General features: G+C 44.8%; 46 protein-coding genes (1 of these 46 running past the window's edge). 28 read left to right on the forward strand and 18 right to left on the reverse strand.

What is annotated here, in order from left to right; all coding sequences use genetic code 11:
- From R7O03_RS03055 to R7O03_RS03080, 6 genes are all read left to right on the forward strand, one after another.
- On the forward strand, positions 1–496 hold the 3' portion of the coding sequence (locus tag R7O03_RS03055; RefSeq protein ID WP_021035866.1) for a spore coat U domain-containing protein. It extends 50 nt beyond the left edge of the window; only the last 496 of its 546 coding nucleotides appear in the window; its start codon lies off the left edge, out of view; the stop codon is at positions 494–496.
- Positions 497–535: 39 nt separating this feature from the next.
- A complete protein-coding gene (locus R7O03_RS03060) occupies positions 536–1,033 on the forward strand; it encodes a spore coat U domain-containing protein (RefSeq protein WP_017820521.1) in 498 nt (165 codons plus the stop codon).
- A 20-nt stretch (positions 1,034–1,053) separates the two neighbouring features.
- Positions 1,054–1,809, forward strand: a complete 756-nt coding sequence (locus tag R7O03_RS03065; RefSeq protein ID WP_064369625.1) for a molecular chaperone — start codon at positions 1,054–1,056, stop codon at positions 1,807–1,809.
- A complete protein-coding gene (locus R7O03_RS03070; protein ID WP_411977458.1) occupies positions 1,809–4,235 on the forward strand; it encodes a fimbria/pilus outer membrane usher protein in 2,427 nt (808 codons plus the stop codon). The genes R7O03_RS03065 and R7O03_RS03070 overlap by 1 nt, the downstream gene beginning before the upstream one ends.
- A complete protein-coding gene (locus tag R7O03_RS03075; protein ID WP_085569379.1) occupies positions 4,232–5,200 on the forward strand; it encodes a spore coat U domain-containing protein in 969 nt (322 codons plus the stop codon). The genes R7O03_RS03070 and R7O03_RS03075 overlap by 4 nt, the downstream gene beginning before the upstream one ends.
- 141 nt (positions 5,201–5,341) lie before the next feature.
- Complete coding sequence (locus R7O03_RS03080) at positions 5,342–6,061, forward strand: carbonic anhydrase (protein WP_065275478.1); 720 nt, start codon at positions 5,342–5,344, stop codon at positions 6,059–6,061.
- Positions 6,062–6,133: 72 nt separating this feature from the next.
- Here the strand turns inward: R7O03_RS03080 and R7O03_RS03085 are convergent, their stop codons facing one another.
- Entirely contained in the window at positions 6,134–7,237 is a 1,104-nt protein-coding gene (locus R7O03_RS03085; RefSeq protein ID WP_262665810.1) for a mechanosensitive ion channel family protein, read from the reverse strand.
- Between the two features lie 300 nt (positions 7,238–7,537).
- Between R7O03_RS03085 and R7O03_RS03090 the strand changes: the two genes are divergently transcribed.
- Entirely contained in the window at positions 7,538–7,885 is a 348-nt protein-coding gene (locus R7O03_RS03090) for a helix-turn-helix domain-containing protein (RefSeq protein ID WP_005375109.1), read from the forward strand.
- A 90-nt stretch (positions 7,886–7,975) separates the two neighbouring features.
- Here R7O03_RS03090 and lldD read toward each other — a convergent pair whose 3' ends face one another.
- Both lldD and R7O03_RS03100 read right to left on the reverse strand, forming a co-directional pair.
- On the reverse strand, positions 7,976–9,115 hold the full coding sequence (gene lldD / locus R7O03_RS03095) for an FMN-dependent L-lactate dehydrogenase LldD (RefSeq protein WP_005383962.1): 1,140 nt from the start codon (positions 9,113–9,115) through the stop codon (positions 7,976–7,978).
- A 315-nt stretch (positions 9,116–9,430) separates the two neighbouring features.
- Entirely contained in the window at positions 9,431–11,122 is a 1,692-nt protein-coding gene (locus R7O03_RS03100) for an L-lactate permease (RefSeq protein ID WP_054579347.1), read from the reverse strand.
- 162 nt (positions 11,123–11,284) lie between these two features.
- Between R7O03_RS03100 and R7O03_RS03105 the strand changes: the two genes are divergently transcribed.
- Together R7O03_RS03105 and R7O03_RS03110 are read left to right on the forward strand one after the other, a co-directional pair.
- The gene (locus R7O03_RS03105; protein ID WP_005375112.1) at positions 11,285–12,184 is read left to right on the forward strand and encodes a LysR family transcriptional regulator; all 900 of its coding nucleotides are present in this window, start codon (positions 11,285–11,287) and stop codon (positions 12,182–12,184) included.
- Positions 12,185–12,304: 120 nt separating this feature from the next.
- Positions 12,305–14,338, forward strand: a complete 2,034-nt coding sequence (locus R7O03_RS03110) for a prolyl oligopeptidase family serine peptidase (RefSeq protein WP_318131455.1) — start codon at positions 12,305–12,307, stop codon at positions 14,336–14,338.
- A gap of 242 nt (positions 14,339–14,580) precedes the next feature.
- Here the strand turns inward: R7O03_RS03110 and R7O03_RS03115 are convergent, their stop codons facing one another.
- Together R7O03_RS03115 and R7O03_RS03120 are read right to left on the reverse strand one after the other, a co-directional pair.
- Complete coding sequence (locus R7O03_RS03115) at positions 14,581–16,212, reverse strand: ABC transporter ATP-binding protein (protein WP_318131457.1); 1,632 nt, start codon at positions 16,210–16,212, stop codon at positions 14,581–14,583.
- Between the two features lie 85 nt (positions 16,213–16,297).
- Complete coding sequence (locus R7O03_RS03120; protein ID WP_017635485.1) at positions 16,298–16,795, reverse strand: hypothetical protein; 498 nt, start codon at positions 16,793–16,795, stop codon at positions 16,298–16,300.
- A 187-nt stretch (positions 16,796–16,982) separates the two neighbouring features.
- Between R7O03_RS03120 and R7O03_RS03125 the strand changes: the two genes are divergently transcribed.
- The 3 genes from R7O03_RS03125 (at position 16,983) to R7O03_RS03135 (ending at position 22,643) form a co-directional block, all read left to right on the forward strand.
- On the forward strand, positions 16,983–19,343 hold the full coding sequence (locus tag R7O03_RS03125; protein ID WP_005375118.1) for a Lon protease family protein: 2,361 nt from the start codon (positions 16,983–16,985) through the stop codon (positions 19,341–19,343).
- A gap of 293 nt (positions 19,344–19,636) precedes the next feature.
- On the forward strand, positions 19,637–21,265 hold the full coding sequence (locus R7O03_RS03130; RefSeq protein WP_005375120.1) for a methyl-accepting chemotaxis protein: 1,629 nt from the start codon (positions 19,637–19,639) through the stop codon (positions 21,263–21,265).
- Positions 21,266–21,662: 397 nt separating this feature from the next.
- Complete coding sequence (locus R7O03_RS03135; RefSeq protein ID WP_025768571.1) at positions 21,663–22,643, forward strand: porin; 981 nt, start codon at positions 21,663–21,665, stop codon at positions 22,641–22,643.
- 124 nt (positions 22,644–22,767) lie between these two features.
- On the opposite strand, the gene R7O03_RS03140 is transcribed toward R7O03_RS03135, so the two are convergent.
- Positions 22,768–23,514 carry a flagellar brake protein gene (locus R7O03_RS03140; protein WP_411977459.1) on the reverse strand — a complete coding sequence of 249 codons (747 nt, stop codon included), beginning with the start codon at positions 23,512–23,514 and terminating at the stop codon, positions 22,768–22,770.
- A gap of 127 nt (positions 23,515–23,641) precedes the next feature.
- Between R7O03_RS03140 and R7O03_RS03145 the strand changes: the two genes are divergently transcribed.
- On the forward strand, positions 23,642–23,917 hold the full coding sequence (locus R7O03_RS03145; RefSeq protein ID WP_017635482.1) for a GNAT family N-acetyltransferase: 276 nt from the start codon (positions 23,642–23,644) through the stop codon (positions 23,915–23,917).
- Positions 23,914–24,891 (forward strand): phosphotransferase, encoded by a 978-nt coding sequence (locus R7O03_RS03150; RefSeq protein WP_318131478.1) that lies wholly within the window; start codon positions 23,914–23,916, stop codon positions 24,889–24,891. Before R7O03_RS03145 ends, R7O03_RS03150 begins: the two co-directional genes overlap by 4 nt.
- Before the next feature lie 46 nt (positions 24,892–24,937).
- Here the strand turns inward: R7O03_RS03150 and R7O03_RS03155 are convergent, their stop codons facing one another.
- A complete protein-coding gene (locus R7O03_RS03155) occupies positions 24,938–25,438 on the reverse strand; it encodes a GNAT family N-acetyltransferase (protein ID WP_205391367.1) in 501 nt (166 codons plus the stop codon).
- A gap of 395 nt (positions 25,439–25,833) precedes the next feature.
- Here R7O03_RS03155 and napG point away from each other — a divergent pair, with 395 nt between their 5' ends.
- The 4 genes from napG (at position 25,834) to R7O03_RS03175 (ending at position 29,327) form a co-directional block, all read left to right on the forward strand.
- Entirely contained in the window at positions 25,834–26,604 is a 771-nt protein-coding gene (gene napG, locus R7O03_RS03160; RefSeq protein WP_005383947.1) for a ferredoxin-type protein NapG, read from the forward strand.
- Positions 26,604–27,458 carry a quinol dehydrogenase ferredoxin subunit NapH gene (gene napH / locus R7O03_RS03165; RefSeq protein WP_047104522.1) on the forward strand — a complete coding sequence of 285 codons (855 nt, stop codon included), beginning with the start codon at positions 26,604–26,606 and terminating at the stop codon, positions 27,456–27,458. The genes napG and napH overlap by 1 nt, the downstream gene beginning before the upstream one ends.
- Positions 27,459–27,657: 199 nt before the next feature.
- Positions 27,658–28,839: an MFS transporter gene (locus R7O03_RS03170; protein WP_005375129.1), complete on the forward strand. Its 1,182-nt coding sequence runs from the start codon at positions 27,658–27,660 to the stop codon at positions 28,837–28,839.
- Between the two features lie 206 nt (positions 28,840–29,045).
- Positions 29,046–29,327 (forward strand): YrhK family protein, encoded by a 282-nt coding sequence (locus R7O03_RS03175; protein WP_025768568.1) that lies wholly within the window; start codon positions 29,046–29,048, stop codon positions 29,325–29,327.
- Between the two features lie 122 nt (positions 29,328–29,449).
- Here R7O03_RS03175 and R7O03_RS03180 read toward each other — a convergent pair whose 3' ends face one another.
- The 9 genes from R7O03_RS03180 to deoD all read right to left on the reverse strand — a co-directional run bounded on the left by R7O03_RS03180 (position 29,450) and on the right by deoD (position 40,139).
- Complete coding sequence (locus R7O03_RS03180; protein ID WP_005383942.1) at positions 29,450–30,289, reverse strand: energy-coupling factor transporter transmembrane component T family protein; 840 nt, start codon at positions 30,287–30,289, stop codon at positions 29,450–29,452.
- Positions 30,286–32,025, reverse strand: coding sequence for an ABC transporter ATP-binding protein (locus tag R7O03_RS03185; RefSeq protein ID WP_213968260.1), 1,740 nt, complete (start codon positions 32,023–32,025; stop codon positions 30,286–30,288). Before R7O03_RS03185 ends, R7O03_RS03180 begins: the two co-directional genes overlap by 4 nt.
- 6 nt (positions 32,026–32,031) lie before the next feature.
- Positions 32,032–32,580: an ECF-type riboflavin transporter substrate-binding protein gene (locus tag R7O03_RS03190; protein ID WP_005375133.1), complete on the reverse strand. Its 549-nt coding sequence runs from the start codon at positions 32,578–32,580 to the stop codon at positions 32,032–32,034.
- Between the two features lie 335 nt (positions 32,581–32,915).
- Positions 32,916–34,046, reverse strand: a complete 1,131-nt coding sequence (locus R7O03_RS03195) for an HlyD family secretion protein (RefSeq protein WP_005375134.1) — start codon at positions 34,044–34,046, stop codon at positions 32,916–32,918.
- Positions 34,046–34,426 (reverse strand): DUF3302 domain-containing protein, encoded by a 381-nt coding sequence (locus tag R7O03_RS03200; protein WP_064376388.1) that lies wholly within the window; start codon positions 34,424–34,426, stop codon positions 34,046–34,048. The genes R7O03_RS03195 and R7O03_RS03200 overlap by 1 nt, the downstream gene beginning before the upstream one ends.
- 244 nt (positions 34,427–34,670) lie before the next feature.
- Positions 34,671–36,254 carry a GGDEF domain-containing protein gene (locus R7O03_RS03205; RefSeq protein ID WP_115386795.1) on the reverse strand — a complete coding sequence of 528 codons (1,584 nt, stop codon included), beginning with the start codon at positions 36,252–36,254 and terminating at the stop codon, positions 34,671–34,673.
- Positions 36,238–37,722 carry a hypothetical protein gene (locus tag R7O03_RS03210; protein WP_005375137.1) on the reverse strand — a complete coding sequence of 495 codons (1,485 nt, stop codon included), beginning with the start codon at positions 37,720–37,722 and terminating at the stop codon, positions 36,238–36,240. The genes R7O03_RS03205 and R7O03_RS03210 overlap by 17 nt, the downstream gene beginning before the upstream one ends.
- Positions 37,723–37,888: 166 nt before the next feature.
- Positions 37,889–39,358 (reverse strand): hypothetical protein, encoded by a 1,470-nt coding sequence (locus tag R7O03_RS03215; RefSeq protein ID WP_005383936.1) that lies wholly within the window; start codon positions 39,356–39,358, stop codon positions 37,889–37,891.
- A gap of 70 nt (positions 39,359–39,428) precedes the next feature.
- A complete protein-coding gene (gene deoD, locus R7O03_RS03220; RefSeq protein WP_005375140.1) occupies positions 39,429–40,139 on the reverse strand; it encodes a purine-nucleoside phosphorylase in 711 nt (236 codons plus the stop codon).
- A 398-nt stretch (positions 40,140–40,537) separates the two neighbouring features.
- Here deoD and R7O03_RS03225 point away from each other — a divergent pair, with 398 nt between their 5' ends.
- Genes R7O03_RS03225 through R7O03_RS03240 form a run of 4 tightly spaced genes read left to right on the forward strand, consistent with a single transcriptional unit; the run spans position 40,538 to position 44,649 of the window.
- Positions 40,538–41,488 (forward strand): YbgA family protein, encoded by a 951-nt coding sequence (locus tag R7O03_RS03225; protein WP_213875898.1) that lies wholly within the window; start codon positions 40,538–40,540, stop codon positions 41,486–41,488.
- Positions 41,478–42,278 carry a MerR family transcriptional regulator gene (locus tag R7O03_RS03230; RefSeq protein ID WP_033906723.1) on the forward strand — a complete coding sequence of 267 codons (801 nt, stop codon included), beginning with the start codon at positions 41,478–41,480 and terminating at the stop codon, positions 42,276–42,278. Before R7O03_RS03225 ends, R7O03_RS03230 begins: the two co-directional genes overlap by 11 nt.
- A gap of 22 nt (positions 42,279–42,300) precedes the next feature.
- Positions 42,301–43,716, forward strand: a complete 1,416-nt coding sequence (gene phrB, locus R7O03_RS03235) for a deoxyribodipyrimidine photo-lyase (RefSeq protein ID WP_318131460.1) — start codon at positions 42,301–42,303, stop codon at positions 43,714–43,716.
- 6 nt (positions 43,717–43,722) lie between these two features.
- On the forward strand, positions 43,723–44,649 hold the full coding sequence (locus R7O03_RS03240; protein WP_005383933.1) for a L,D-transpeptidase family protein: 927 nt from the start codon (positions 43,723–43,725) through the stop codon (positions 44,647–44,649).
- Between the two features lie 26 nt (positions 44,650–44,675).
- On the opposite strand, the gene R7O03_RS03245 is transcribed toward R7O03_RS03240, so the two are convergent.
- Positions 44,676–44,930, reverse strand: coding sequence for an Lpp/OprI family alanine-zipper lipoprotein (locus tag R7O03_RS03245; protein ID WP_005375145.1), 255 nt, complete (start codon positions 44,928–44,930; stop codon positions 44,676–44,678).
- A gap of 550 nt (positions 44,931–45,480) precedes the next feature.
- On the opposite strand from R7O03_RS03245, the gene R7O03_RS03250 reads away from it, so the two are divergent.
- The 6 genes from R7O03_RS03250 to R7O03_RS03275 all read left to right on the forward strand — a co-directional run bounded on the left by R7O03_RS03250 (position 45,481) and on the right by R7O03_RS03275 (position 55,604).
- Positions 45,481–46,824, forward strand: a complete 1,344-nt coding sequence (locus R7O03_RS03250; RefSeq protein WP_262635943.1) for a DEAD/DEAH box helicase — start codon at positions 45,481–45,483, stop codon at positions 46,822–46,824.
- Between the two features lie 324 nt (positions 46,825–47,148).
- Complete coding sequence (locus R7O03_RS03255; protein WP_318131462.1) at positions 47,149–49,146, forward strand: prolyl oligopeptidase family serine peptidase; 1,998 nt, start codon at positions 47,149–47,151, stop codon at positions 49,144–49,146.
- Positions 49,147–51,288 (forward strand): TonB-dependent hemoglobin/transferrin/lactoferrin family receptor, encoded by a 2,142-nt coding sequence (locus R7O03_RS03260; protein ID WP_238975567.1) that lies wholly within the window; start codon positions 49,147–49,149, stop codon positions 51,286–51,288.
- Between the two features lie 9 nt (positions 51,289–51,297).
- On the forward strand, positions 51,298–53,550 hold the full coding sequence (locus R7O03_RS03265) for a proprotein convertase P-domain-containing protein (protein ID WP_238975565.1): 2,253 nt from the start codon (positions 51,298–51,300) through the stop codon (positions 53,548–53,550).
- Positions 53,551–53,575: 25 nt separating this feature from the next.
- On the forward strand, positions 53,576–55,027 hold the full coding sequence (locus R7O03_RS03270) for a DUF1566 domain-containing protein (protein WP_318131465.1): 1,452 nt from the start codon (positions 53,576–53,578) through the stop codon (positions 55,025–55,027).
- 1 nt (position 55,028) lies between these two features.
- Complete coding sequence (locus tag R7O03_RS03275; protein ID WP_053307911.1) at positions 55,029–55,604, forward strand: DUF1566 domain-containing protein; 576 nt, start codon at positions 55,029–55,031, stop codon at positions 55,602–55,604.
- 108 nt (positions 55,605–55,712) lie between these two features.
- Here R7O03_RS03275 and R7O03_RS03280 read toward each other — a convergent pair whose 3' ends face one another.
- Positions 55,713–57,356, reverse strand: a complete 1,644-nt coding sequence (locus tag R7O03_RS03280) for a methyl-accepting chemotaxis protein (RefSeq protein ID WP_318131467.1) — start codon at positions 57,354–57,356, stop codon at positions 55,713–55,715.
- Between the last annotated feature and the right edge of the window lie 315 nt (positions 57,357–57,671).

Here is a 57,671-nt window from a genome sequence, read left to right on the forward strand (position 1 = left end):
CTCATTTAGTTGGCAAGCGAATGGAGCGTCAGTGAGCGGTACGATTGATGTTTCAATTAACCTTGTACAAGGTTGTGTGATTAATGGAAATAATGCGGTAGATGCAGCTTCTGGCGTTGGCTTTGGCTCACTTGCCTTTGGAGACGTGCCTGCAATCTTCAGTGAACAAGATGGTGTGGTAAATGGTGGTAGTGCGACGGGTATTGAAGTGCTTTGTAGTAACGGTGTGACACCGACCTTTACATTGGGCACCGGATTGTATGATGCAAGTGCGACCGTTGGTACCTACGCGATGTCAAATGGCGCGCAATTTATTGATTATACGTTGTTTACCGACTCAGACCGAAGCACACAAATTATACAAGGTGGGACGGTAGCTCTGTCTGAATTTACTAGTGCAACATCGCAAACTATTGAGCTTTTTGCGAAAGCTTACGGTACGAGCAGCATTGCCGGCACATACTCCGATACCATCAGTGTGACGCTAAGCTGGTAAAACGTGACGCTGGTTGTTAGGGGCTTTTCACTTGTCGCGATGAGTTTGTGCTCTTTAACTGTGCTGGCTGATGCGACACAAACTTTTCAGGTGTCTGCCACCGTAGATACAGGTTGTTTGATTAACGGCGCAGTACAAGAAGAAAGCGCAACCCAAGCCGGGCAAATAGGCACGTTAGATTTTGGTGAGCATTCTTCAGTTTACGCGACGGAAGTACAAGGCAGCATCACTTACAGTTCATCACTCACATTAAGCTGTACTCCGGGTATTACGATGAATGTTTCCGTAAATGGCGGGATGAATGCATCGGATGGTGTACGTAAGCTAAAGCACAGTGAAGAAGCGACAACGGTAGATTACTTTTTGTTCCAGGATCTAAATTACACGCAGGTGCTTGATATTGACACGCAATATTCCGTCGATACTGACCAAGACCCAGATAATATTCAGTTTCCTATCTGGGCAAAGGCGACAATAAATGGGAATGAAATGGCTGGAATTTATATGGATACGCTTACGCTGACATTAGAGTGGTAAGTGAACTTTGGAGGGGTGAAATGGAATTCATACTCAAAAAACTATTATTAATAGCCTTCCTTTTTGTTTTTTTCTCAAATGCCAACGCTAACTCATTATTAATTTGGCCGATTTACCCCAAAATATCAGAGGAGAGTAATGCAACATCACTTTGGATGGTAAATAAAGGCAGTGTTGATTCTTATTTACAGGTGAGAATTTTTAAGTGGGAACAAAACGAAGGAGAAGATAGTTATTCAAGTCAAAGCCAGTTAATTGCAACTCCTCCGTTTGTCAAAATTGAACCAGGTGAAAAGCAGTTAATCCGCATCATCAACCAAGATGAGGCCTCTGCGGGTAAGGAGTATGCATACCGAGTGATCATAGATGAATTACCGCCAACTCAAAACCCTCAAACAGAATTGACGGAAAATGAACTCGCTGTCAAAGTCCGAATGCGTTACTCGATACCTTTGTTTATTTACGGGAAAGGGCTGACTGATACTCAAAAACCAAACCGTGACAGTGAATTATGGGGTGATTTACAGGCACAGTTTATTAAGAAAAATAATCAGCGTTTTGTTCACATTAAAAATTCAGGAAAACACCATGTTCGCTTAGTGAATTTACAGTTGAATCTACCAAATAAAGATCCTGTCGTTATTTCCGATGGACTAGCTGGCTATATTCTTCCTGAACAGTATAAGGTTTGGTCTATTCCCCATAGTAATGTCAGACCCTTGAGTTTGAGCGCGAATATTGGAGGTAAACGTTACCAAATACCATTGAAGCAATAATGAATAGATTTAATACAATGAATGCTTTCTTTTGGTTGGTATTACTTAGCGTAACGTGGAGCAGTATTGGTCTTTGTGCAAATTCAGCAAACCACTTCTCTGAGCTACCGAGTCCTGAAAATTTCTCATTAGAAAAGTTTGAGAATATTAGCCTCAATCTGGAGTTGGTGATCAATCAAAGAGCAACCGGGCTTGTTGCGAAAGTTGAGCGAGTTGGCGATCAGTTCTTTTTGCTCCGGGAGGACCTCATTTCAGTTGGGGTTACCGCCAAGTCGTTGCCTGGAACTGAAGAGAGACTTGAGGTTACGTCTATCCCAGGAGTTAACGTGCGTTACTTGCAATCGTCATTGCAACTTACAATTGACGTACCGCCTAATTGGTTACCGATGCAGAATTTATCAGCGCAGGATATGGGGCGATTTTCCCCGGCTCAGTTTGGGCGTGGTGGCCTGCTTAACTACAACGTATTTGGTGTGTACGAGAACGAAAGCCGACAAAAGGAGGTTTCTATCAATCATGAAGTCAGAGCCTTTTCTGAGTTTGGCGTTTTTTCTACTACCGGGATATTTAAATCTAACTTTCATCGCGATGTTCAGTCCCAGCAAAGCAGCCAGTACACTCGTTTTGATACGAGTTACGAGTACGTCAATCAAGAGAAGCGAATTCGTATGGAGGTAGGGGACTATATTGTTCGCCCTTTATCTTGGAGCCAACCAGTAAGACTGGCGGGTATTCAGTTGTCACATGATTTCTCTATGCGTCCGGATGTCGTGACGACGCCGTTACCTGCATTTTATGGTGAGGTCACAGCGCCCACTACGTTAGATTTGTTTATCAATGGCTTTAAAACTGACTCAATGAATGTTGGGCCCGGTCCTTTCATTATTAACGATATTCCAATGCTCTCTGGTGCTGGGGAAGCAACGGTAATTGCAACGGATGCTCAAGGTAAGCAAACGGTCATGACCAGCCCATTTTTTCTCTCTTCCGATCTACTCAAGACCGGATTTACATCTTACAGTGCGAGTATTGGTGCGATCAGAGAAAATTTCGGTAATGCATCTAACGACTATGGAGACGGTGGCGTGGTTACCGCTCTGCGTCATGGCATGACTGATTGGTTAACACTAGAAGCTCAAGCTGAAGCAAAAGATGACCTGATCGTTGCGGGGCTGGGCTTTGTCACCAATGCTTTCAACTTGGGTACGGTGGATGCCTCGTTTCGTGTGAGTAATTTTCAGGATCAATCTACCTCATATGCGCTAGGTTATAGTTATCAGTCTCGGCGGTTTAGCTTCGCTGCTCGAACTCAAGTAGAACAAGCCGACTTTTATACCTTATCTCATTTACCAAATTACGAAATGCTCGATGACGGCAAGGACGCTTCACTCGCGTCGCGCCATCTATCACAAATCAATATGGGAGTCCGTTTGGGAGATTGGGGCTCACTTTCTGGTGGGTACTTTGATATTCAACAATCCGACTCAGATTCACGTACCCTAAACCTTACTTATAGCTACGCTCTGCCTTTTAATATCAATATGTCCCTGTCTTACAACCATAGTATTGGTGGTCAGAGTGTTACGTTGGCGCAATTCTCTCTACCTTTCAGTTCTTTGGGGGGAAGTTCGGGGCTAACGCTGAAAAGAGAGGATGATGGCGATGTGCGAGGGCGAGTGGGTTACAGCCGCCTTGCGCCAATACGAGGTGGGTGGGGCGTCAATTTAGCGCATGATATTAACGAACACCCAGAAAACCGTAAACAGGCTGATTTGACCTACCGTGCGTCATGGGCGCAGTTCAGAGCGGGGTTAAATGGCACCAGTGGCGACTATGATTATTTTGCGGAAATGGCAGGTTCGGTCTCTACGTTGGATGGAGAAATATTCCCGGCGAATGAAGTGTATGACAGCTTCGCTGTGGTGAGCACCAGTGGTTTTGAAGGTATTCCGGTTAAATATGAAAATCAAATTGTCGGAGTGACAGACGATGAAGGTTACTTACTTGTTCCTTGGGCTACGGCGTATTACACCGCCAAATATGAAATCGATCCACTTAATTTACCTGCCAATGCTGCGTTTTCTGCAACAGAGCAGTTTGCTTCGATACATTCGGGCTACGGCTACCTGTTAGAGTTCCCAATAGAGCTACAAATTGCACTGAGCATGACGGTGGTAGACGAAAATCATTTGTTCCTTCCGATTGGTACATATGGCCGCTCAGAAACGGGCTTAACAAGCCAAATTGGTTGGGATGGTTTTACGTACTTTGAAGGCGTTGACCCAGGCCGCTATATTCAGTTTTATCCTCAAGGACAGTCGCCATGTAAAGTGTTTATTGAGGGGTTGTATCAGCGTGACAGTCAAAAAATACAAACATTGCCTGAGCAGGTTTGTATCAAAGCCGAAGAAGAGACCGCACTATGATTTTGCGCAGCTGGTTTGCTAGCCTACTTCTCTTTTTCTCGTGCTCGACAATGGCTTGTCAGCTCACGGCGGCAACACCTTTAATCTTGTTTGGCAATGTTTCTTCGTTTACTGTTTCAAGCTCTCAGCAGCAAAGCTCAGCTCAGCCTCATGCGGGGATTACGTGTGACTTTTCTACACTTGTGTCTTTGTTAAGTGGCGACTACGTATCAGCAACGTTTAACAGTATAAATAATGGTTTGCTATTAAATGAGGATGATCCGAGTTCGGAGCTCAGCTATCAGATTTTTGGCGATCCAGGTCTTTCACAAGAGTATGTATTCGGCCAAACTTACAATTTTTTTGAAATCGGGTTACTCGATTTACTCGGGTTGTTTGGCACTCAAGCTGAGTTTCCGCTTTATGCTCGGACGGGAGTGGGTAGTAATCTTTCCGCTGGGACTTATAAAGACCAAATCACCGTATCCTGGAATTGGGATTACTGTAAGGGGATCGGGGTTCTAGGGGTATGCATTGGCCGCGCCAATGGCAGCGCTCAAAGCGTGATTACGGTTGAGTTGCAAGTGACCCCTGATTGTATGATCACAGCGCCAGATATTGATTTTGGTTCGTCCCCATTAGTGGCTGGTTTTGAACCGGTCAGTCAGGTTATATCGTTAACTTGTACCAAGAATAGTTCCTTCTCCATTGGCTTGAATGACGGCCTAAATGCGTCCGGCGGTCAGCGGCGAATGATTTCTAGTGGTCACTATTTGGAGTATGAAATCTATAAGTCATCAACGATGGAGCGCTGGGGAGGAACCAGTTCTGAACGTCGTGAACACAGTGACGTCGATACTGGCGGCTCCATTCCGGATGGTATCACTCCACAGAATTATAATTATCGCGCGCAGATACTAACCAGCCAAACGACCCCTCCTGCAGGTACTTACACCGACTCAATAATCGTTGACGTTCAATTTTGAGCATCATGTCAATTACATCATTAGAGGCTTCTATTCCAAAAATCTTTTGTAATCATAGTTTTCACTCTGTCACTGCTTAATTTTGTGAGATTAGTATGGCTTTATTCTCACGGAATTTAACTTTCAGAAATAAGGAAAATGATGAAGAAGTCACTAACAACATTAGGTTTGGCACTGGTATTTACAGGAACAGCTTATGCAGCAAGCTGGGGCTACGAGGGAAACCATGGGCCAGCTCATTGGGGTGAGTTTGCATCTGAGTGCGCGAAAGGTCAAAACCAGAGCCCAATCAACATTGAATCGGCGACCGAAGCGAAGCTAGAAAAATTGAATTTCGACTACGAAGGTAAGGCAATTTCACTGCTGAACAACGGTCACACTTTACAGACTGGCTTAGAAGGTAAAAACACACTCACCATTGATGGTAAAGAGTTTATGTTGAAACAGTTCCACTTCCATACGCCATCTGAAAACCATGTGGATGGTAAAGAATACCCACTAGAAGTACACTTTGTGCATGCCGACAAAGTAGGTCATCTAGCTGTTGTCGCGGTGTTCTTTAAACTGGGTGACGCGAACCCAGATCTAGCTAAGATGCTAGCTAACATTCCAACTAAAGATCAAGATGTTACCATCAAGGTTCCATTTGATGCTGATGCCCTTATCCCAAGTGATAAAGACTACTACCGCTTTAACGGCTCACTAACGACACCACCATGCTCTGAAGGTGTGCGTTGGTTGGTGATGAAAGAAGCACAAACTATTTCTCCTGAGCAGATAAAATCTTTTTCGGAAGTAATGGGGAAAAACAATCGCCCAATCCAACCGCTGAATGCACGTATGGTGTTAACGCAACAATAACCACTTCATGCAAAGAAAAATAAAAAGCCCGCTTAAACACAGCGGGCTTGATTATTTGGGTATTGGTGAGAACTAGAAGCCGTGATCTTCTTGCTCTTCCGCTTTTACCATTTGTACAGGATCAAGCTTAAGCGTCTGAGTAGGGAACGCGATATCTGCATCGTGTTCTTTAATGATGTTGATTACCTTAAGCAGTATGTCCTGCTTTACCTCATGGTATCTCACCCAATTCACGGTTTTAGTAAAGGTATAGATAAAGAAGTGCAATGATGATGGACCGAATGTATCGAAGTTGACGATAAGTGTTTGGCGTGCATCAATGTCTTTGTGATTTTTCAGCATTTCTTTTACCGCGGTGATAATTTGCGGCATTTTTTCAGCATCGTCGTAACGAAGTCCAATTTTTTCGTAGATACGTCGGTTCAGCATGCGAGATGGGTTTTCTACGACAATGCTGCTAAACACTGAGTTTGGCACATACAGTGGACGCTTATCGAAAGTTCGGATAATGGTCATACGCCAGCCAATGCGTTCTACCGTCCCCTCTATTTGTCGGTCTGGAGAACGGATCCAATCGCCAACTTTAAATGGACGATCGAAGTAGATCATAAGACCTCCAAAAAAGTTAGACAGCAAATCCTTCGCCGCTAAACCGACGATCAAACCACCAACACCACCGAAGGTAAGTAGGCCCGATAGTGACAGACCAAATGCCTGCATTACGGTTAGAATTCCGACGGTAATAAAGAACAGGCGCGCGACCTTAGCTATCGCTTGTACTGTTGTTTCATCTCGGTTCTTTTGTTCGAGAACATGCTCTTCAACATTGGTAATGAGCCGCATAACGGTCCATACGAAGATGCTGATGATTAAAATCAGTTTCAGCGTACTTAACCAGTTTATTTTATCGTTGAGCTCGCTCTCTAATATGATGCCGATAGAGACGGTTGCAGGCCAACACCAAATGAGTGTACTGACTGGCGCTTTTAGCGCATCAAGCAACATGTCATCCCAGTGGAAGGGCGTTTTCTCTACGAGCGCAGCGAGGCGAGAGCGAATCAGCCGCCAAGCTATCCAAGCTATAAAGCTAGCGAGCGTAATGAAAAGGACGCTTCCACTCCAATTTTGATGAGACGTTTCAATGTAGCTTTGTAATTCGGTAAACCACTGTGGCATATGTAACTTATTTCTAGTGAACCATGGAAGGAAAGGTAGCAGATATTACTCCTTCACCCCAGTGATTTCCTTTAAATCATTTACTTATGTCTAAACCGCCGAGATGGACTTTTCCTTCCAATGACAAGAGAGTTACCTTTACGTTTTGCTGAGCGACCGCCTCATGCATGTTCAGAGGTACGCTACCAATGATTGAGGGTTGATATTTGGACGATCAATTATAACTTCTCTGACTTATCGCTAACATTTATCTTAAGTAAGTGTGAGAGTGTATTGACTCTTGAATTAGCGGAGGCAGATATGGAATTTACAGAGCTGGATCGAAACGCGCTCTACGACATCTGGATGTCACAAAAAGCCAAAATGCACATCACTCAAATGGAAATGGCGAAGCGCCTTGGTTTGAGTCTACACGAGTTTTCTGGCTTGTTACGTGGTAATTCTCCACTGACGCTAGGTTTTGTAAAACAGCTATGCGAGCAGCTACATGTACGTCCTGGTCAGGTGATTCCGTCTTTGACGGAGCGTGACCTATCTGCATCTGGTACCGTTTATTTACAAAATCGTGTGACGGTGGATGGCGATATCAGTAACGTGTTTATCGACGGAAACCAAGTCGTGATCGAGTACGTTCACCAAGTTAGCTAGCTTGCTCGTCAAATTATCGGGTTGAAGAGCAATAAAAAACGAGCCACTGTTGGCTCGTTTTTTCGTTTCTGTTTTGCTCGATTGCAAAGATTATGGGATTTTCACTAGCGAATCGCGTGAAAGATCCGCGATAGACTTAGCGCCAGTCAGCGTCATTGCTACACGCATTTCTTTATCGTACAGATCCAGTAGATTTTCAACGCCTGCTCCGCCTTGTGCTGCCAATGCGTACACAAATGAACGGCCAAGAAGCGTACAGTCTGCACCAAGTGCGAGCATACGAACGACATCAAGACCAGTACGAATACCAGAGTCTACGAAGATCTTAAGATCACCTTTTACCGCATCCGCAATGCTTGGCAGTGCTTTAGCACTTGAAAGTACGCCATCTAACTGACGGCCACCATGGTTAGATACCACAATGCCATCTGCGCCGAAACGTACCGCATCTTTCGCGTCTTCTTCATCCAGAATGCCTTTGATAACCATTGGGCCATCCCAAAAATCACGAATCCACTCAAGATCTTTCCAGGAGATAGAAGGGTCGAAGTTTGCGCCTAACCAGCCGATGTAATCTTCTAGCTTTGTTGGTTCGCCACGATAAGTTGAGATGTTACCTAAGTCGTGCGGTTTACCAAGTAGACCCACATCCAGCGCCCAGCTTGGGTGGCGCATCGCCTGGAATACACGACGCATGGCCGCGTTAGGGCCACTCATACCTGAGTGCATGTCACGGTAACGTGCGCCAGGAACTGGCATATCAACGGTAAACACCAGCGTTGTTACGCCTGCTGCTTTTGCACGCTCAAGTACGTTTTTCATAAAGCCACGGTCTTTAAGCACGTAAAGCTGGAACCACATTGGACGTTCAATTGCAGGTGCGACTTCTTCAATCGGACAAACCGAAACAGTCGACATAGTAAATGGGATGCCTTTTTTCTCGGCTGCTTTTGCTGCTTGCACCTCGCCTCGGCGCGCGTACATACCAGTTAGACCAACAGGAGCTAGCGCGATTGGCATTGCCAGTTTCTCACCGAAGATCTCGGTTTCGAGGCTCAAATCTGTCATATCGCGTAGGACGCGTTGGCGAAGAGCGACATCACCTAAATCGTCAGTATTACGCTTCAGCGTGCGTTCGTCGTAAGAGCCGCCATCAATATAATGGAATAGAAACGGGGGAAGCTTGGCTTTCGCGGCAGCGCGGTAGTCAGTAGAAGCTGAGATAATCATAATGGTGTCCTAGCGGTTATTCTAAGCAAAGTTGTGGAGCAATTTGCTCTTTCGTTGAGTCTTCATCGCAAAGCAGTGAAGACATCAAAATGAGTATAGTTACCTATGGTTCACTTACGTTTGAATCGGTGATGTTGGTAACCCATTTACATAATTGGTTGAAAAATTTTATTAAATCACTCAATCAGTTATGCAAACTGGAAAGGGTGACACAGCTGTCGGGGGAATTGATGTAGCAAGCTAAATCAACATGTCGGGGTAGTAGTGCAGACAGCTGTGTCAAATTAGGCAGGGCTGTAAACCCTGCATTTCGCGTTACTTCATTAAGACATCTGTCATTTGGAAGCCATAAATCAGCACCAATCCAATAATGCCTGTCATTACAATGTAGTAGAACGTAGGGATAATCGTCTTACGCAATGTTGCGCCTTCTCGACCAAGCAAACCTACCGTGGCTGATGCGGCAACAACGTTGTGAATCGCAATCATGTTACCTGCGGCAGCACCGACGGCTTGGAGTGATACAACAATCACGCTCGAAATAGACAACGTTTGTGCCACTTCGAATTGGAACTGGCTGAACATCATATTTGATACCGTGTTTGAGCCAGCGATGAACGCACCCAGAGCACCAACGGTGGCACTCAGCGCTGGGAACGCAGAACCAACAAGGTCAGAGGCGAAGTTTGCGGTTGTGACGGGCATACTTGCTAGGTCAGCACCGTTGATGCCTGAGTTGATAAAGATACGAACCATCGGAATGGTAAATACCAAGACAAAACCCGCCCCAATCAGTGTTTTGCTTGACTCGCCAAATGCTTCACGCAATGGCTTTACGCTGCCGCTTTGTAACATTGCAGCAAGTAGTGCGACAAACACCAGAATGCCACCAGGAAGGTATAACGGCTGAATCGCAGCGCTAACGCCAGTCTCACCAAGAATGTTGCTGAACGACAAACTTACGCTTTGTACAAAGCCTTTCAGCTCGGGGCTTACGCGGCTTGCGACGAGAATAACTGCCAGCATTACATATGGAACCCAAGCTTTTACGATGCTCATTGGCTTGCCCGGATTGTCGTTTAGATCGACTTTTAGCGAACCTAACCACTCTGCAGGCCATTTTTCTTCGCTTTCGAAATCCCACTTAGTCTTTGGTACTAAGAAGCCTTTTTTCGCTGCGGTAACAACGATAGACAGACCAACCAAACCACCGATAAGTGAAGGGAACTCTGCGCCCAAGAATACGCCGGTTAACGCGTATGGAACGGTGAAAGAGACACCAGCGAATAACGCAAATGGTAGAATATCCAGGCCTTCACTCCAGCTTCTGTTCTTGCCGAAGAAACGTGTTAACATCATCGCCATTAATACCGGGATCATCGTACCTACGACTGCGTGAATGACAGCAACGTGCGCTGTGATATCTTGCAGGTACATTTCCCACGTTGCACCTTGTGCGGCCAACGACTCACTGATGTTATGGGTGTCTAAACCTTTGTTTACACCTACGATGATAGGCGTGCCTACCGCGCCGAATGAAACAGGCGTTGACTGAATCATCATGCCCATAAGGACAGCGGCTAGCGCAGGGAAGCCGATTGCAACCAGTAGTGGTGCAGCGATTGCTGCCGGGGTACCGAACCCAGATGCGCCTTCAATGAACGAGCCAAAGCACCAAGCAATGATGATGGCTTGTACACGGCGGTCAGCCGAAATATCGGTAAATCCATTACGGATTGTGGTGATCGCTCCAGTGTGTTTTAAAGTGTTGAGCAAGAAGATGGCACCAAACACGATCCATAGAACAGAGACAGTAATGCCCAGTCCTTGGAATACGGAAGCCAGTACGCGATTGGCTGACATATCCCAAAACATAAGTGCGATAGCGACGGTTAGACCGAACGCAACAGGCATGGCTTTTTTAGCAGGCCAGTTGAGACCAACCAATAAGATGGCGGCAACAACAATTGGCGAAAATGCCACTAGGGCAAGTAGGGTTTCACTCATTTGTACATCCTTCGTACGCTGACTTCTCGAACGGTGTCAATCCGCTGTAGAGGTGACTTTTTGTTGTAATGGTTTTGTTAATTTGGCGTGAATTTACTCCTTTATTTTTTGTTGATATAGGGAAATAATGAAAATAATTAATTCCAAAAGTGACATAATGGTATGAGAGCAGACGACTTAATCCTATTTTCTCAAGTAATCGAACTTGGCAGCTTTAGCAAGGTTGCAGAGGCAAATAACCTTACAAATTCGGTAGTTAGCAAAAGAATGGCGAGGTTGGAGGAAGAAATAGGGGCTCAGCTATTATATCGAACAACGCGCAAATTAACCTTGACCGAGGCAGGTAAGGTGTTACTCCACAGTGCTAAAAATGTGAAGCAGGCCACTCAGGAGGCTATGGATGCTGTTGCAGGCTTTGGAGAGAATGTGAGCGGTCATATAAAAATGTCCGTACCGTGTATCTCTGGAGATTTGATACTTGCTGATGCTGTTGCCGAGTTTTGTAACCTTCATCCGGGTCTGACCGTGGACATGTCATTGGATAACCGCTTTGTCGATTTAGTGGCTGATGGTTACGACTTAGTCATTCGAACTGGCTACCTAGCCGACTCCAGTTTGATCGCACGACATATTCTCGATTCCCAATGGGTGGTATGCGCGTCCCCTTCATATATCGCTAAAAATGGGAAACCGATCGAGCCGATTGATCTCACCACGCACAATTGTCTGCAATACGCTTACCAAACCACAGGTGCAACGGATTGGGAGTTTAAAGGAGAAGATGGCAATTACATCGTCAAAGTATCGGGCTGCTTTTCTACTGATAACGCGACCGCATTACGTAAAGCCGCTCTGGGCGGACATGGTATTGCTTACGTCCCGCGCTGCTTGGTGTATCACGATATTCGTAATGGTCAACTGGTGGATATTTTTCCTGAATTAGTAGGTAAAAAGTTGGGTATCTACGCGGTGTATCCGTTTACTCGTCAACCACCGAACAAAGTGAAGCTGCTTATTGAGCACATTCGTGACCGATACTTAACGATATCTCATTATTTCTAGGTTCTTCATAGATTTAAAACAATGTCGTTGAAATCAAAATTGGGTGCTCTAAGGTAATCACCGCAATAAAACGATTGAAGATAAACAACTTAATAAAAACAACGGAGTAACACGGACGTTATGCATTACCCAAAAACACGCAAAGATTCTGTCGTGGACACTTATTTTGGTCACGACATTGCCGACCCTTATCGCTGGTTAGAAGATGATCGAAGTGAAGAAACCGCACAATGGGTTTCGGGTCAAAATTCGGTCACCTTCGATTTCCTTGGTCAGATACCGTACCGCCAACAAATCCGTGACTTAGTGGCGAACAGTCAAAACTACGAAAAATATTCCCAGCCATTTGTACGTGGTGACTACACCTACTTCTACAAAAACGACGGTTTGCAAAACCAAAGCGTATTGTATCGACGTAAAGGCGAGGGAGAAGCCGAGGTTTTCCTTGATCCAAATACTTTCTCCGAAGAGGGCACGACCTCTCTTGGCGAAGTCAGCTTCTCTAAAGACTACCGTTTGGTCGCGTATTCCATCTCGGAAGGGGGCAGTGATTGGCGTAAGATCTTTGTCATTGATACGGAAACCAAAGAACAGTTAGAGCCTGAGATTGTTGATGCGAAGTTTACGTCGATTTCTTGGCTGGGCAGCAAAGGCTTCTATTACTCAAGCTACGATAAGCCGCAAGGCAGCGAGTTGTCTGCTCGAACTGAGCATCACAAGCTTTATTATCATGAACTTGGTACACCTCAATCTGAAGATAAAGTGATTTTCGGTGAGTTGGATACGCAAGTTCATCGTTATGTGTCTGGTACGACGACGACAGATGATCGCTTCCTCATTATCTCTGGCGCAGAATCTACATCGGGTAATCGTCTGTTTTATATTGATTTACAGTCTGAGTTACAGGCAATTGTGACGCTGCGCGAGACAACGCAAGGCGACACCTACTTAATTGATAGCCAAGACGCAACCTTGCTGCTTTACACCAACCTAGACGCGCCGAATGGCAAAGTTGTCAGCTACAACACTCAGACAGAACAATGGGCTGACGTGATTGCTGAACAAGAACAGCCGTTAGAAATCAGCAAAGGTGGCGGTTATCTGTTTGCGACTTATATGGTAGATGTGCTTTCTAAAGTGCAGCAGTTTAACTACCAAGGTGAGTGGATTCGAGATGTACAATTGCCGGGAGAAGGCACGGCTTATGGTCTGGCGGGTAAAAAAGAAGAAACCACACTTTATTACACATTTACTAACTACGTGACGCCTCCGACGATCTTCTCATTTGATGTCGAATCTGGTGAATCGACACTGTTTCAGGAATCAAAGGCACCGTTCGATCGTAATGAGTATGAATCAAAACAGGTGTTTTACACCTCAAAAGACGGCACGCAAGTTCCGATGATCATTTCATACAAGAAGGGCATTGCACTTGATGGTAGAGCACCAACCATGTTGTATGGTTACGGCGGTTTTAACATCAGCCTCACTCCAATGTTTTCTGGCAATGTAGCCAACTGGCTAGAGTTGGGTGGTATATACGCTGTCGCCAACATGCGAGGCGGCGGTGAATATGGTAAAGCTTGGCACAACGCAGGCACTCAGCAGCAAAAGCAAAACGTGTTTGATGACTTTATTGCGGCGGCGGAATACCTGATTGAAAACGACTACACTAGCTCGGATCGCCTAGCGATTCGCGGTGGTTCTAATGGTGGTTTGTTAGTTGGAGCGTGTATGACGCAACGCCCTGAACTATTCAAAGTCGCGCTGCCTGCGGTTGGCGTGCTTGATATGCTGCGTTATCACACGTTTACGTCTGGAGAAGGCTGGAAGTATGACTATGGCACGTCGGAGCAAAGTGAAGCGATGTTCCAATACTTGCTTGGTTACTCTCCTGTTCACAATGTAAAAGAAGGCGTGCGATATCCTGCTACCTTGGTGACAACTGCTGATCACGACGACCGAGTTGTGCCAGCACATTCGTACAAATTTATTGCGGAGCTGCAAGACAAACAGCAAGGCGCTAATCCAGTATTGATACGCATTGATGTTAATGCCGGTCATGGTGCAGGAATGCCGCTGAGTAAGCAAATTGACCTCACCACAGACGTGTATGCATTTACGTTACATAATATGGGTATTGAGTCGATTTAATGCCCTAGTTGTTCGAAGCTTCTGAGAATAAAAAAATGCCGCGACAGTGTCGCGGCATTTTTCATGGTTGGGGGAACTCAATTCATACTGTTTGCCAGTATTTGAGCCAGGTTGACTAAGTCTGACTCTTGAACCAACCAGTCTCGGCGGCCAAACCGAAAGGCAGCTACGCCATTCTTAAGACAAGATGAATTTATCACCTTTTCTTAATCCTAGTTTATGAATATGAAACTGTGATGAACCTAAGCCGCATTGTGCTGATTTTCACTGTTTTCAAGATCAAATGAGGCATCTATCAGTTTTTTCGTGTAGTCATTTTTAGGGTTTTGGAAAATCTTTTCGGCCGTACCTTGTTCCATGACCTCGCCCTTTTGCATGACTAGAACACGATCAGAGAGTGCTTTAACTACTGATAGATCGTGGCTAATAAACAAGTAGCCAATATTGTGTTTTTTCTGCAAATCTTTCAGAAGGTCAATCACTGTCAGTTGCACCGAGCGGTCTAATGCAGAGGTTGGCTCATCAAGCAGAATAAACGAAGGTTCAAGGATCAGTGCTCGCGCGATAGCAATACGCTGACGCTGGCCTCCTGAAAACTCGTGCGGATAACGGTTGATGGACGCGGGATCTAAGCGGACCTCACGGAGCACGTTGCGCGCTTTCTGCATACGTTCTTTTTTACTCAACATTGGTTGGTGGACAGTTAATCCTTCTGTGATGATCTCGCCGATAGTCATACGAGGAGAAAGCGAACCATAAGGGTCTTGGAATACCATCTGAACGTCTTTTTTCAGCTCAAAACGTTCTTTGTTTGTCAGCAAGGCCATATCTTGGCCTTTATATTCTATTTTGCCAGTTGAGGGCAGTAGACCTATCAAAGCTCGGCCGAGTGAAGACTTACCTGAACCGGACTCCCCAACGATCCCGAGGGTCTCTCCTTGTTTAAGCTCAAGAGAAATGCCTTTTACCGCTTCGAAGTACTCATTCTTGCTCGCAATAAAATGCGACTTTACCAAGAATTTGACTCGTATATCGTCGGCCTTTAAAAGCTGTGTAGCACTTTCGCTAATAGGCTCCTTACTGCCTTTAGGAATCGAGTTGATTAGCATACGTGTGTATTCGTGCTTTGGGTCCTCGAAGAGTATTTGCGTTTCGCCTTCTTCGACGACTTCTCCTTTACACATCACAATGACACGGTCTGCAAAGTGTTTTACGACGCCTAAGTCATGAGTAATAAATAGGATTGCCATGCCCATCTGAGCCTGAATTTCTTTAATCAGGTGCAACACTTCTGCTTGAACCGTGACATCCAACGCTGTTGTAGGTTCGTCGGCGATCAAAATATCGGGCTCGTTAATCAGTGCCATCGCAATCATGATGCGTTGCAATTGACCACCAGAAAATTCGTGTGGGTACTTGTTGTACGCTTTTTCTGGGTTTGGCATATGAACCAATTCAAACAGCTCTAACACCTTTGCTTTTGCTGTTCGTCTGTCGACCGGGCGGTGACACATGATGGCCTCAGCGACTTGGATACCCACCCGCATGTACGGGTTTAGTGAGGTCATCGGCTCTTGAAAAATCATGCCAATGCGATCACCGCGAATACTTTGCATTTCACGCTCTGCTTTATCCAAGACGGAGCTACCCTCGAACATGATGGATGAGTTTTCATGCAAAATAGCGTTGTCTGGCAGTAGTTTCATCAGTGCATTGGTTGATACTGACTTGCCAGAGCCAGATTCGCCAACGATGGACAGCGTCTCGCCTGCTTTTAAATCGAAGCTAACATTCTTTACTGCATCGACGATCCCATCGTTTGTCGTAAAGCTGACTGATAGGTTGTTCACCGAAAGAATGGTTTTAGAAGACATCACAGATCCTTGTGGTTGATAAAGCAAATGATACTCAAGCAATGGACAGTACAAACCTAGCTGGCCTCAATGCTTGAGCTTTAGATTAATTATACAGGTGAGAAGGCGAAGCTTTTGCCGAACTCATTGCTTGCAAATGTAAGAACTGCTCATGCGCGCGCGTTACGTGCTCGAGTTCTATCATCCATTGAGCATTACGTTGGGCAGAGCAAAATGCCGCCATGTGAGCTAATAAGTCTTCGCTCTGTTGACCAAGTAGGTGACCTACGCGCTCAATCAGTTCATGGCTCTCTAGCTGCAAAAATTGAAATAGCGCGTAAGTTTGATTGAGTATTGAGAACGCATCATGCTGTAAGCCGAGTTTGTTGAGAATCTCTGATTGCGTCACGCTAGCATCTCTAAGTCCCGTAATGAGACATACAAATTGGCAAGGTTTAGTTTGTGCATTTTCTAGCGCTAAATGAATGTGGTTGGGTAGATTGTTGAGCACGTCGTCATATAAACGATGAGCTTCTGGCCAATGGCCTTGTTCCATCAGTTGCTCCGCTTTTAAGTAGCGCATCCAGCATTGCTCAATATTCATATCCATCTCCACAACATTTGATTTGTTTAGATATTAAATGAAATTGATTATCAATTGCAAGTGCGTGTTAATATCACTTATGTGTTCATAAAATGTCCAATCAATCTAGGGTGGAAGGTAAATCACTTAAAATTAAGCAAATAATCTCTACACTCAAATAACGAAAATAAGAAAAAAGGAAGTGGATATGGCAATACTAAGATTGGAAGCTAAGCAGCTATATTCTGTAGCAGATCTAGAGAATATGCCATGTAAGTCGACCAAGGAGTTACCTCCAATTGATGAAATCGTGGGCCAAGAGCGCGCGCAAAAAGCGGTCGAGTTTGCGATGTCCATCAAAGAGAAAGGGTATAACATCTACGCCATTGGTCAGAATGGACTAGGTAAACGCACCATGATCTTGCGCTATCTGAATCGTCACCAGCACGATGCAGCAGCCCTGTTTGATTGGTGTTACGTTGCGAACTTTGAGGATACCCGTACACCAAAGGTATTAAAGCTGCCTTGTGGTATCGGAAATAAGCTACGTGTTGATATTGAAGCTTTAATGGGCAAATTATTGAATGCTTTACCCCTAGCATTCGACAATGAAATGTACTTTAGCCGCGCTGAGCGATTAAAAAATCAATTGGCAGCTAAGCAACAAAACGAGCTGGATCGTATTAGCCGAGAGGCAAAAGAAAAAGGCATCAGCCTAACACTGACTACACAGGGGGATTATCAGTTTGTCGCCATGAACGGTGATGAGCTTCATACGGAAGAGTCTTTTGATGTACTAAGCAAAAAAGAACAAGAGCAATTCAGCGATGCTATTGATGAACTCGAAGTGCGATTGCGCTCGATGGTTCGTGAGCTTACGGAGTGGGAAGAGACATACAGCGATAAAATCAAAAAGCTCAATGATGAAGTGACGCTTGATGTGATTACTCACTTCATCAAAAAACTCAAAGTGGATTACGCGCAATATTCCGAAATCAAAACCTACTTAACTGAGCTGCAAAAAGATATTGTTGAAAACGCAGATATCTTCCTTGACCAAAGTGGCGAGCAAGGCGAAATTGCGACGGCATCCTTGGATAAAAAATTGCCACGTCGTTATAAAGTGAACGTCTTGGTAAGCCGTAAAAGCAGCGAATTTCCTATCGTTGTTGAAGAAAATCCCAACTATCATTCACTCTTCGGGTCGATTGAGACTGCCACTTTCAAGGGAACGGTGTTTACCGACTTCTCGCTGATTCGTGCAGGGAGCTTGCATAAGGCGAATGGCGGCGTTCTATTAATGGATGCTCAGAAAGTACTTGAACAGCCTTACGTTTGGGATGGTTTGAAGCGCGCATTGCGTGCTCGTCAATTGAGTTTTACGTCTCTAGAAAAAGAAGTCACATTGACGGGGGCGGTATCACTCGATCCTGAACCGATTCCGCTTGATATCAAAATTATCTTATTTGGTGATTACCGAACTTACCAATTACTCCAACATTACGATCCTGAGTTCAGCGAGTTGTTCCGTGTGACGGCAGATTTCGAAGACGAAATGAAACGTACGCCGGAGTCTGAGCTGCATTACGCGCGCTTTATCTCTAGCGTGGTGCATGACAACAATATGCTGCATTGCGATCGCAAAGCCATTGCTCGAATCATCGAATACAGCTCACGTTTGTCTGGCGACCAATCCAAGCTATCTCTGCATTCGGCTAATATCGCCAACTTGCTTCGAGAGTCGAACTACGTGGCTCGTCAAGCCAACTCCAACATGATTCGTATTGGGCATGTTGAAGAGGCGCTCAATAACCAAGAAATGCGAGTAAGCCGATTACGCGATAACGTAATGGAAACCTTTATTAACGGCACAACGCTGATTCGCACCGAAGGAGAAGCCGTAGGCCAAGTGAACGCACTTTCGGTATTGAGCACTAGTGACTACATGTTTGGTGCACCGAATCGCATCACAGCGACGACGTGTTACGGTGATGGGGATGTTATCGATATCGAGCGCAGCGTGGATTTGGGGGGCAGTATTCACTCTAAGGGCGTGATGATTTTGTCTGCCTACTTATCTTCCGTATTTGGTAAAACGGCACGAGTGCCATTAACGACAACCATTACCTTTGAGCAATCTTATGGTGGTGTTGATGGTGATAGTGCCAGCATGGCTGAGTTATGTGCGGTTGTGTCTGCTTTTTCAAAGCAACCAAACCGACAAGACATTGCGATAACAGGATCGATGAATCAATTTGGCCAAGCTCAGCCTATTGGTGGCGTAAACGAAAAGATCGAAGGCTTTTATGATGTGTGTGTAATTAAAGGTCGTCATGACGGGCAGGGGGTCATTATTCCGCGCTCTAATGTTCACAATCTGATGCTTCGTTCCGACATCGTGAAAGCAGTCGAAAAAGGCGAGTTTAATATTTGGGCGATTGACCATGTTACTGAAGCTATCGAATTGTTTACGGGGAAAGTTGCTGGTGAGCCAACTGATGAAGGTTCTTATCCAATCGATACCATTTTTGGCCTTGCTCAAGCTAAGCTCAATTCGTTGAGAAAATAGGCTGAAACCGTCCTAAATGTGAATGTATCTCATCATAAGTGATCATAATTTATCATAACGACAATATCCCGACGCTACTGTCGGGATGTTGTCAATAACAGATTGAAAATGGAGAGTTTTTGTACTAGACAAAAGTGTGATCGACCTCTAATATTCGCCACTTGTTTATTCGTCTGGGATTTATCCCGTCGCAAGGAAGCATAGATATTCAAACTGCCGAAAAGTAACGTTGTTATAGGCACTGCTCGAGTTTGTTTGGATATAGACATCACGCATACAACTGAGGCCCTGTCATGCAGTTATCACTGAAAAATTTGTCAGTACGAACGCAAATTTTGGTTCCGGTATTATTTACCGCGATTGTTTTGTTTATTGCTCTTTGGATTACTAAAAACAATCTTCAAGCAGAGCAAGATGTTATTGCTTCCAACCAAGAATCTTTGGTTTTTCACAAAGACACATTGGCGAGTATTGACGACCAAATTTACCCTCTGCGCATAAGCGCGGTTTACGCTATTTACGATGCTTCTCGTCGTGAGAATTTTCTAACCGAATTGAAAGAAGGCTTAAAGCAAGTTGATGCCGATTTAAGCGCAATTGAAGCCCGAAACCTATTCCGTGACGATGCCGTTAAAGTTCGCCAAGCAATTGAATCCTATGTGCGATATTCAGAGCGCTCAGTTGCTTTCTTCAACCAATACGATCAAGGTTTGAAATCGGATAGCGAGTACCGTGCATTTGTCAAAGAGTATCGCAATGTTGGCCGAGAAATGGTCCAACAAATTAACACGCTATCAAAGCATGTAAACGAGCAAGCTGAACAATCTACTATCAGAAGTCATCAGCAAAATGAACGTGTGCAAAATAACGCTATGTTGACGGTTTTAGCGGTATTTGCTTTCTCATTGATAGGCGCTTGGTTCCTATCTGGCATGATTGTTACACCAATCCAAAAGCTGCAAGAAGTGATGCGTCAGTTAGCAATGGGTAATCTATCAGTACGTGCAGATGTCGATGGGGACAATGAGATCTCTAAGCTGAGCAAAGATGTAAACCAAACCGCAGAGCAGTTATACAACACTGTGGACCAGTTAACCCGTATTAGTGAGGAAGTTGCATCTGCATCGACCGAATTAGCTGCGGTAATGACGCAAGCGGAAGCGAACGCTCAACAAGAGTTGGCGGAGATCGAGCAAGTTGCATCTGCGGTTAACGAGCTTGCAAGTACTGCGAATAATGTGAGTGATAACGCGACCTCTGCTGACGCAACAGCGCGTGAAGCTGATGGACTTGCTCAATCAGGTTTGGCTATCTTCCAAGAAAGTGCGGAAGCAAGTGCGCAAATGTCTCAAGCATTGAACGATGCAGCGCAAGTTGTTTTGCGTCTAAAAGAGCAATCTGTACAGATCAACGATGTTATTGAAGTGATTCGCGGCGTATCTGAGCAGACCAACTTGCTAGCATTGAATGCTGCGATTGAAGCGGCGCGAGCTGGTGAGTCTGGTCGTGGTTTTGCGGTAGTAGCTGATGAAGTACGCATGCTAGCAGCGCGTACTCAAGACTCGACACAAGAGATCCAAACGATCATTGAAGAGCTTCAAGCGCAGTCTGGGCTGGCGAATGACAGTATGCAAGTCAGCCTTGATATGCTTAGCCGCAACAACGAGCTGACGCAACAAGCGAATGAAGCGTTGGTTGGAATTACCGAGTCGGTCGCCAACATCAACGATTCAAACACGCAAGTAGCAACCGCAGCCGAAGAGCAGTCTCAAGTTACTCAAGATATCAATCGCAACGTGGTTAACATGTCGGAGCTTGTAAACCAAAATGTAGCGGGCATCAGCCAGAGTGCAAGTGCGAGTACTGAGCTTTCATTACTTGCAGAGAAGCAGAAAGAGCAATTAAGTTTCTTTAAGCTTTAATTCATCATCTACTTATCAAATCTCTAAATCCCTGAGTGAATGCTCAGGGATTTTTTTGTTTGTAATAATCGGATTTATTATCAATAAGTCTATCTAAAACAGTTAGTTAACAAGATTTTTTTGCGGGCAATGTCACGTTTTGTGATATTGTTTTTACATTTTTTTCGTCAATTTTTTTTTGACGCGAACATTTTTTTTAACTCAACCGATAACTTGATGGTTGAGAGGTATTCATATCGTCATTTTAAGTGGTGTTTTCTTCTATAAGCGCTGTTTATTCAACACGTTGCGTGAAAAATAACAACTGCTAATATGCCGCCAGTTTTCTCGTTGGTACAGAAAAGTCCTGTTTTTCTGGTGAGAAAATACATATAAAACAATGATATGGAAAATAACAATGAAATTAAAAACTTTAGCTGTAGCAGTGGCGCTAATGGCATCAGGATCTCAAGTTGTCGCTTCAGAACTATACAACCAAGATGGCACTTCTCTTGAGATGGGCGGCCGCGCTGAAGCGCGTCTTTCTATGATGGATGGTAAGGCAGAAGACCGTACTCGCATCCGTCTTAACTTCCTAGGCAAACAGGAAATCAATGAAAACCTATACGGCGTTGGTTTTTGGGAAGGTGAGTTTGTAACTAAAACTTATGATGTATTTGATTCTAAAGGTAACAAAGTTGGTGAGACAGATAGTCTTGAAACTCGTTACGCTTATGCGGGTCTGGGTGGCAAATACGGTGAAGTAACTTACGGTAAAAACGACGGCGCACTAGTGGTTCTTACTGACTTTACTGACATTATGGCTTACCACGGTAACACAGCAGCACTTAAACTGCCTGTTTCTGACCGTACAGATAACATGCTGTCTTACAAAGGCCAATTCGAGCAACTAGCTGTACGCGCTAGCTACCGTTTTGCTGATCGCACAACAGATGCACAAGGCTTTACAGACAACGAGGAAGATGGCTTCTCTCTATCTGGTGTTTACGCGTTTGCTAACACTGGTTTTGAACTAGGTGCTGGTTACGCAGATCAAAACGACAGCGATGAGTTCATGCTGGTAGCTGCATACTCTGTAGGTGACTTCTACTTCGCTGGTAACTACACTGGCGCGGATATGGATGTTGCAGGTAAGACTTTTGATTACAAAGGCTACGAACTAGCCGCTGCTTACACTATGGGTCAAACTGTATTCACTTCTACGTTCAACAAAGGTGAACTAGAAGACGCAGATACTGTAGAAAACCTAGCTGTTGATGTAACTTACTACTTCAAGCCTAACTTCCGTGGCTACGCATCATACAACTTCGATCTAATGGATAACGAAGGCGCGGCTGAAAAAGATGAGCTAGCGCTAGGTCTACGTTACGACTTCTAAGTCATGACTCTTATCTAAGATACTGCCTTATTCTTAGTAAATAAAAACCCCTTACTGAAAAGTAAGGGGTTTCTTGTTTTCTAGCACTTCAAAGCTTCTTGATAAGCGATAGGGGTTATCAAATCTATCTTTTTAGTGTGAGCTTAGTCCCATCAAATTTGAGGTGACTGAGGAGGTTTTTAGCGTTGTTTTTACCAACCTCATCAAACTCCATTCCGTAGCGAGCATAATGCGTTGATTTTTGTAAATTACAAATACGACCTCGCAACGGCGCTAGCATACGACTTTCTCCGGGCATCGTTAGATCCAATGAAACGTGGTCACCAACCTGAAGTGATCGGCTCATTGGTGATGTTACAAAACGACAGCCACTACGAGATAAATCTCTTATTTCGCATTCAGTTCGATAGGCTTCTAAACAAACACGCGCTCTCAAATTTACTTCGTAACGCACTTCTTTGCGAAGCTGAAAGACCTGCATAGTGTTGGGTAGGTCTAGCACCAAAATTGGGTACGGATCGCCTAGTCGATGCTGTAATTGGGCCCGAAATGGGATAACGGCCCCTTCACCTCGATGAGAGTAGGCTTTTACATTGATCCAAAAGCCTTCTTGAAAATAGAACTTCAAGTCTTCATCGGAGATGTTCGGAACCTCTATCAATGCTGTATTATTTGAGTGACAGCCAACAAATGTGCTGGTTGTAATAAACTTTGTACCAACGGGGGTGGTGACGTTTAAGCTCACTTCACTGCCATGTTCGACCATTGCCATTGCATCGGTGCTATTTAATGTACTTGCCTGACGTTCTGGTGCCTTCTTGCTTTGCAGAGGTAGCTTGCCGTCTCTGGCAATTGGGCTCATATTTCTCATTATAATTGTCGTACCTGATGTAAGAAGGTAATCGCGTGAGGCGAAGCAGCACTCTCGCATGGTATCGATTTTATTCAGTGATATAGTTTGATTCAATCAATCTGTAACAAAAATTAGAGAGCAAGATATGCATAAAGTAACTCATGAGACCACGAATAGTACATTCTGGGTTGATTTAGAGCAGGGTTATAAAGCCAAGGTGATTTATCAGCTTAAGGGTAATGTCATGCACATTACATCAACGGTTGTTCCTGAAGCACTGCGAGGTAAGGGGTACGGAAAAGTGATGATGGAAGCGGTGTTGCCAGAAATTGAGTCACTCGGTTATCAAATCAAACCAGTTTGCCCATATGTTATTCACTACATGGAGAAGAACCAAACGTGGTCACATCTGCTCGCATGATGAGTAACAACCACCAACGCTACCAAACTATTGGCCAGGAACTCAATCTCGGTATTTACCGCTCTGTAGAAGTCATACAATCGCTATGGGGAGGTTATGGGGAGTTAGTCCGAGTTACTTATTCTACTCGTTCGGTGATCATTAAGCATGTAAAACTCCCTAAGCCTTCAGAGCATCCTAGAGGCTGGAATACGGACCGTTCTCATCAAAGAAAGTTGCACTCTTATCAGGTGGAAGTGAATTGGTATGAGTATTTTTCCGGAGGGGTGGATACTCGCTGCCGAGTACCACAAGGTCTAAAAACGTTCCAATCGGAGAATGAATGGCTCATTGTGATGGAAGATCTCGCCGAGGTGGGCTTTCCAAAAGTCATCACAGATGCACAGCTAGAGCATCTACAAGCCTGCCTCACTTGGTTGGCGAACTTTCATGCGCGATACATCGATGTTCGTTCGGATAAGTTGTGGCATACCGGAACATACTGGCACTTAGCAACCAGACCCGACGAGCTTGAAGCATTGCAAGACACTGAGCTACAAAATGCGGCTCAATTGATTGATCAAACGCTTTCGCAAGCTAAGTTTAAAACACTAGTACACGGTGATGCCAAATTGGCGAACTTCTGTTTTGATGAAGAAGAATCAAGCGTTGCTGCGGTTGACTTTCAATACGTTGGATGTGGGTGTGCAATGAAAGATGTGGTACTGTTTATGAGTAGCGCCGTTAAGCCAGAACGTTGTGCAGAGATGGAAGTTTGGGTTTTGGATACGTATTTTGCTCAGTTGCAACACGCGCTAATGGTCTATCAACCGAATCTTGACCCTAATGAAGTCGAGCGTGAATGGCGTCCTTTGTTTGCTGTGGCTTGGGCAGACTTTCAGCGCTTTGTGAAAGGTTGGAGTCCCGACCACTGGAAGATCAATCCCTACACAGAAGCATTGACTCGCAGAGCGTTGGCTTACTTACGAAAGTGAGTCGAAGTTTAAAAAGAAAAGCCTCCAATTAGTAGGAGGCTTTGTTTTATCTTTGGCCTGGTCTGATGCGCGCCATGTAATAGGTATTGATGAATTCACCATCACGGAAGGAACCGTCAATCGCTTCACCTTCAATTTGAAATCCATGCTTTTTATAAAGCCCAATGGCGGCGTCGTTATCGGCATTGACCTCTATCTGAATTCTTCTCACATTTAACCAGTTATCTGCTAGTTCAGTGACTGTTTCTATCAATTTGCTACCAATACCGAGTCCATGGAAACTATCATGTACTCCGATGCCAAACGATGCCGTGTGCATCGTTCTTGGACGTAGAGAGTGGTGAAAGCCAATATTTCCGACGACTTTACCATCTATTTCAGCGACATAGCTATAAACACCATCAGGTATGTTTGACAATCTTTTCACCCACATCGCGAGCGAAGGCTTTGGGAGTTGCAGGGTTTCACGTTGTGCTTTTGGTTGTGAATAGATTTCTACGAGTGCCGCTGCGTCTTCGACGGTCGTTGGACGTACGATAATTTCCATGCATCTCTCCTTCGCTTTTTAGTTTTAATTTTTAATCTAACCACAGTTTTCTTATTTGGATAGTGTTTTTTTATGTTTAATGGATAAATACCTTTTAAATTAGCTTGTTATGATGTCTTTTTTTGAATTTTTAGTAGTGATTTGTCATCGAATTGAACGAGTAGATTGCAAAGCTGTTGAATTATTGTACTGAGAATAGCGCGTACTGCAGAGTATCGTGGTGAATTTCATGTCGCAGTAAATAAACGCATTTAGTCAAACTGTGACGACGGCACTGTGCGCCAGTTGACTTGAATCAATAGAGGATGGGGTTACCTCCTATGAGGTATAGGGAAACGACACGTTTAGGGCTATTTATGCTTAACTTGATAAGGGAGTTTTGTTGAGGAAATAGCATGAAATCCTCTCAGTCTAAAATATCGCAAAGTCGGCGCCGATTTTTGCGTGATACAGCTCGAACTGCGGCTGGTGTTGGCGCAGCTGCGTGTGTATTGGGCTTACAATCGCTACAAAGCCAAGCTCGAGAAACCAAAGGTGTGCCTATTCGTCCGCCTGGTGCACTGCCGGAAGGCGATTTCGAATCAGCTTGTATTCGATGTGGCTTGTGTGTTCAGGCATGTCCTTACGATACCTTGAAACTTGCGACATTACTTTCACCCGTCGCGACTGGCTCACCTTACTTTACTGCACGCGATATTCCCTGCGAAATGTGCGAAGACATTCCTTGTGTTGTCGCTTGTCCGAGTGGGGCGCTGGATCCGAAACTAACCGATATTGATGATGCTCGAATGGGTACAGCGGTTCTTATTGATCATGAAACTTGCCTTAACTGGCAAGGGTTACGATGCGACGTTTGTTATCGCGTTTGTCCGCTGATTGATGAAGCCATCACGTTAGAGATGGTTCACAACGACCGAACCGGCTATCACGCCAAACTTATCCCTACAGTGAATTCCGAAGTGTGTACCGGATGTGGTAAGTGTGAACAAGCGTGCGTGTTGGATGTCGCTGCTATTAAAGTTGTCCCGACGGATTTGGCGAAAGGCAAAGTGGGCAGCCACTACAATTTTGGTTGGAAAGAGATCGACAAACCACTCGAAAATATCCTCCCTAGTGAGACGCCTGTGCCGGAAGGTGCGCTTGAATCGCTAAAAGGAGGTAAGTAATGGCAAAGAATTTAGCTCAAAATGCTGGCAAAGAAGCGCTTGAAAAGCTTGGTTGGTGGCGCGCGCATCGGTTTTTGATTTTACGTCGGCTATGTCAGTTCACCATCATTGCGCTATTTATGGCTGGGCCGACGCTGGGAATTCTAACTGGTAATCTGTCATCAAGTATGTTGCTCGATACCGTGCCGTTAAGTGACCCGTTAATTGTGCTTCAAGCTTTGGCGACAGGGCATGTTCCGGAGTTTAATGCGTTGTTAGGCGTAGTGATTGTCGTGGTGTTTTACGCGATTTTGGCGCCGCGCGCATTTTGTGCTTGGGTGTGCCCGTTGAACATCGTGACAGACTTGGCGGCGTGGTTGCGTCGAAAGTTCAACATTAAAGCGAGCTATCGTTGGTCTCCCATGATTCGTTATTGGCTGATCCCTGTTTTGATGTTGGGCAGTGCGCTGTCTGGCGCAATTCTTTGGACATGGTTAGATCCAGTGGCGGCACTGCATCGCGGGTTGGTGTTTGGTATGGGCGCAGGTTGGGTGTTGATCGCCCTGGTGTTCGTGTTGGATTTACTCTTGGTTGAGCATGGGTGGTGTGGGCACTTATGTCCACTGGGGGCTACCTATGGCGTCATAGGCCGAAAAAGCCTGTTGCGCGTTACTGCTGTTCGCCGCGAAGATTGCACCAAATGCATGGATTGCTTTTACGTTTGCCCAGAACCAGAAGTGCTTCGGCAGCCTTTGAAAGAGGGAGATCGTCGAGTTATGGATCAAAACTGCATTAGCTGTGGTCGTTGTTTGGATGTATGTCCAGAACATGTGTTTGAATTTAAAAATCGCCTATCAGTAAAAGTCATTGATTAAGCCACTGAGCACATTTACTCATGCTTTATTTCTCTTGATACTTGAACATCGCGCTTAGCCAAGGAGTTAAGTGCGATGTTTATCTTCATAACAATATTCCTCAGCCATATCTGCTTGCTCTGGGCTGAAAATAATAATGATATTGCGAATTTGTTACATTTAAAGCTATGATGATGCCTTCATATTTAAAGGAAACATCATGACTACCTCATCGCACGGCTGGAGAACGCCGCAAAATTTCCTCCTGTTAATTTCCATTATCGTGCCCATTGCTTTTTCTACCTGGATGGCGTTGTTGAACAACTTTGTTATCGAGAAAGCAAACTTTGATGGTGCCGACATAGGCTTATTGCAAAGTGTGCGTGAAATTCCGGGTTTTTTGGCCTTTACCGCCGTGTTTGTATTGCTGTTTATCCGAGAGCAACGCTTTATGCTCGTCTCTTTGGCGATGCTTACGCTTGGTACGGCATTAACAGGTTATTTTCCCACTTTGTACGGTCTACTTTTTACAACCTTGTTAATGTCCACCGGCTTCCATTACTTTGAAACACTCAAGCAGTCTTTGTCTTTACAATGGCTATCTAAAGAAGAAGCGCCAGAAATGCTGGGTAAGTTTATTTCTGTTGGAGCTTTGGCTTCTCTGTTTACCTACGGCGCCATTTGGGTTTCGCTCGAACAGCTCAAACTTGATTTTAAAACGGTCTATTTAATGGCTGGTGGTTTAGGTTTTGTGCTCATTTTGGTGATGGCATTTGCCTTCCCACAATTTAAGACAAAAGTTCCTCAGAACAAGAAGCTCATCCTGCGTAAACGTTACTGGTTATACTATGCGCTTACGTTTATGAGTGGAGCACGCCGTCAAATTTTTACGGTATTCGCTGGTTTCTTGATGGTAGAGAAGTTTGGTTACTCCGCCGCAGACATTACGTTGCTGTTCCTGATTAACTATGTCTTTAACTTCTTGTTTGCGAAGCGAATAGGCCGTTTTATCGGCGTTGTTGGTGAGCGCAAAGCGTTGATGTTTGAATACGTCGGTTTGATCTTCGTGTTCGTCGGGTACGGTTTGGTGCAAACGGCAGAGTGGGCGGCAGCATTGTATGTTGTCGATCATTTATTTTTCGCGTTAGCGCTTGCGATTAAAACCTACTTCCAGAAAATTGCCGATCCTGCCGATATGGCGTCGACCGCAGGCGTTGCGTTTACGATTAACCATATTGCTGCAGTTGTAATACCTGTTACGTTTGGTGTCATCTGGCTTGTTTCACCTGCGAGCGTATTTTACATCGGCGCTGGTATGGCAGCAGTGAGCTTGCTGTTGTCACTCAATATTCCAGCGAAGCCGGAAGAAGGCAACGAAACTCGCTTGTTGAAGTGGAGTTAAGTTGGTACTCACTATCTAATCATTAAAGCGAATACCTGTAATTAGACTCGCTGAAAAGGGTGCTTATGCGCCCTTTTCTTTTTATTGCAAATAGATAATACCCCCAATGGTTGTCAATGCATGCTACGTCCGTTAGGGTTTAGAACTAAGTATTTCGAAATAACTTGGGCATAACTGACGCGAAACAATAAGAGGGGAGCTATACAGTGCAGATACATGGCAGAGAGTTGGATTTAGATCTAGGAAGCCGTCACATCGTTATTCAGCGCCGCTATGAGGCGTTAGGTGCTGCAAACGACCTACTCATTGCTATTTGGTTTTTAATTGGTAGCTTTTTCTTTTTGAATGATTCGTTGATTGAAAGTGGTACTTGGCTTTTCATTGTGGGCAGTGCGCAGTTGATCATTAAGCCCCTGATAAAACTGATGAGTTTAGTTCATGTTGGTCGTTTAAATAAGCAACTTTCTGGCACATCAGCGAGCCGCTGAAATTACCGCTTCTTTTGAACACTCGCAAGCAAGAAGCCAACAGGCGAGTTATCGAGGGGAAAGACGGAAGATAACGTGGTCACAACACTAACCACGTTATGTTCAGTTTGAAGCTTCAGAATTTAAAACGGATACCAGAACAGTTGTGTGTCCATCACACGCTTGCTGATCGCAGCAATCACTATCACCGCAATCCCAGCCATGCAGATCATATCGGCTTTGGTCAGTGGTTTTAAGCTGTACCAAGTGCGAGAGGAGTGGCGGCCAAAACCACGTAGCGTCATCGCGTTTGAGATTTGATCGGCTCTGTCTAAACTAGAGAAAATCAGAGGTCCAAGAATCTTCGCGACGTTCTTCATACGATTGAACAACGGAGCCTTCTTGCTCAGTTCTACTCCGCGTGCTTGTTGCGCGTGCATGATGTTAACAAAGTCCTTTTTCACTTCCGGCAAGTAGCGCAGCGTTAAGCTTACGGCATAGGCGATTTTGTAAGGCACACCTAAACGGTTCAAGCTGGCTGAAAACTCTGTCGGATGAGTGGTAAATACAAACACCAATGCGATTGGGAACATGCTGAAGTACTTCAACGTCACTGTTACTAGGTAAAACAATGTCTCTTGAGTGAGCGAGTAATTACCGGGTAACGAGAGTAAAACCGTTGATGAACCCATGAACTCAGTACCTTGTTGCGGTGCTAACGCGAACATAAACAGGGCATTGATCAGTAATACCGTACCTGTACCGAATAACAGCGGTTTGTAGACATGAAAGGGCACTTTGGTCATTTTCAATAAGCCCAAACCCAGCACGATCAACAGCGCGATGATTCGCAAGTCAAATGTGGTCAATACCACCGTTACCCAAGCAATGAAAAGCAAGAACTTAGTAATGCCATTCAACTTATGAAGTGGCGATTGGGTATCGATGTAGTTGATACCAAACTTCATCTTATTGTCTTTCATGCCACCGCTTTCTCTAGTTGGTTTACGTCGTCGCTTTTTTGTTGGCGGTGCGCTTTTTCTACATTGATAAAGTGCTGCATAAAGCCATTGGTGTCCTCGATACCAACTTTCGTAGCCAACTCAAACAAACTTGTGGTAGTGAGGTTTGTTTGGTCTAGTAGCTCTGGACTGCTGAATACCTGCGTCATTGGTGCATCCGCGACTAATTTACTGTCTGCAATCACGATAGAGCGCGAGGTGTATTCCAACACTAAATGCATGTCATGAGAGATGATCATTACGGTTACGCCCAACTCGCGATTGAGCTTTTCGATGAAACTCAGCATAGACGTGTAGTTTCGATAGTCCTGACCTGCCGTCGGTTCATCAAGGATCAGAAGCTCTGGTTCCAAGACCAAAATTGACGCAATGGTTACGCGCTTTTTCTGGCCGTAGCTCAATGCTTCGATTGGCCAGTGACGGTATTTGCTCAAACCGCACAGCTCTAGGACTTCAAGTACTTTAGCGTCGATTTGTTTCTCTTCAACGCCACGATTACGGAGGCCGAAGGCCACTTCGTCGAAAATCATGTGATGGGAAATCATGTGATTCGGGTTTTGCATCACCACACCCACTTTCTGGCTACGCTCGAAGATGGTCAGTTCGTTAAGATCTTGACCATTCATGCTCATTGAGCCGCTATCCGCTTCAATAACGCCCATAATCAGTTTGGTGATGGTCGATTTACCCGAGCCATTTTTGCCAAGTACAGAGACAAACTCGCCACACTTGATGTCAAAACTCACGTCTTCTAACGCGTTTTTCTCACCGTCGTAAGAATAGGTGAGGCCACGGACTTCAAGCAAAGTCTCGGCTGGCGTTTTAGGTGGTTGTGCTGTTGAACCATCAAACCATGCTTGTACCGCTGGTTTATATTGCTCCAACGGTAAGGTAGTTAAGCTAGAAGGTTTTGCATCGCCCTCAATCGCGCAGCCTGCTTCTTTCAGTGCTGAAATATAAAGCGGTTCGCGGATGCCGTAATCTTCTAGTAGAGGCGACGCTAAAATTTCATCTGGCGTTGTATCGGTAATGATTTCGCCGCTTTCCATCAAGATAATACGGTCAACTGAGCAATGCAGAACGTCTTCAAGACGATGCTCAATGATTACTATGGTTTTGTCCGTTTCGCGGTGTAGATCATCGATGATCTCGATGGTTTTTTTACCCGTTTTAGGGTCAAGCGCAGCTAGTGGTTCATCAAACAAAAGGATATCGACGTCATCGACGAGAATGCCCGCCAAAGAAACACGCTGTTTCTGCCCGCCAGATAAATCGTGGGGAGAGCGATCTAACATCTGTTCCAAGTCGACCATTTTGGCCGTGGCTTTGACCAATGGGTACATGTCGATATTTGAAGTTAGCTGGTTTTCCAGCGCAAATGCAATGTCTTCGCCAATGCTCAAACCGACAAATTGGCTGTCCGTATCTTGGAGTACGGTGCCAACTTGCTCAGTGTATTGGTGCATGTCGAAAGGGGCGGTGTCTTGACCATTGATGGTCAATGTTCCACTGGTTTCCCCTTTGATTGCGTGTGGGATCAGTCCGTTAAGACATTGCCCAAGAGTAGATTTACCACTACCACTTGGACCGATAATGACGATTTTCTCTCCTTTCTCTATCCTTAGATTGATATTTTTTAGCGTCGGTTTGTCCAGCGACTCATATCTAAAAGAGAAGTTAGAAAATTCGATTGTCATTCGACATTAAGCCTCTGTTAAGTTACGGCTTTGCTTGTTACGTTTAGCGACAGACTTAAGAATGAAGAAGCCAACAATAGCAATAAGAATGGTGTTACCGATCGCGATAATAGAAAGCTGGGTAAACACTTTAGTGAACGGTTCTGCGTATAAAATCGTGTCGAGGAATGCAGAGCAACCGTAACCAAATACGTTGCCTAATAGCGCAAGTACTACGAATAACGCGAAGTCTTTCATATTGAAATCACCTTTCTCCAAACGGTAGCGCGTTAGAGAAGGGAATAGACCGATAATCAAACCAACAATACCTGAACCAAGTACCCAAGTGAGCCATACGCCCCAACCTGCAAATAGGTCAGTAACCCAGTGACCAATAAAACCAACCAAGAAGCCAACAAGTGGTCCAAATAGTACTGAGAACAATGCTAATACTGCCATTGCTGGTTTTAGCGTTGTGTTTGCAAACACAGGGATGCCAAACATAGGTAAGCCGCCGATACCGTAAAGAGCAGCACCGATTGCAATAACCACAACAGTTTTAGCGGAAAGATTCATAGATAACCTCAGTTCAATAGTCGATTTTAAAGAACGTTCATTTATATTGTTGGAAAGCGTTAGTTATTTGATTGTGTAACATATATTCAAAACAACCAAGCTGCTTATTGTTTGCTCTATTTTTCTTCAGGAAATGTGTGATTTGATTCACGCATCCCTTTGACTGGCTTTGGTTTTAGCAAGCATTAAAAATAAGGCGCGCATTATACAGAATATTAATAAAAGTGGGAATGCTATCTATCTGGATGGCTAGAATGAATCAGGAGCTGATCGTCAGCCCCTGATTACACGGTTTGATGTTATTTTTACCAATAAATGAATGCGCTATATGTTCATTAATGGTCGAGGTATAAATAGTTCTGCCAGCTCTTCATACGAATAAGCACTTTGCGCATCACTGATACGTGAGTAAAGCTGTCTGAATAAACTGCAACTTCAACCGCAGTACCCATTGGTAGGTGGTATCCACTCAAGTCGTCGGTAATTTTCAGCTTCGCAAAAACACGTCCGCTCGTGCGCAAGGCATCAGTCCCAAGCAGAGCGCCTCGCGCTTGAATTTGGCTTTCACCAATGGCCGGAATCACGTCAATGACTTCGCCACGGAACACTTTGCCCGGAATTGCGCGGAACATAAATTCTGCTTCAAAGCCTGGCTTCAAGCGTTGTAATGAGTTCTGTCTGAATGCCGCGGTGTACGTAATGTCTTCGGTATGTACGAAGGTCATTGCCGGGGCAAGTGGCAACGGCACAGCCATAACACCAGGACGCAAAGCCAATTGCGTAACGTAACCATCGGTTGGCGCACGAACGACGGTTTGCTCTAGGTTAAACTCTGCTTTACGCAGCTCGGCAAGAAGTTGCGCGACTTGGGTATTTTCGCCTCCGATTTCAGAGTCCAGAGCGATTTGCGCTTGTTCTTGTTGCAAAATCGCAACGTCTAACATGGCTTCTGCCGCTTTATATGCTTGGCGTCGAGTATCTAAATCTTGTTCAGTAAACGCGCCACGATCAAAGCCCCTTTGATATCGGCTAAACTCCCTTTGTGCTTTATCTCTGTCCGCTTGCGCTTTCAATACAGCAGCTTCTGCTTCTCTTAGATCAGACTCTAAACCCAACGCACCTTGGCTTGCTTCTTTGACTTTCGCTTCAAGGCGAGCAACTTCTGCTTCAAAAGGCACAGGATCGATTTTGAAAAGAATATCGCCCGTTTTGAGCGGTTGGTTGGCTTGGACTGGCACTTCCACCACGCGGCCACGCACGCCAGAGACGATAGGCGTAGTCGGGAACACTTGGTTACCCAATTGCGTAAATGGGTGGTTGTAGTTCATAAGCAGCACGAGTGTGCCCACTAACACTACGCCGCCAAGTACGGCGGTTGGAACGGTCCATTTGTTTAGAGGAATATTGAAAATTTTAAAAATGGCAATACAAAGAGCTGCGTAAGTCAGAATCAGCAATAAGTCCATTATTCGTCCTCTTTACTTTGTTCAGGCAAAGGCTTTTGCTGAATCTTTTGTTGTTTCAACATCGATACTTGGTTTTTGAGTTCGTTGACTTCATCGATGAGTTCTTCAAGGCGGTGATGAATGTCGTGTGTTTCTTGTTCTAGTTGTTTAAAACCCCAGCCGCGTTCCTTGCGCCATAATGTTGCCCAGATCCATAAAAATGGCCACAGCGCATGCAAAGTGAAAAGGCTGACCCAGCCAGCGTAGTGAATTGCGTCTTGGTGCGGGTGCTCTCTCTCTTTGGCGATTTCATATGGAATATCATGGATGACAATGATTCCGTAAAAGATCACTAAAGCAACGAAGATGAGTAACCCAAGTGCAAAATAGTCTAGAAACATCTTACCTACCTGTGCGTATTGCGAAATGGAAAATCTACGTAAATTAACAATTTAAGTATTTGTCTTAACTACAGATGAATCAAGCGGTTTTTATGTAGGAATTATGTTTATGCGATGTAAGTATCCACTGATGTTTATTGGCAGTTAAGGTGTTGCTGAGTACTTATTTAAACAAGCAGTGAAGTGATATAGGAAGGATAAGTAAAAAGTATACTAAAGCCCCAGGTGTCAACCGGGGCATGGTTTAAAGTTCGGTACAGACTTGGTTTCTGCCATTGGCTTTGGCGCGATAAAGAGCTTTGTCTGCACGATAAAAAGTTCGCTGAGTATTCTCGCCTTCTCGATGCAAGGTAATCCCTATGGATACTGTCAGCCCCCGTTCACCAAGAATATCGTCCCAACCATATTGATAAATCCGTTCACGATAATTCTCGGCATGCATTTCTGCGCGTTCCAGTTGGGTATTCTCAAGGATCACGAGGAACTCTTCACCACCAAATCGTACGCACGATGCGCCTTTAAATCTGAAGTAGGACGCCAGTTCCTGTGACACACTTTTGATCGCTTTGTCGCCAACCAAGTGGCTTAGTTCGTCATTGATGGATTTGAAGTGATCGATATCGATGACCATCAATGCAAATGCAGTATCGTGCAGAAGTAGATCTTTTAGTTTAACTTCTAACCAGCGTCGGTTGTGTAAAGACGTAAGTGGATCGGTAAAGACGTCCTGCTGTAGCTGAGCAACAGTATTTTTATGCTGCTTGGTGGTTTCTTTTAGTTCTTTGTTTTCTAGCTCTGACAAAATGAGTTTGAGTTGTAACTCAAAGCGTGAAAGTCGGCGTAGTTGAGCAGACCCTAACTCACCGATCGGAATATGTTTTACAAGATCAGATTCGATTCTATGCGCTTTTTTTTCACAATTTAATGCTTCTTGATACAACCCTTGAGAGGCGTAAACTTGACTCATCGCGTTATAAAAATGCTGAGTAACGATAGGAGATAGCTGCTTTTGAATCCTTTTACTGATGGAGTCCAACGTTAAATTAGCTAAAGAAGTGTGCCCTACACCGTTTAGACAATACGCAGTCTCAATTTTGACCATCGTGGATAACCAGTATGTAGTGGCACTACCCGTTGTATACTGAACATTCGAAATAGCCAGCAACGCATTGGGGTAGTCTTCTTGCAGACGATGTAATTTGGCTCGGTAGAGGTGAATTTGTGCGGCGAGGTTTTTATCACTGACGAGAATGCTCAGTTCTTCACATTCACTCAGCAGCTCTTTGGCGTCTGCGGTACGGTTTAAGCTGATATAACAGGCAAGCATGTACAGCTTGTAACGAAGGCGTAGGGATCGACTGCCAATAGCGTGATCGATAGCATCTATTTTTTGATAATAACGTAATGCACGTTGGTGATCCCCATAGGCATCGCACAAATTACCCATTCCAATAATGGCCAATACGTACTCATCAATATAGCCGTACTCGACGGCGATATTGGTTGAAGCAACATACTCGGTTAATGCCGCATTGTAGTCACCTAATTCAACTAAACGCTCACTCAAGCTTGCTTTCACAGAAAGAATATCTTCCACATCTTCTGGTAAAACAAGCAACTCAAGGGCTTGTTTCAATTCACTAATGCTGTCGTTGAGCTGTTTGATCTCTCTTCGATACTCGGCGCTAATGATATAGCAATGCGCTTTCTCTCGGTTTGTTGACGCAATATGTAACCCTATGTGTTCCCATAGCGTAATCGCTTCTTCACCTGAAACGGAAGAAGGATCGATACCTGCGTCAGTCACCTTGCTAAGCAGTTGTTCCATTCTTCATTACCTCAATATAACTTTCTTCGAGCTGTTCTAACGTGAATGGGAAGGTCAGGATATCTTGCAAATACAGTATCGGTTTAGGGCCTTTGATTCCGCGTCGCTTCCATGGATAGATGTCTAACATCGCTTGGACAGTGCGGTAGACCTCTTCTGCTGCTTGACCTTTTTCTGCAATTAACATTGCTAGCCTGTTACTGGAAATTCTCGAGATGAGGTCGCTGGAGGTTGTCAATGCATGAACGAGCTCGGTACAAACATCGAGAACTTCGGGGTTTGAATGCTGAATCATAATGATGGCGTGGTTAGAGCGTTTGAGCTCCGTTTTAAACAAAACTAACTGTTCCCACCAGTAGGTCTCAGAAACGACATTAGAGAACTGTTTTTCAGGGTCGTATTCGTGTTGAGAGCGAATATGATTGATCAGCTTACGTGCTCGCTGCTCTAGTTGGCGTTTAGAGCCTCTTGCTTTATCCATGCTGATTCGATGAGTTTGTTCTTTGAGCATTTTGAGTGCGTGCTTACGGTATTTCTTGAACGCGTTAAACGCAGACTCAAAGTCACCTTGTTCTTCAGCGACTCGTGATTGTTGGAAGCAAATTTGGCTGAGTAGCTCACCGTGGTCGAAACTGAGTGCAGATTCTTCTGCTGCAAGTAGCAACTTGGCAGCGCTGTCTGTATTTTGGCGCAAAAGCTCAAGTCTTGCTCGGCTAATAAAAGAGTGTGCTTTCATCCAAACGAGGTCATGCTCAATGGCAAGCTGGTGGGCTTTTTGGGTGGCTTCTTCGGCCGCATCAAGGCGTTCTAGTCCAAGCAGTGCTAACCCTTTAAAGTCCCAGATCTCGGCTTGCCACGTACTGTCATCATGATCTTTTAATACTTCGGTTGCTCCATCTAGTACCGTAAGCATCTCGACAAACTTATTTAGTAAGTAATAGTCCCAAGCTAATAGGATGCGCGCTTTGCCTTCTAACCAAGCAATACGAACATTGTTTGCCACTTTAACGGCTAACTCATGAGTTGAAGCGGCAAGTTGGTGTTCATTAGTGATGCGCCATACATTACCAAGCCCAATTAGAGATTCGATTTGAATTTCAACATCATCAACAAGAGCAGATTGTTCGAGCGCATTAATCCAATATTGTTGCGCGGAATAATACTTTGCTTGGCCCCAATATTGGAGTGCAAAAAGATGGAGAATTTCCGGGAGATGATCGTCGGTTTCAAGCTGTGTTTGTTTGCTGTAAGCGTCTTTGACGAGTTTTAAGCCTTGTCGGTAATCCATTAGGCACCAACAGCATTGCGCCATGATGAGTAAGGCTTTGATCTCTCCGTCCACAAATAAAATTTGTTCCGCGCGGATACGATATTGCTGCGCAATATTAAAGGTATGTTTAGGGGCCGATTTTATTTGGCCTTTAAGCTTAGTGAGATCATCTTCTAGCTGAATTTGGTTTTTATCCAACGTTCACATCCATGACTATCGAACTGGAAATCACACCTAATATTAAGTGGTTAGATGCATGTTTCTTTACCAAAGCGATGCGGATAACGTTTTGGTAAACGATCAGGGGCCGTAATGTATACCGTTACAACCCCTAATTACTACATCTAAATTACCAATAGAATAGCTACGATAGGAGCTGTTTGATTGTCAAAGGTGCATCAGAGACTTCCAACCTTTGTGCAGCGGTAAGACCTTGTTTATCCTGATAGCACAAATTATGCCAAGCTCTGAATATATCTAAAAGAGGTAAAATACCAGCAGGTCGTAATTTGCGACGTGGCTCGTTAATGAAGCTTTCGAAAAGAATCTGAAAGCGGTTTTGATAAAACTTCACATGACGAGTTGTCGCAACGTTAAACCATTTTTCAGGCTCATTTTGATCGCCAGCGAGGTAGCAAATGCCTTTGTGGTTTTCGTTTTGACTAGAGATTGCCCAACGATCGCGCCACCAACTCATATAGGCGATATCGACTTTGCCAAAGGGAGTGCTCATGTCCCAACTAGCGTCCTCTTCTACATACATCAAGTCGACACTTTTCTCTTTAATACGAGGTAAACAAACGCTCAATGCAGCTGAACGTAGTAGGGGATCTTGAGGCATGTATAGAGATACACGTTTGTTTGGGCAGCACATATCAAGTACGTGCAAATAGTGTGCATACGAGGTGTATGGCGGACGGACTAATGCCCCTTTTGAAGGGTAATGAAATACAGATAGATTACCAAGAGGGTCTTCTACGTTACCGCGAGCCAAAATTGTTTGGTATTTTTGGTCAATTCGCTCTCTGAGGTGATGAGAAGGTTCCGCAAGCGGCTCACTTGCTTCCGCTACGTACTCCTGGGAAACAAAACGAGACACCTCATCGTAAGGATTATGATCGAGAGTTGCGATTGGCTCTTCATCAGCGGAATAATTGACGTGCTGGCAAAGAATATAGCCAGAATGCGCTTCGCCAGAAACAATCCAATACACACCATTATTGCTGTTCGGTTGCAATGCAATATAGTTTGAGGCCAATTCATAATGCGTTGCGTGGTTTACCCAGCGCGCATCAATGGTTGCCAGCTTGCGGCGGCAGCGGCTAGCTATATGGTCAACATGATCGTAAAAGGTTTTTGGGTTAATACTAAGCTTGCGGCAGATTTCTCGTACGGAATATCCCGTAAACAATAAACCCATCAAGTTCTCTTGAAATTGAAGCTTCTTGTTGGCACCAGACCACTTGTCGACAAAGGTACTTTGACACACTTTACAGCGGTAACGTTGGCGATCGCCACTGTAACCGAAAGCGTGATAGAGGTGTTTGTGAGTGTGGACAGAGAGTCCAAAGTTGTCGCAATCATCATTACGGCAAGCAGGCAACCCGTCACTGTGGACGTGCCGCAGGCGATGAAGTTCGTTCACGACATCGCGATTATTAAGTAAGGGGGGGAAAGCTCCACATTCACGGCATACCATCGCCGGACGCTTAGGGTTCGCATGTTGCAGAACGTAACGCTTTGCATCACTCAATCCAAAGTTGTCACACGCCAATGTTTTACAAAAGTTGAGTTGTAACCCATCTGCGTCTTTTGGCAGTTCGCCGTTAGACACAATCGCCCCCTCGGGATAATTCGGGCAGCCAGCATAACTCTGGCTGCAAATTATTACTTACTATTTGCTCTTAGATGTTGATTGCAGTTTCTAGTGCAACTTTCATCATGTCGTTGAACGACTTCTGACGCTCTTCTGAGCTTAGTTTTTCACCACGGATGATGTGGTCAGAAACTGTCAGGATAGTCAGTGCTTTCGCGCCTAGGTCAGCTGCTACGCCGTAGATACCAGCCGCTTCCATGTCTACACCTAGGATGCCTAGTTTTTCCATCTTCTCGAAGATGTCTGCTTCTGGTGTGTAGAACAGGTCAGCAGAGAATACGTTACCTACTTTTACAGGCACTTCCTGAGCGCGCGCTTGGTTAACTGCTTCTTCTAGAAGACCGTAATCAGCGATTGCTGCGAAATCGTGGTTGTTGAAACGGATACGGTTAACTTTAGAGTCTGTAGAAGCACCCATACCGATAACAACGTCCATTAGTTTCACGTCGTCACGTACTGCACCACAGCTACCCACACGGATAACGTTTTTCACGCCGTATTCAGCGATTAGCTCGTGTACGTAGATACAGCAAGACGGGATACCCATGCCGTGGCCCATTACAGAAACTTTTTTGCCTTTGTAAGTGCCAGTAAAGCCGAACATGTTGCGAACGTCACAAACTTGTTTCACATCTTCTAGGAACGTTTCAGCGATGTATTTAGCGCGCAACGGGTCGCCTGGCATTAGAACTGTTTCAGCGAAATCACCTGGTTGTGCGTTAATGTGTGGGGTTGCCATAAGTGCTCTCCAAAGTTTTGTTTTGATAAAACGCCTCTATTATAGAACGCTATTACCAATTCTGTTGAACTTGTTCGTTTTCGTTAAGGCAATAATATCGGGACGTACAGTGGCCCCTTGAGAGCTTAGTCACAAAAACCACGCATTTAGAAACTGTAACTACTATTGATAACCAAATCTGTTGAAATCAAAAGAGCAATCGATTTGCTTTTGAGCAGTTTGTCGATTGCGCGCACAAATTCTTTGTTTTTGGGCCAAACTTTTTTCTGACAGCTGGTTGATCGAAATACTTTCGAGTGAAGTAAAACGATTAAATTGTACAACTTATTTTCTTGTACAATCTGGAAAGGCTTGCTATAAGTTATACAACAAAACTTTTTGTATAGGGATGCGTCATCATGGAATCTTCGATCAAAGTAGGTATCAGTTCGTGTGTTTTGGGTGAACGAGTGCGTTTTGACTCTGGTCATAAGGTGAGCAACTTTGTGACTAAAGAGCTTAGCCCGTATTTTGACTTTATTTCGGTATGCCCTGAAGTCGGCGTAGGTATGCCAGTACCCCGTCCAACCATTCGTCTTGTTTCTAATGAAGAGCGTGTTGCATTGGTTGAAACCAAAAATCCAGAAAATGATCATACCGACAATATGCTCACTTACTCGGCCAATAAAGTAGATGAACTTCAAAGCGAGCAGCTTTGTGGTTACATCGTTTGTGCCAAGTCACCAACTTGTGGCATGGAGCGAGTCAAGGTTTACAGCAAGAACAGTGCTGCGAAAGAAGGTGTTGGCTTGTATACACAAACATTGATGCAAAAAATGCCTTGGTTGCCTGTTGAAGAGGATGGCAGACTTAACGACCCTGTATTGAAAGAAAATTTTATTACTCGAGTATTTTGTCTAAATGACTTTTACGGCTCGATGGATGGTGAGCCTACTCGTGGCAAAATCATCGACTTTCATTCGCGCTACAAACTGACGTTAATGGCACACCACCCAGAGTCATACCGCTCCCTTGGCCGCTTAGTCGCTGATGTCGCTAATTATGAAATTGAAGACTTTTACCAAGAGTATCGTTTAGGACTTATGAAGGCGTTAACGAATCGGGCTAGCCGCAAAAACAACACAAATGTGTTGATGCATTTACAAGGGTACTTCAAACGCTCACTAACTAAAGAAGAAAAAGAAGAGTTAGCGACAGTGATTCAAGACTACCGTATCGGAATGCTGCCTCTGCTAGCACCACTTACATTGATTAAGCATTACTTAAATACTTACCCAGACGAGTATTTAGCAAAACAGAAGTTTTTAGAACCGTATCCGCAGGAGATGAGATTACGCTATGGTTTGTAGTTCAGAAGAAAAACTATACGCGATCCGAGATGTCGCAGAAATCACGGGTGTAAAACCAGTTACGCTGAGAGCTTGGCAACGAAGATACAACTTGATCCAACCTCAGCGAACTGAAAAAGGACACAGACTTTATCGCCAGCAAGATCTCGATACGATTCGCGAAGTCCAGAGCTGGCTCGCGAAGGGGATTTCGATTGGTAAAGTGAAGGGGCTGCTAGGAAAAAGCGCCGATGTCGAAGTCAAAAACGAGGTTCGCACACTCGAAGAAGTTGAAAACATGCTGCTTGCGCTGTCTACCCTGAATCGAGGAAAAGCAGAGAGTTTACTTGCCTCTGTTCTTAAAGAGTATCCACTAAAACTCGTTATTGATCAGTTTATTAGCCCAGTATTTGATGCGCTAGACATGGTGAAAGGATCGCTGCGATCTTTACAAGTAGGGTTATTTCAGACTTGTTTGATCACTCGACTTGCCCTTGTTATCGATTCTGAAAACAAAGCCGCTTCCAAAGGAAAGTGTCTGCTCATTAGCTTTGAACAAAACAGAGAGTCTGAGAGTTGGATTCAAGCAGCGAAGCTTTGCGAACAAGGGTATCACACGACTTTGATCGATAAGGTTGATGATGTTTCTGGTCTACTAGATCACGAGGTCGTTGAAAATGGTTCGTTTATCTACCTTTTCTCCAACAAAGCGCTAGCTGCTAAACAAGTAGCGTCCATCAAAATGCTTCACGCACAGTTAGGTGATCGGATGGGGTGCTCTGAAGTGATAGAGAAATTACACCTAACTTAGTAGACAAAAGATAGGAGCTACCATGATTTTAGTATGGTTTCGACGTGACTTACGTACGTTAGACCACACGGCACTCAAAGCGGCATTGGATTCAGGTCAGCCTGTCGTCGCTTGCTTTATCGCGACGCCAGAGCAGTGGCGGGAGCATCACATGGCGCCGATGCAGGCAGACCTCATTGCTCGTCGCTTAGCTTGTCTTAACGAGGAGCTTGAAAGCCTTAATATTCCCTTTTTGTACAAAGAGGTACCGTCGTTTTCCGATTGTACAGATGTGATTAGTGGGTGGGCGGAAACACTTGAAGCCACGTCTGTCATGGCAAACATTCACTATGAGGTGAACGAACGAGAGCTCGATACACAAGTAAGTGAAGCGTTAGCTTCTCACGATATCGAATTTGAACTGTTTCATGACAAATGTGTGCACGCGCCAACGACGGTTCTTAATAAGCAAGGCGAATATTTTAAGGTGTTTACGCCATTCAAGCGTGCTTGGTTAACGCAGTTCCATATGCCGACGGTAGTAAAACCTCACGAGCAAGCGCCACTAAATAAAAAGGTACTCGAACAATTAGAGTCGGCTCGATTTAATTCAAGCTTCACATTTAGCTATCCTCGAGAATCCAGTGAAGACTGGCTGGCTTCGACTAATGATATTTTGAAGCAGCTTAGGGAATTTGCACGGGAGCGCAGTGACGCGTATCAAAGCGAGCGAGACTTTCCAGCTATTGATGGCACTAGCCAACTGTCTCCATACCTTGCGATTGGCGCGCTATCACCAAGGCAGTGTATTGCTCGTTTGTATGCTGAAAATCAACAAAATGACCTTACAGAAGGGAAAGCAACTTGGTTAAGTGAGATCATTTGGCGTGAGTTTTATCAGCACCTATTGGTTTTCGAACCAAAACTCGTCAAAGGCAAAGGATTTATCGATTGGGAGGATAAAATCCAGTGGTCCTATGATGAGAAAGCCTTTGAGCGATGGAAGACAGGAACAACAGGATACCCAATCGTTGATGCAGCAATGCGTCAGCTCAATCAAACAGGTTGGATGCACAATCGATTACGTATGATTGTCGCGAGCTTTCTTACCAAGGACTTACATATTGATTGGCGATGGGGAGAAGCGTACTTCATGAGTAAGCTGGTGGACGGCGATTTTGCAGCGAACAATGGTGGCTGGCAATGGTCTGCTTCTACGGGCTGTGACGGGCAGCCATACTTTCGTATTTTCAACCCGATAAGCCAAGGCGAAAAGTTCGATGATAATGGTGAATTTGTGCGCCACTGGGTACCAGAAATCAAAAGTGTACCGAACAAATACATCCATAAACCTTGGACTTGGCAGGGCTTTTCTTTACTGGAATATCACAAGCCGATGGTTGATCACAAGACAGAAAGAGAGATAACCTTACAGCTCTTTAAAAGTGCCAAGGAATAGAGTGAAATGCTTAGCAAAAAGCGATCAATGAGTTTCGCAAAACGTACCCTGCTATCTGTGTCGTTATCTTTAGTGAGTGGTCTATCATTCGCTAAGATGTACGAATTACCAGAGGATGGAAGCCGTTTAATTGGTCGCCTTGAAAACCACGTCGTGCAAGAAGGCGAAACCATGGCAAATATCGCTAAGCTCTACGATGTGGGTATGCTAGGTTTAATGGCCGCAAACAAAGGCGTGGATCCCTTCTTACCAGAAGAGGGGCATGTTCTTACTATTCCGACACAGCTAATCCTCCCAGACGTACCTTATAAAGGTATCGTTATTAATCTAGCCGAGCTGCGCTTGTATTACTTTCCGAAAGGAGAAGATATTGTCCATGTATTTCCTGTCGGAATTGGCCGAATAGGGCGCGATACCCCAGTAATGACAACGCGTATCAGCCAAAAACGACCGAACCCTACATGGACTCCTCCAGCCTCTATTCGTGCCGAGTACAAAGCAAAGGGCATTGACCTACCAGCCGTTGTTCCTGCGGGGCCTGATAATCCACTTGGTATGTTTGCATTGCGTTTAGCTTACGGGAATGGCGAATACCTAATTCATGGTACCAACAAGGACTTTGGGATTGGTATGCGAGTCAGCGCGGGTTGTATTCGTATGGACCCAAGTGACATTGAGTGGTTATTTGACAAGGTTCGTAACGGCGAAGACGTTAACATCATTAATCAGCCTATCAAAATGACACTTGAACCTGACAGAAGTGTGTTCTTAGAAGCACATGAGCCTTTGACTCGTAGTAATGGCGAGAAAGATGAACTCAAAGTGCCGAAAGAGTTAAAGTGGTGGCTGGATGAATTCGGTATGAAAAACGTGAAGGCTAAAGCAGCAATTGCTGCACAGAATGGGGTTCCTGTTGAAATAACCGCGCCTTAACGGGCGTTAAGACGCGGTATCAAATCTTACTTAGTGTAAGACTGAGCGATGTTATCGATACGCTCGTTAGCACGCTCAGCTTCTTCTTGAGCAGCCATTGCTGCTGCGCCTGATTTTTGAACGTCAGATTGAAGAGCTTGTACGTCTTGGCTTAGTTGGCTAACTTGGTTGCTTAGTTCGTCTAATTTTGCTGCATTTGCTGTTGCTGCGTCATCAGAAGAAGCACAACCGGCTAGTAGAAGTACTGAAGTTGCTGCAGCTGCGATCAACGTTTTGTTCATATAAGAACTCCTTGCTTATAGTGAAAGTCTCGCCACCAACTATTATTTTATACAGTAGCGAGGTTAAATGTGGTTACATTTTATCAGTACATGATGTAGCAAAAGTCAAAAAAACCCAAGAATTTCATGGAGTACCTGACGTCAACTTTTACCTGAGCTTAACAAAGGTGAATAGTCTATCTTCTCCCTCGCTCTCACAACAGTTTTCATAGCAGGTGTATTTGCCACGTTCCTGATATCAATAATTTAGACGATATTGACACAAATGAAAGTTTATTGGCCCAAATAACTGCTATTTACGTCGTTTTGTTGAAGAATAGAAGACATATCTGAAAGGCCTTTCACTGAACTTCACGTTCAGATGCATATCAAAAAGGCTAGGGTTTACTCTGAACTGAGCCACAAATGATGTTTTACCGTCACCACAGGGAATTAGTTTGTGTGATCTCTATCTATACTCCTATGATTTGCGGTATTATACCGAGCTTTATTTTTTTGCTGCGTTAGAGCGGAAACGACACTACAGAGCGCTCAGACGCTGACTGATTTATTGGAGAATACTTTGCAATTTAAAGATCTAGGCCTAGACAACCGATTGTTGAAGAACCTAAAACACTACGATTTTAAAAAAGCGACTGACATTCAGCAGCAGGCGATTCCTGTTGCGATTGCAGGCAAGGATCTATTGGCATCTTCGAAAACGGGTTCGGGCAAGACTTTGGCGTTTGTATTGCCAATGCTTCATAAGTCTTTAAAGACAAAATCGTTTTCTGCGAAAGACCCTCGCGCGGTTATCCTTGCTCCTACTCGTGAGCTAGCGAAACAAGTATATGGTGAGCTTCGTTCTATGCTAGCTGGCCTATCTTATGAAGCAGCACTGATTTTGGGTGGTGAGAACTTTAACGATCAAGTAAAAGCTCTGCGTCGTTACCCGAAATTTATCGTGGCGACACCAGGACGTTTGGCTGATCACTTAGAGCACCGTTCGCTTTATCTGGATGGTTTGGAAACGCTAGTTCTGGACGAAGCAGACCGTATGTTGGATTTGGGCTTTGCACCAGAGCTTCGTCGCATTCATAAAGCAGCCAAGCATCGACGTCGTCAAACGTTGATGTTCTCTGCGACATTAGATCATGCAGACGTCAATGAAATCGCGGCTGAAATGCTCAATGCGCCAAAGCGAATTGCTATCGGCGTTTCTAACGAAGAACATAAAGATATCACGCAAAAATTTTACTTGTGTGATCACCTAGATCATAAAGAGGCAATTTTAGATCGTGTTCTTTCTGAGGCTGAATACCGTCAAGTTATTATCTTTACGGCAACGCGTGATGATACTGAGCGACTAACAGAAAAGCTGAACGAAAAGAAACTGAAGGCTGTAGCACTAAGTGGTAACTTGAACCAGACTCAACGTAACACCATTATGAGTCAGTTTGAGCGCGCAGTATTTAAGATCCTTGTAACGACTGATGTTGCTTCCCGCGGTTTGGATATTGCAACTGTGACACACGTCATCAACTTCGATATGCCAAAGCATACCGAAGAATACGTACACCGAGTTGGTCGTACTGGTCGTGCTGGAAACAAAGGGGATGCAATCTCTCTTGTTGGTCCAAAAGACTGGGATAGCTTTAAACGTGTAGAAGCATACCTACAACAAGATCTTGAGTTTTCAGTGTTCGAAGATTTGAAAGGTAAGTTTAAAGGTCTTAAGCCACCTAAACCAGATTTCCGCAATAAGAAAGCGACCGCAAAGAAAGCTCGCCCTCAAGCGAAAAAATCGGCGAAAAAACCAGCTAAGCGTGACAAGAGCTTCTACAAAAACGTATCTGTGGGTGATGATGTCTTCATCCCTAAGAAAAAACCAGCGGCACCGAGCTCTGAAGAGTAAAAGCTGCTGTAGTTTCCCATTGATTTTAGTTCTTAAAAATCCGAGTGTTCGCACTCGGATTTTTTATGTCTATCGCTAGGTGAAATAGCGTCTTTCCATACTCACTCGTTTGTCAGCTTTTATATTTATCTGGTTGTATATAAACAGCATAGAACGCTAATTTAGGAAGTTATTAAGTTTTATTACCTCGGTCAAAGCAAACGTTTTTCCTCACACACTAGATAAAAATCGCACATGATTATGAAAATGATAATTGATCTCATTTTTATTTAAGGGCAGAATACGCGCCATTGTATTAATCCTATAAATGAATTCGCTCTCTATATGAAATTTACTCATGTTTTTTTAGGGCTCATAATTACCTCTAGTTCTGGCTTTGCTGCTGATGATTTCAACTGGCTTCGAGATGATGCTCGTAAAGATGAGCGAGTTCTTACCTACCTAACAGAACAAAACCACAAAACTGAACAGCACCAAAAAAGTTATCAGACGTTGACAAAAAACCTACTCACGCAGTGGGATACCATGGTGGCAGACAAAGGTGATAAGCCATGGTCGATCGTGAGTGGAAGAGAATGGACGCTAACGCGTCGCGATGGTCGTTACTTACTGTTATCCCGTGCGAGTCAACATGCACCAGAAAACGTGGTGTTCGATTTCGATGAACGACAATCTGCGCATCAGTACTACCAACTTGGTCAATGGCAAGTGAATGGTGACACGCTACTTTTCACGGAAGATATCGACGGCAGCGAACAATATCGTGCTGTGGTTGTTGATTTACTCTCCGGTCAATCTACGGAACTGGCGACGCACGTCGATAGTGGCGTATTGTTGTCACCTAACGGGAAAGTGGCATTCCTCGTTGCAAAAGAAAAGCGCACTCAGCGACCTCATCAGATCTTACGTATCTCCACTGAATCTTTGGCAAAAACAGTCCTATGGAATGAACCCAAGTCAGATTGGTTACTTTCTTTCTATCGTGCGGCAGATAGCCGTTATGCTGTGCTGCAAAGCAACAACGAGTCAACAACAGAGCAGAAGCTTGTCGACCTAGAAACGGGCACTGTCTCAGATTCATTGCGAAAGCCTGAAGTGGGTGTGGAATATTACGCGGATGTGGCGAAAGGTTACATTTATCTGAAAAGCAACCTTGAAGGAAAGTTCGCCCTTTACCAAGCCGAACTCGCACCGCTTGGCGCAACATGGCAACGCTTTACCAATCCTCGTGAGCCGCTTGAACAGTTCTACCTTTATGATGCAGGAGTTGTGGCACTTAGCAAGCCAAACAATGTGTCGACTTTGACGGTGTATTCTTACCAAGGTCAGGAAAAAGTGATACTGCCATTGGAACACGATGGTCATGTCGCTTGGCTAAGCACGTTGGGCGATTTTGAATCAAACAAGATTCGTATCCGAAGCATGTCGATGACTACGCCTCCTCAGTGGGAAGAGTTCGATGTAAAAACGCTGAATAAATCCTTGTACTCTCAAGATGCTTACCAAGACTTTGATAGTCAGCGTTATGTATCCCAACGTATTTTTATTAAGCACGACGGCGTTTCTGTCCCGGTCTCTTTGGCGTATCGCAAAGACAAATTGCACCCACAATCTCCTGTGATGATTTACGGTTACGGCGCGTATGGTTTTACGATGAAACCGTACTTTATGCCTCAGGTTATCAGTTTACTCGACCAAGGTGTGATTTACGCTATCGCCCATGTCCGTGGCGGTGGGTACTTTGGCGATGAATGGCACGAGCAAGGCCGTGGTGTGCGAAAAGCCAATTCTATTGGTGATTTTGTCGCGGCCGCGAAGGCGCTGCAAACATTCGAACGTGGCAATAGAGAGGTTTTCGCCATCGGTTCTAGTGCTGGTGGCACGTTGGTGGCCGGAGCGGTTAATCAAGATCCTAAATTGTTTTCAGGTGTCGTACTTAAAGTGCCTTTTGTTGATGTGGTTGCAAGTATGTCGGATACCTCACTTCCGCTTACCACACAGCAGTATGGCGAATGGGGTAACCCAACCAAACCTGAACAATTGGCGTTAATGAAGGCGTACGATCCGATTCTCAATATCCATAAAGACGCTTACCCACCCATGTTGGTTCAAGTCGGTTTAATCGATCAGCGCGTGCCATATTGGGAAGGCGCAAAGTATCTCGCTAAAGTTTCAGCGTTAAGTGAGCGCAACGGGCCGTACTTGTTGCAAACTGATTTTAATTCGGGCCACCAAATGGACCCACGACAAGCGCAAGAACAACAAGCAAAAGAATACGCATTTCTACTATCACTCATTAAAACATCTAAAGCGGAGCAGTAAATGAAGCTTACCCCAGTGTCAGCGGCAGTACTTTCGGTACTTGCTGCCAGTCAAGTGCACGCCGAATCTAAGGTTTTCTCAATGGAAGAGGTGGTGGTAACCGCCAATAAAATCGATCAGCCATTGTCAAAAGTGGCAGGTAGTGTCGCGGTTATCACAAACGAGCAAATCGAAGAAAGAGGCGAGACCGAGCTATATGACGTGCTGCGTAACGAACCTGGTGTAAGCGTGACGGGCGGTGCAGGACGTCCGCAAAACATTACCATCCGTGGTATGACGGGTAACCGCATTATGATCGTTCGTGATGGCATTCGTTCTGCGGATGGCTTCGGTGCGAATGACATTAATGATGCCGTTGGGCGAGATACTTTTGATTTATCCAATTTTGAATCGCTGCAAATCATTAAAGGGGCAAGTTCTTCGGTGCATGGCTCTGGCGCGATCGGCGGTGTGGTGATTTTAGAATCCAGTCAGCCGGGTGATTTCTTAAAAGACAAAGACTTCTACACCGATGTTTCCGGTACTTACACCGATATCAGCAACAAGTACAAAGGCACGAGTAATCTAGCTTTCCGTTCCGGTGATACAGAGAGTTTGTTTAACGTTTCATACTGGCAAGGACAAGAGACACGTAACTTTGATGAAGATTTGTATAACCGCGACCTCGATGGTTACAGCGGTGCTTATACGATCAACCACTTTTTCAATGAAGAGGTGATGTTGAAAGCCAAAGCGGAACTCTACACCCAGAACCAAGAGCGTTTGGAGGGTTCACCGTCCATTCAACCTGATGGAATTTGGCATATTGAAGACTTTGCTGAGGATGAGACCACAGAAGAGTACAGCGCTTATATTGGTGCAGAGGTGACTCCGATTAATCCAACTTGGTTCGAAGAGTTGGATACCAAAGTTTACTGGCGTCACACCGAAGTGGTGGAAGACACCAACCGTTTAATGCGCCAAGTGGATCATAATGGTTTGATCACCAAGCGTCGCGAGCTGGAACACAAAACCTTCATTGACGAAACAATTGGCTTCCGTGGCGATTTCACCAATACGATTTATGCAGCAAATGCTGAGCACCAATTGGCTTACGGTGTTGAGCTTTCTACAGACTATTACGAACGCACAGATAGCGACTCCAAGATTGATTGGAACGGAGTAACACCTTCGACCAAACAACCTTTCGCTCCTGCTCGTGCTTATAACATTGGCTTGTATGTCCGAGACATGGTGGAACTGGATAAATGGACCATCACAGGTGGCCTACGCTTTGATGCGCACCGTCTCACGCCAGACGGTGCGGGTGAAGTGGGCGGCTTCCCATTAAAAGACATGGATAGCTCAGAGGTATCTCCAAGTCTGTCGGTTTCTCGTGAAGTATTTGCCAACAACATTGCTTATGTATCTTATAACCATGGTTACCGTGCTCCGGAATACGATAAAGCGTATGGCTTCGTAAGCCACGACTTTGTGCCGCTCACGCCGTTTGTCATTGCACCAAACATGGATCTAGAAGCTGAAACTTCCGACTCATTTGAAATCGGTAACAAGTTCGATAACGGTCGTGCGTATGTCTATGCGTCTTTGTTCTACAACAAGTTTGAAAACTTCATCGACGTTGTGACCACGGGCTTTGACTCAAGCAATGGTAATTACATTAAACAATACCAAAACCTCGATGGTGTCGAGACGTATGGTGCAGAGCTTTCTGCAGGTTACGCGATCACTAAGCGATGGAACATCAGCACCAAGTTTGGCTACGTAGATGGCAAAGATGCGGAAGGCGAATACGTTCGAAGCATTACGCCATTCGAAGGTAACGCTCAACTGAAATACGCCAACCAAGACTTCAATGCTTACGTGGCTTGGAACTGGGCCGCGGCCATGGATCGCGTTCCTAAATGCCAGACCACGCTTGGTCTAGCGACAGAGTGCGCGCAGACAAGTGCGTGGAATACGTTTGATATTGGCGCAACTTACCACGTTTCCAAAGACCTTCGTGTTAGCGCAAACATCATCAACCTGTTCGACAAAGAATACATCCGATACCAAGACGTAGCGGGTATCGCTGAGGAAAGTAAGCGTTACTCAACTGAGCCTGGGCGCTACTTCACGCTAAATGCAAAATACGAATTCTAGGACGAAATCATGAAGCTAAAACCATTGGCGTTTTCGCTGCTTATTGCTTGTACCCCTGCGGCACAGGCTGCAGAGTGGGATTATCCCGCAACGGACTCTGTGGTAACGAATGAAGCGCAAGCGAAAACTTATCTAGACAGCCACTACTCGGAAGCGGGCGAGTTTAAGTTCCGTTACAAAACCCAGTCTCAGCTTGGTGAGCATTACAATTTTGATGTTTGGGTAAACGGTGAATATCAAGCACAGCGCACCCTCGTAGTAACAACCGATAAAAATCATCACGTTGTGCGAGTGTTTAAGAGCCTTGAAGATACGATCATTCGTAACGGCAAACCAACAGTTGCAATGGAATTGGAATCACCTCGCCAACTGCAAGCACAAGAGCCACCTGCTTTGAGCTCTGGAAGTCTGGTTGATGTTGAGGTTTCTTTGTTCAACCCAGATCTTCGCACCATGCAACAGCAAGCGGCACCAGAATCGACGTGGTCAGCACTATCCGATTACCCTCAGCCGATCGAGTACGTCACCAAGCCGATTGAGGTTTTACAGTCCGGCGGTAAGTTCTATTTGTCTAACCCAAGATTGAAGCAAGTGGATGCGACGGGCTTATTTGCAGCCCCGACACCTGGTGAAGCGCCTGTACTTGATACGTTGGGTTTTCTCAGCGCAGAAGGGGTTCAAGCATTTGACAGTGTTGATGAGATGCAAAGTACCGAGTTTGGTGACAATGCGTTTCCACAGTTGATGGCTTTTTATCATCTTGATAGCTCGATCCAATATCTGACAAGCCTGACTTACGATTTGTTTGATGAACCGCTTCGTTTTGATGCTCGCGGTTTATCAAAAGATAACTCTACTTACTATTACGGTCCGAAAGCACTCATGCTGGGTGTCGGTGGTGTTTCTCCGGATGCAGTCGATGCTGATGTCGTGATACACGAACTTGGGCATGGCATTCATTATCAAATTGTACCGGATTGGGCGTACGGTCACACTGGTGCTATCGCAGAAGGTTTTGCTGATTACTGGGCGGGCAGCGCGAGCTACCGCACTCAATATTTGGATGCTTCGCGTCGTGGTCAAGAATTCGAGTTAGATACGGTGTTCAACTGGGACGGTGTGTTCGGAACACGCAAAACAACTCGTAGCTTATGGAACCAAAGAGCTCGTTACTTCGAGGGTTCAGAGTATCCAGCGCACGTTAGTGTGGGCGGTGAACTAGGCGACGAGTTATGGTCAACGCCACTGTTCCAAGCACTTAAAGCATCGGTTGAACGATACGGTGATGATACCGATAACGTGTTCCGCGAGTTTGACGCCATTGTACTTGAAGGCATGTACGGCATTGGTCGTGGCGTGAAAATGCATGATCTGGCGGAATCGACCGTGTTTGCCGCAAAAACTTTGTTCCCAAATAAAGACTACGCCCAATTCCTGACGGACAGCTTCAACAGACACAACTTACTTAAAGCGCCTCTTCGTGTTCGCTATGACGCTCGATACATCGCACAAGGTCAAGACGTTGGTTTGAGCCTGAGCCAAACTGGCCGCGAAGCGAGCATCAAAGGACAATGGCAGCTAAACAACGCATCTGTTTTCGACTTTGATGAAACGCTTTCTGACTCGACCTCAATGAAGGTGGCGTTACCAAGCGGTCTAACATGTGGCACGCAATTCGATTCCTCTATTTCATTGGATTATCAATTTGCTGAAGGCCTAAAGACTCACCAGTGGAGTGAAAAGGTGATGCTGGTTAATGGTACGCCAGAGCTCGATATCCAGCCTCAATCAGTGAATTCCGCTTTACCGGAGCAGGGCGACAGACTGTTCTCTCAGACGCTATCGGACAAGTCACGCACGATTGATGATTCGTTTGCGGTTTACCTGAACATCGAACATGACTCACTGCAAGATCTGCAAGTGACGCTAGTGTCTCCACAAGGCAAATCGGTTGTGCTACTTAGCCATCAATCAAGCAATACCAAAGGATTTAAAGGTTACTTCACCGCTCAGTATGACGAGGAGTTACAAGCACTTGTCGGTCAACCGAGTTGGGGTACTTGGCGTCTCGAAGTGTCTGACCGCGTGTCAGGGAACTCTGGGGTGTTGAAAGAGTGGGGTGTGAGTCACTTTGCTCAGTATCAGTGTAGTGCTGATACCACTAAAGAAAGCAGTGGCGGTGGTTCAGGTGGCAGTGGTTCGCCTTGGACCTTGTTAGGACTTTTCCTGCTTTCAATGGTGAGAGTGATTCGCTCTCGTTAATTAAAATCAAAAGAAGATAAAATCTATGAAGTTTCAATATTCTTTCGTTGCTATGTCACTAGCCCTTGCTGGCTGTGGCGGAGGTTCTGGTGGTGACACGTCGGCACCGACCTATGATGTAGCTGGCACCATCGTTTCTGCAGGTACACTTCTTGATACGCCAGTCTGCATCGATTTAAACCAAAACTACGTTTGTGATACTACTGAACCGAGTGCTAAAACGGATAATGCCGGTAAATTTAGCCTGACTTCAAGCGACAAAAACGTACTAACCAGTACCATTCTTGCTCAAGTTGATCAAGGTTCAAACCAAACGTTGCGTCTTGCGGCTCCGGGCCAAAATTTAGCAACGGGCAACACGGTCAATGGTGTAACAACGTTGCTCGCGGGTCTTGTAATTGACGGTAAAACCGTTGCTCAAGCTGAAGAGATTGTGAAAGCACAACTCACCGATGCCGGTGTTTCTCTGTCTGGAACGGTAATGTCTAACGCAGAAGCCAGCGAGCTAGATAAGCTAGAGCAAAACACGGTTGCACTATTAGCTGCAATGCAGCCACAACAAATGACCCAAGGCGTAGCGCTGCTTGCTCAAAGCCTTAGCTTCCAGGGTAAATCATTGGCCTCTGATCTTCTGTCTGAAGTGGAAGTGAGTGCATTTGCTGAAGAAATTGTAGCGGTTGCTGAACAAACGGTTGGTAGTAACGATACGGGCGCCGTTCTTTATTTTGCTGAAGGAGCAGCAGACGTAGCAGAGGTTCAAGCGTCTTACCCTGGTCAAGATGCGGAATACGGCTTCGATAAAGAGGACAAGCAAACGTCGACAGGCGCTGGCTTTAAGTTCGTTAAGCTAGATTCACAAGGTGCAGCTTTAGCTGCAGATGCGACTGAGTGGGCTTGTACTATGGACGAGCGTACTGGTCTTGTTTGGGAAAATAAGAGTGCGGATGCGAGCTCGGTTCAATTTAAAGATCGCCTATTTGCGTTTGAGTCTGAAACATTTAAGCCATTTAGCAAAGATGTAGAGCTTGCAGGTTGTAAAGACGCTGGTGATGAAGTTTGTACCACTAGCCAATATGTTGAGTACATAAACAAACAATCGTTATGTGGAATCACTGGTTGGCGCTTGCCTACTTACCGTGAAACATATGACTTATTAGACTTTGGTGAACAAACACTGTTCGCTCCGAACGAGGAATATGCGCCACACAACGTGTATGGTTTCAATGTTAAATACTTCCCACAGCAAACGATAGGCAGTCCTTATTTAGAGTATGGTGCGTTTTGGCATAGCGACTTTACGTTTGTGAATACATCATCACAGCTCGTTGATGCTGAGGTTTATTTTCCTGCAATTATCTCTCGGGGCGTAGATAGAGGCACTATTTCACTCGTCGATATTCGCTCAAGCAACACAAGTGCAGACGCCGATGACTCATACCAATTCCCAATCCGTCTAGTAGCAGTAAAGGGCCAATAAGATGAAGAAATTAATAACTGTACTATCTCTTGCTTTGGCTTCTCAAACTGCAATGGCTGCACAAGAGTGTTCTACTGACTTTGCTAAAACGGCACCTAACACGCGTTATACATATTCTGATAACGGTACCGTAACTGACTTAAAAACAGGTCTTACATGGATGCGCTGTCCAGTTGGTATGACATGGAATGTAGGAAATCAAGAATGCCAGGGGACGCGATCTACAATGTCATGGCAACTCGCTCTCTCCACAGCCAAACAAATTCGTAATAAGGACGGCAACCATCCTCTTCACAATTTTGCTGACAAAAAAAATTGGCGACTAGCAAATATCAAAGAGCTGGTATCTCTAACTGAGCGAGCTTGCCACAGCCCAGCCATAAATAGTACAGGGTTTGCTAGCGGCTATAGTCTGACAGATGGAGATGATGTTCTAGGGCGTTATGTCTGGAGCAACACACCTAATGGCGACGGTAAGCATGTTGCAACTTTTGATACGACTAATGGTGAGGTTTTCAATAGAGATCCGTTAAACTCAAGTTTCAAAAGTTCTCTCTTGTTAGTGACAGATGAATAATAATTATTACGTTAATAAGGGTTGATAGCTTTGCCTTTATAATAAGCTCCGCCAGTGCGGAGCTTTTTCTTTTCTAACCTTTGGAACTTATCGTGTTGAGCAGAGAATTTAAACTTGGAACTGCTTAAGCTGATGTTTTTGGTTTTCCGCTAAGCCAGAAAGCTCTTGAGCGGCAGCGGCGGATTGCGTAATGCCAGTGACGTTCTGGCTCACTAGTTCATAGATATTCGTTAAGTTGTTGTTGATATCAGCCGTGACCTGTTTCTGCTCTTCTGATGCGGTTGCAACTTGAGTGTTGATTGAGTTCAGATCGGCGATAGCATTACTGATATTAGCAAGTGATTGGCTAACTTCTTGTATCAGAGCTTGGTTGTCTGACAACATGGCTAAGCTGGAATGCATACTTTCATTTGCGTGACCAGATTGTTGCTGTAGCTCTTCTATAATGGTTTGGATCTCTTTGGTGGACTCCTGAGTTCGCGCTGCCAGCATACGTACTTCATCGGCCACTACCGCAAAGCCTCGGCCACTTTCGCCCGCTCGTGCAGCTTCAATCGCTGCATTCAGTGCAAGTAGATTCGTTTGCTCAGAAATACCTTCAATCACTTCGATCACGCGACCAATGTGTTCTGATTGTTCTTTTAGCGAAGTCACGACGGCAGCGGCTTCGTTAAGTTGTTCCGCCATCTTTTCACTTGCGCGAGTACTTTCCCCAAACATGCTTATACTTTGTGAGGTTAACGTACGTGCTTGATTTGATGCACTATCGGCTTCTTGTGCATTGGTCGATACTTCAGCTGCGGTCGACTCTAGCTGATTGATCGCCGAGGCTACTTGCTCAACTTCTTGCTTTTCTTGATCCGAGTTGACGCTGCTTTGAGTCATAACAGTTGCTAACTCGGTTGATGCTGATGCCACATCTTCACTAATGCGAACCAATGCGCTTACAGTTTCACGCAGTTTTTCTATGGTCTGGTTTACATCTCGAGCCAGCTGAGACACTTCGTTTTTCCCGATGGCTTCGGCCTTAACTAGTAGGTTTCCCTTCGCGACTTCCTGCATCGTTACTTGAAGGTTACGAATCGGCGCAACGATGTAGCTGGCGAGTACCCAACTAATAAGTGAAGCGGCACTCAAGATCACCGCAAGCGAGACGGCGCTGTAAGTTAGCGTGGTTGAATGTTGTTCGCCATTCGTTTCGACTTCATCGGTGACGATTTGATTCAATTGTTTAGATAGTTTGTCGATGGCGTTGATCATCGCTTCGCCAGCTAATCGATACTCAGCCATTGCAGATTCGTACTTTTGATTGAAATCAGAGGTGGTGTAATCAGAAGAGTGTTTAGTGGTGAGCAGAGGTGTCATGGTAACGCGAGTGAAATCAACATAGTGATTCATGGCCTTACGCATAGCATTGACTTCATTTTGAACGCCAGGGAGATTGTCGATGGAGTTAAGAAAATCGCGGTTTTTGTTTTGTCGCTCAGAAAGCTCTTGGTTGAGAGACTGAACATCTTCGGCTCTAAATAGACTATAAATGGCTTTGATGCGCATGGCGTAAGTGTTGTCTACGATGCCGCTAATTTCCTCTTTGTGAATGATTAGCTTATGGGTGGAAGCCGAAACCTTATTGAATGCTTGATCGAGTTTACCGATTCCGACACTCAGTCCAATGATGAGTAATATAACTGTGAATAGAACAGGCAGAAAAACCTGAAGTTTAATAGAAAGCGTACTAAGAAATTGACGCATGAGATTGACCCTCTATCGGTTTGATTATTATCTTTTTTATAAATAAGCATTTCGATTTTAATTGTTACATTCGCCAAATCAATGAGTTACTCATATCTAATTGTTATGAAATGTACCAAAATCGATGGGGTTATCATCTTGAACATGAGGCAACTTATAAAAACGTTACGTTCAAATTGAGAGAGGGATAAGTCGCGGAATTAATAGTTAGAAATGACAACGTGTCATAGAGGGTTCAACTAAGTGAAACACAACTGTCATATTCAAATTCTAAAGTGAGCACCGTTCAAGTGAAACACAACGGCAATAAAGCCA

This window comes from Vibrio sp. Vb2960 (genome assembly GCF_033337665.1).
GTDB classification, from domain to species: domain Bacteria; phylum Pseudomonadota; class Gammaproteobacteria; order Enterobacterales; family Vibrionaceae; genus Vibrio; species Vibrio alginolyticus.

Coding starts and splice junctions, on each gene's coding strand:
- R7O03_RS03185 (WP_213968260.1), bottom strand. CDS start 32,025: ATGACAATCGAATTTTCTAACTTCTCTTTTAGATATGAGTCGCTGGAC.
- R7O03_RS03065 (WP_064369625.1), top strand. CDS start 1,054: ATGGAATTCATACTCAAAAAACTATTATTAATAGCCTTCCTTTTTGTT.
- R7O03_RS03240 (WP_005383933.1), top strand. CDS start 43,723: ATGCTTAGCAAAAAGCGATCAATGAGTTTCGCAAAACGTACCCTGCTA.
- R7O03_RS03075 (WP_085569379.1), top strand. CDS start 4,232: ATGATTTTGCGCAGCTGGTTTGCTAGCCTACTTCTCTTTTTCTCGTGC.
- R7O03_RS03225 (WP_213875898.1), top strand. CDS start 40,538: ATGGAATCTTCGATCAAAGTAGGTATCAGTTCGTGTGTTTTGGGTGAA.
- R7O03_RS03090 (WP_005375109.1), top strand. CDS start 7,538: ATGGAATTTACAGAGCTGGATCGAAACGCGCTCTACGACATCTGGATG.
- R7O03_RS03265 (WP_238975565.1), top strand. CDS start 51,298: ATGAAGCTAAAACCATTGGCGTTTTCGCTGCTTATTGCTTGTACCCCT.
- R7O03_RS03280 (WP_318131467.1), bottom strand. CDS start 57,356: ATGCGTCAATTTCTTAGTACGCTTTCTATTAAACTTCAGGTTTTTCTG.
- R7O03_RS03270 (WP_318131465.1), top strand. CDS start 53,576: ATGAAGTTTCAATATTCTTTCGTTGCTATGTCACTAGCCCTTGCTGGC.
- R7O03_RS03245 (WP_005375145.1), bottom strand. CDS start 44,930: ATGAACAAAACGTTGATCGCAGCTGCAGCAACTTCAGTACTTCTACTA.
- R7O03_RS03180 (WP_005383942.1), bottom strand. CDS start 30,289: ATGAAAGACAATAAGATGAAGTTTGGTATCAACTACATCGATACCCAA.
- R7O03_RS03070 (WP_411977458.1), top strand. CDS start 1,809: ATGAATAGATTTAATACAATGAATGCTTTCTTTTGGTTGGTATTACTT.
- R7O03_RS03155 (WP_205391367.1), bottom strand. CDS start 25,438: ATGGAAATTATCGTACGTCCAACGACCGTCGAAGACGCAGCGGCACTC.
- R7O03_RS03060 (WP_017820521.1), top strand. CDS start 536: ATGAGTTTGTGCTCTTTAACTGTGCTGGCTGATGCGACACAAACTTTT.
- R7O03_RS03150 (WP_318131478.1), top strand. CDS start 23,914: ATGATGAGTAACAACCACCAACGCTACCAAACTATTGGCCAGGAACTC.
- napG (WP_005383947.1), top strand. CDS start 25,834: ATGAAATCCTCTCAGTCTAAAATATCGCAAAGTCGGCGCCGATTTTTG.
- phrB (WP_318131460.1), top strand. CDS start 42,301: ATGATTTTAGTATGGTTTCGACGTGACTTACGTACGTTAGACCACACG.
- R7O03_RS03230 (WP_033906723.1), top strand. CDS start 41,478: ATGGTTTGTAGTTCAGAAGAAAAACTATACGCGATCCGAGATGTCGCA.
- R7O03_RS03110 (WP_318131455.1), top strand. CDS start 12,305: ATGCATTACCCAAAAACACGCAAAGATTCTGTCGTGGACACTTATTTT.
- R7O03_RS03145 (WP_017635482.1), top strand. CDS start 23,642: ATGCATAAAGTAACTCATGAGACCACGAATAGTACATTCTGGGTTGAT.
- R7O03_RS03125 (WP_005375118.1), top strand. CDS start 16,983: ATGGCAATACTAAGATTGGAAGCTAAGCAGCTATATTCTGTAGCAGAT.
- R7O03_RS03200 (WP_064376388.1), bottom strand. CDS start 34,426: ATGTTTCTAGACTATTTTGCACTTGGGTTACTCATCTTCGTTGCTTTA.
- R7O03_RS03120 (WP_017635485.1), bottom strand. CDS start 16,795: ATGAATATTGAGCAATGCTGGATGCGCTACTTAAAAGCGGAGCAACTG.
- R7O03_RS03080 (WP_065275478.1), top strand. CDS start 5,342: ATGAAGAAGTCACTAACAACATTAGGTTTGGCACTGGTATTTACAGGA.
- R7O03_RS03140 (WP_411977459.1), bottom strand. CDS start 23,514: ATGAGAAATATGAGCCCAATTGCCAGAGACGGCAAGCTACCTCTGCAA.
- R7O03_RS03195 (WP_005375134.1), bottom strand. CDS start 34,046: ATGGACTTATTGCTGATTCTGACTTACGCAGCTCTTTGTATTGCCATT.
- napH (WP_047104522.1), top strand. CDS start 26,604: ATGGCAAAGAATTTAGCTCAAAATGCTGGCAAAGAAGCGCTTGAAAAG.
- R7O03_RS03115 (WP_318131457.1), bottom strand. CDS start 16,212: ATGTCTTCTAAAACCATTCTTTCGGTGAACAACCTATCAGTCAGCTTT.
- lldD (WP_005383962.1), bottom strand. CDS start 9,115: ATGATTATCTCAGCTTCTACTGACTACCGCGCTGCCGCGAAAGCCAAG.
- R7O03_RS03170 (WP_005375129.1), top strand. CDS start 27,658: ATGACTACCTCATCGCACGGCTGGAGAACGCCGCAAAATTTCCTCCTG.
- deoD (WP_005375140.1), bottom strand. CDS start 40,139: ATGGCAACCCCACACATTAACGCACAACCAGGTGATTTCGCTGAAACA.
- R7O03_RS03100 (WP_054579347.1), bottom strand. CDS start 11,122: ATGAGTGAAACCCTACTTGCCCTAGTGGCATTTTCGCCAATTGTTGTT.
- R7O03_RS03135 (WP_025768571.1), top strand. CDS start 21,663: ATGAAATTAAAAACTTTAGCTGTAGCAGTGGCGCTAATGGCATCAGGA.
- R7O03_RS03275 (WP_053307911.1), top strand. CDS start 55,029: ATGAAGAAATTAATAACTGTACTATCTCTTGCTTTGGCTTCTCAAACT.
- R7O03_RS03130 (WP_005375120.1), top strand. CDS start 19,637: ATGCAGTTATCACTGAAAAATTTGTCAGTACGAACGCAAATTTTGGTT.
- R7O03_RS03205 (WP_115386795.1), bottom strand. CDS start 36,254: ATGGAACAACTGCTTAGCAAGGTGACTGACGCAGGTATCGATCCTTCT.
- R7O03_RS03260 (WP_238975567.1), top strand. CDS start 49,147: ATGAAGCTTACCCCAGTGTCAGCGGCAGTACTTTCGGTACTTGCTGCC.
- R7O03_RS03105 (WP_005375112.1), top strand. CDS start 11,285: ATGAGAGCAGACGACTTAATCCTATTTTCTCAAGTAATCGAACTTGGC.
- R7O03_RS03190 (WP_005375133.1), bottom strand. CDS start 32,580: ATGAATCTTTCCGCTAAAACTGTTGTGGTTATTGCAATCGGTGCTGCT.
- R7O03_RS03255 (WP_318131462.1), top strand. CDS start 47,149: ATGAAATTTACTCATGTTTTTTTAGGGCTCATAATTACCTCTAGTTCT.
- R7O03_RS03085 (WP_262665810.1), bottom strand. CDS start 7,237: ATGCCACAGTGGTTTACCGAATTACAAAGCTACATTGAAACGTCTCAT.